The organism is Streptomyces sp. NPDC031049 (assembly GCF_055571015.1).
In genome coordinates this window covers 1-56,825 of the sequence record NZ_JBVIGC010000028.1, presented here as the reverse complement: position 1 = coordinate 56,825, position 56,825 = coordinate 1, and the positions used below count along the sequence as shown (strand labels likewise).

Genomic DNA, 56,825 nt, shown 5'->3' with positions numbered 1-56,825 from the left:
CGCGGACAGTCCGAAGGAGTGCGGGTCGGCGTTGGGCTTCATCAGGACGGTCACGTCGGCCTCGTCGCCGACGACCTGCCGGGTGACGTCGCCCAGGATGTTGGTGGTGACGACGACCCGGGGCCGCGCGTCCCCGGTGGCGCAGGCGGTGGCGGTCGCGGCCGTGACCAGGGCGAGCAGCGCCAGCAGCAGGCTGCGCAGCCGTGCCGCGGCCACTCGCGCGCGCTTCTTGGTGCCGGTGGTGGCCCTCATCGTCCGGTCTCCGCCATCAGGTGCGGCTCGATGTCCACGTCGAGGGTGCGGGCGAGGCGCAGGTCGTCGTTGTAGTCGATCTCGTGCACGCGCCGGCCCTCGGGGTCGTTGACGTAGGCGCGGCTGCGGTCGACCTCGACCACGGGTCCGCCGCCGTCGGCGGCCGTGTCCTGCTCGCCGGTCAGGAGGCGCTCGGTGCGGGAGAGGTGCCTGCCGGTGGCGATGTCGTAGCCGTGCAGCGCTCCGTCGGTCTCCAGGACGAGCAGCGGGGAGCCCTCCCCGGCGGTGTTGGCGGCGACGACGGGCCCGGTGTCCACGTGGGTCCAGGCCCGCTCGGTGACGTCCAGCACCCATACGGCGTCGTTCCCGGCCCGTGCGGTGAGGGTGTCGCTGCCGGGGCGCTGCCGGAAGTCGGTGGCGCGCCGCTGTGCGGGGACGTTCTCGCCGTAGGGGATCTCCTCGGCGGTGAAGGCGCCGTCCTCCTCCTGCACGAGGAGGGCTCCGCCGGAGCATCCGAGGACCACTCCGCGGCGGGTGACGGCGTCACCGCGGGGCTCGTCGCACTCCGCGTCCGGCGAGGCGACGGGCTTGCCCTCGCGGTCGAGCACCACGAGCCGGGCGGCGCCGTCACCGCCCGCGCCCGTGAGGGCGATCAGGTGCTCGCCGTACGGGACGACCGCGCCGGTGTAGGTTCCCGGGAGCGCCCGGCCGGAGCCGACCCCGCCCTTCTCCAGCCGGGCCCGGTCGTGGAGCCGGGCCCGGCCCGCCCCGTCGGTCACCGCGGTCACGGCGGCGTCGCTGCGCACCTCGGCGTCACGGCCCGCGGGGACGTCGCCGACGTCGCGTATCGCCGCCCGGTAGTAGTGGACGTGGTCCCCGTGGTCCACGGTCCAGGCACCGCTGTCGACGACGTGCGTGCCGCGGGCGGTGTGGAGGTATCCGAACCGGCCGTCCGTGCCGAGCCGGACGCCGCCCGGGGTGCGGGCGGTGGTGTGCGCCTTGCCGGTGACCAGGTCGAGTACGCGGCTGTCGCCGCTGCCGGGGTCGTTGAGGATCAGACGGGACTGCTGCTCGGCGGCTTCCTCGGCTCCCTCGACGTAGCCGTGCGGGGTGGCGGACGCGGAACCCGCCGCCGGCCCGGCCTCGTCGGCGTCCTTCTGCCCCGCGCAGCCGGTGGCGAGCAGGGCGGTGAGGGCCAGGACGGCCGCGGCCCACGGTGTGACGTTCCTTCGGACGGTCAAGACGATCGCCTCAGATTTCCTTCGGTCGGCTTGCGGGGGCGGGGACAGCGACGGGGGCGGCGGGGGCCGTGCGCGCACGGCGGTGTCGCAGGCCGGACGCCACGTGGGAGAGGAAGAACAGGCTCACCGCGAGGGCCGACACGGTCGCCCCGGCGGCGGTGCCCAGATGCCAGGACAGCAGCAGCCCGCCGAACGTGGCGAGTGAGCCGAGGAGCGCCGCGAGCGCCATGGCCGCCCGGACACCGCGCACCCAGGGCAGGGCCGCCGCGGGTGGCGCGATGAGCAGCCCGAGGACCAGCAGCGTGCCCACGATGTGGAACGAGGCGACGATGGCCAGGCCGAGCAGCCCCAGCAGCACGGCGTGGGCGAGACGGGGACGCAGGCCGATGGTGTGCGCCTTGCGGGGATCGAACGCCAGGGCCAGGAAGGCCCGGTGGCCGAGGGCCGCGACCACCAGCGCCGCCAGCAGCGCCACGGCCAGCAGGTACAGGTCCTGTTGCCGGACGGCCAGGACGTCACCGAACAGGAAGCCGGTGAGGTCCACCGCGAAGGACTGCGAACGCGACACGATGATCACGCCGAGCGAGAGCATGCCGACGAAGAGCAGACCGATCCCGGTGTCCTGGGACACCCTCGGCGCCCGCCCGAGCGCGGTGACGCCCGCCGTCATCACGGCCGCGCTCAGCACGGCTCCCACCAGCAGGTTGCTGCCGAACAGCGCGGCCAGCGCGACCCCCGGCAGCAGCCCGTGGGACATGGCGTCCCCGAGGAACGCCATCCCCCTGAGCACCACCCAGGTCCCGGCGAGCGCGCAGATCGCCGACACCAGCAACCCGCCCCACAGGGCCCGTTGCACGAACGTCACCTCGAACGGGGCCGTCAACCACTCCATGGAAGGACAGTACAATGAAAATCATGTTCATCAAACCGGCCCCCTCCCCCGTCCCCCCGCAGGGACGGACGGCTCGCGTCCGCTTCACCGGCCTCTGCGCCGGGTATCCGGGCAGACCGGTGCTCCACCAACTCACCGGCGCGATACCCGAGTCGGCCGTGACGGCGCTGGTCGGCCCGAACGGCAGCGGCAAGTCGACGCTGCTCGGCGTCCTGGCCGGTGTGATCCGGCCCACGTCGGGAGCGCTCCACCGTGACGGCAGGCGGCCCGCGTTCGTGCCGCAGCGCGGAGCGGTCGGCGACACCCTGCCGCTGACCGTGCGGCAGGCGGTGGAGATGGGGCGCTGGGCGGAGCGGGGCCCCTGGCGCCGTCTGACCCGACGGGACCACGCCACCGTGGACGGCGTCCTGGACCGGCTCGGCATCGGCGATCTCGCCTCCCGTCAACTGGGCGAGCTCTCGGGCGGGCAACGGCAACGCGCCCTGATCGCCCAGGGCCTGGCCCAGCAGTCCGACCTCCTCCTCCTGGACGAGCCGACCACCGGACTCGACCCGCGGGCCAGGGACGGGATCGGGGCGCTGCTGTCGGAGCTGGTCGCCGAGGGCGTGACGGTCGTCCAGGCCACGCACGACCTCCGGGCCGCGCGGTCGGCCGACGCCTTCCTCCTGCTCCACGACGGTCGCCTCACCGCCCAGGGCCCGCCCGGGACGGCACTCACCGCACCGGCCCTCGACCACGTGTGGCAGCCGTCCTGACCCCGGGACCGCGCCGGACGGAAATCGCCGCCGCGGTGACCGCCCCGCCCGCGACCGCCGACCGCCGTGACCGCCCCGCCCGCGACCGCGCTGCCCGCCGAGCCGCGCCCGCCACGAGTCGCGGAACACCGTCCCGGCCCGCTCCGACATCCCTGACACCCCACCACGCCCCACCCCGCCGCGGATCTCCCCCGACGGCACGAAAGGACGACACCACCATGACCGCTCACGACGCGACGGTGACGACCACGCAACGCCTCCCCGTCACCGTGCTGTCGGGCTTCCTCGGCGCCGGCAAGACGACCCTCCTCAACCACGTCCTCACCAACCGCGAGGGTCTGCGCGTCGCGGTGATCGTGAACGACATGAGCGAGGTCAACATCGACGCCGCCCTGGTGCGCGGCGGCGAGGCGGCGCTCTCCCGCACCGAGGAGCGGCTGGTGGAGATGACCAACGGCTGCATCTGCTGCACGCTCCGGGACGACCTGCTCGAAGAGGTCGACCGGCTCGCCCGGGACGGCCGCTTCGACTACCTGCTCATCGAGTCCAGCGGCATCTCCGAGCCGATGCCGGTGGCCGCCACCTTCGCCTTCGCCCGCGACGACGGCGCCACCCTGGACGAAGTGGCCCGGCTGGACACCATGGTCACCGTCGTCGACGCGGCCAACTTCCTGACCGAGCTGGGCACCGGCGACGACCTCGCCGAGCGGGGCCTGGCTCCGTACGAGGACGACGAGCGCACGGTCAGCGATCTGCTGATCGACCAGGTGGAGTTCGCCGACGTGATCGTGCTCAACAAGCTGGACCTGGTGGACGAGGCCGAGGCCGGCCGGCTGCGCGGCGTGCTGGCCCGGCTCAATCCGCAGGCCCGTCTGGTCACCGCGGTGCACGGCCGGGTCGGCGCCCGCGACGTCCTGGAGACCGGACGCTTCGACCTGGAGCGCGCTCAGCAGGCGCCGGGCTGGGTGCGGGAGCTCAACGGCGACCATGTTCCGGAGACCGAGGAGTACGGCATCTCCTCCCTCGTCTTCCGGTCGGCCGCGTCCTTCCATCCCGGACGGCTGTGGGACCTCGTCACCGAGGGCCTGGACAGCGGTGTGTACGGGCGTGTCCTGCGCTCGAAGGGCTTCTTCACCCTGGCCGGCCGCGACGGCGTGACCGGACTGTGGTCCCAGGCCGGCTCCGTCGCCCGCTTCGAGCCCTCGGGGACGCGGGACGCCGCCCTGCCGCACGCCCAGGAGCTGGTCTTCATCGGCGTCGGTCTGCGGGCGGAGGAACTGCGGGCGGCCCTGACGAGCTGTCTGACGGCCGACGGCGAGCCGGTCCCGGCCCGGGACCCCTTCCCCGGCTGGGACACCGGGGAGGCCTGCGCGCACGAGCACACGGAGGCCGCTCCTCCCCGGCAGCAGGACGCCGGGGAGGACCGCTGAGGGGTCACGCCCGCTCCGCTCCGGGCACGGGCCGTTCCCCTTCCCGGCGCCGCGGGCCGCCTCGGCGCTCCCGGTGGGGCTCGGTGCGGGCCGCAAGAAGGGCTGCCGCGTGAAGCTCCTGTTTCGTGGTACGTGTCGTTCTCCCCGGCCGCCCCACACCGACGAAGGGTTTCCATGCCCGCAGTGCTGACCGACCTGTGGCCCCTCGGCTGGAGCATCGGCACCTTCCTCCTGGCCACGGCGGTCACCGTGGTGTGCAGTATCCGGCTCGCAGGGCTGGGTGACACCCTCGCCGACCGCACCGGATGGGGCGAAGCCCTCTTCGGCGCCGTTCTCTTCGGGCTGGTCACCTCCCTCTCGGGCATCGTGATGACCGGGGTCAGCGCGTCCGCGGACCAGCCCGGCCTCGCGTACGGCAACGCGGTGGGCGGCATCGCGGCGCAGACGGTCGCCCTCGTGGTCGCCGATGCCTTCCTGCGGCGGGTCAACCTGGAGCATGCCGCGGCGTCGGTGTCCAACATGCTCTTCGGCTGCCTGCTCATCGGCTTGCTGGGGACGGCGCTGATGGCCGCGTTCGGCCCGCCCGTCACCTTCTTCGGGCTGCACCCGGCGTCCGCCGTGATGGTGGCCCTCTACATCGGCGGTCTGCGGCTCATCAACCGTCACGGTGCGCCCATGTGGCGAGCGGTGCGCACCGAGGACACGCTTCCCGACCTCCCGGAGGGAGACACCCGGGGACCGGCCCGGCACAGGACCTCACGGTTGTGGACCGAGTTCGCGGCGGCCGCCGGCCTCGTCATGATCGGTGGCTGGGCGGTGGCCCGGGCGGCGGAAGGCATCGTGGAGCACACAGGTCTGAACGCCGGCCTGGTGGGGGCCGTGTTCATGGGCCTCGTCAACGCCCTGCCCGAGACCGTCACGTCCATCGCCGCGGTCCGGCGCGGAGCCGTCACCCTGGCCATCGCCGCCGTCATCGGCGGCAACTGCCTGGACGCGCTCAATCTGGTCGTCGGCGACGCCGCCTACCGCGGCGGGTCCCTGTTCCACGCCGCGAACCCGGACGAACTGTTCCTCACCAGCGGCGCGATCGTCATGACGGCAGTCCTGCTCGGCGGCCTCCTCGTCCGCCAGAGGCACGGCTGGCTCAAGATCGGCTTCGACGGCGTCCTCCTCATCGCCCTCTACGCCGGCATCGTCGCCGTCCTCGCCGTCTGACGGGCGGCAGGGCGACCGAGCGACATCGGGCAGGAGCGCACTCAGGCGGCTCTTTTCGGCCTTTCCCGGCGTCTGCGCCCTGGCTGTGCCCCCCACGGTCCGCGGCGGCCCTATGCTCTACTCGTTTGTAGAAGGTCCGCGGAAGGGCCGGGCCTCACGCACCCGGGAGAGGACACACATGGCTTCGATCGACCTGGACGACGTGCTGGACAAGGCCTGGGCGGACAAGAGCCTTCCCGAAATCCTGGCCGCCCCGGTGGGGGCGCTCAAGGGCGTCTCCGACCGTGACGGCGAGCTGCTCCAAGAGGCGTTCGGGGTCAAGACCGTGGCCGACCTCGCCGAATTGAAGTACGTCCGCTGGGCACAGGCGCTGGCCGCACTGCACGAGGCCAAGTAGCCGTCCCCGCGCACAACCGTGGTGCCGTGCGCGCCCGTTCCGGCCCGCGGCACCACCTGAACGAGAATCACGCACGCGTAAGGAGTGGACGCCACCATGGTGTTCAGACGACTGCTCGGATCACTCGGCGTGGGCGGGCCCACCGTCGACACGGTCCTCGACCCCGGAGCCGCCCGTCCCGGCGGAACGCTGACCGGCCAGGTCCGGCTCGAGGGCGGAGAAGCCGACTTCGACATCGAGCACATCACCCTGGAGCTGGTGGCCCGGGTCGAGGCCGAGCACGGCGAGGCCGAGAGCGAGGGCGTGGTCCCCTTCGAGCGGTTCACCGTCGCAGGGAGCTTCCGGCTCCGCGCGGGACAGTCGCACAGCGTTCCGTTCAGCGTGACGCTGCCGTGGGAGACACCGATCACCGAACTCCACGGCCAGGGCCTCGGCATCGTCCTCGGCGTGCGCACCGAACTGGCGGTGGCGGGCGCCAGGGACAAGGGCGACCTGGACCAGCTGACCATCGCCCCCCTGCCGAGCCAGGAGGCGGTCCTGGAAGCCCTGGGCCGGCTCGGCTTCGGCTTCAGGTCCGCCGACCTCGAGTACGGGCACATCGGCGGCACCGGCCAGCGGCTGCCCTTCTACCAGGAGATCGAGCTCACCCCGGCGCCGCAGTACGCGCACCAGGTCGACGAGATCGAGGTGACCTTCCTGGCGGGCCCGGGCGGCATGGAGGTCGTCCTGGAGGCCGGCAAGCGCGGCGGCATCTTCTCCGGCGGTCATGACGCGCTGACCCGTTTCACCGTCGGCCACGACGACGTGCGCGACTGGACCGCCGAGGTCGACGGCTGGATCCGGCGGCTGGTCGAGCACCGCGCGCCGCACGGCTCCCCCGGTGCTCATGGCCACGGCGACCCGTACGCCGGCCACGGGCACGGCCATGACGACCGTCATCGTTCCGGCCGCGGGGTGGGCACGGCCGTCGCCGCGGGAGCGGCCGGACTCGCGGTCGGTGTCGTCGGCGGCATGGTGGCGGCCGAAGTCGTGGACGAGGTCGGGGACTTCTTCGAGGGCGAGGAGGAAGACGAAGGCTGACGCCACGCCCCCGGCGGCGGTGGCAGTGAACAGGCCGGGGGTGGGCGGACGTTCCCCTCCGTCCCCGGCCGGCACCGCCTCCCGGTCCCCTTCACACTCCAGCGCCTTCCGCATTCTGAGGGCGGCCGGCCCTCGCCGGTCCACCCGCCTCCCCCATCACGGACAGCACCAGCGCCCCCAGTTCGCGCCGAGCCCGGACGGGTTACGATCCTGCTGTTCCCCGGCCGGCCGGCGTCGGGACGCGCCCCGTCCCGGCGGCGACGCGGACGGCGGCCCGGTGCGTCGGGTACGCCGGGCGCACACACACGTTCCTCGTCGATGTGCGGCGGGCGGCTGTCGTGTCGTACGGCGAAGCGAGTGATGTGAGCGACCAGAACTCCCTGGCGGGCCGGGCACGGCTCGCCGACGTCGTACGTCTCGTGGTGCGGGCGGTGGCGTACGCCGTCGTCGGCGGCGTCGCCCTCGTCACGGTCGTCACCGTCGCCAGTGTGCTCGGGCCGTTGCTCGCGCTCGACCTCTACACCCCGCCCGTCGCCGCCTGGTGGACCGTCTTCACGGCCGTCGTCGTCCAGGGCGTTCCCTTTCTGCTGCTGGGCGCGCTCGTCTCCGCCGCCATCGGGGCCTTCGTGCCCGGGCACGTCTTCGGGCGGCTGCTGCCGCGCCGGCCGGCCCTCGCCGTCCCCGTGGCCGGAGCCGCGGGCGCGGTGCTGCCCGGCTGCGAGTGCGCGTCGGTGCCGGTGGCCGGCAGCCTGATGCGGCGCGGCGTCGCCCCGGCCGCCGCCCTCGCCTTCCTGCTCTCCTCCCCGGCGATCAACCCCGTCGTCCTCGTCGCCACGTCCCTGGCGTTCCCCGGCCGGCCGGAGATGGTGGTGGCCCGGTTCGTCGCCTCGCTGGCCGCCGCCGTGGTGATGGGCTGGCTGTGGGCGCGCTTCGGACGGCCCGAGTGGCTGCGGCTGCCGGCGGCGCCCGCGGCCGGGGCCGGCTCGTCGCGGGCGCGCACCTTCGCCGCCGGGCTCCAGCACGACTTCCTGCACGCCGGCGGTTTCCTCGTGCTCGGCTCGGCGGCGGCGGCGACCTTCGACATCGTGGTGCCGCGGGCGCTGGTCGACGTCTTCACGGAGTCCGCCTGGCTGTCGGTGCTCCTGCTGGCCCTGCTCGCCGTGCTGCTGTGCGTGTGCAGCGAGGGTGACGCGTTCGTCGCGGCGTCGCTCGGCGGATTCCCGCCGACGGCCCTGCTGGCGTTCATGGTGGTCGGTCCGATGGTGGACCTCAAGCTGTTCGCGCTTCAGGCGGGCACGTTCGGGCGCGCCTTCGCGATCCGGTTCTCGTCGGCGACCTGGGTGGTCGCGGTGCTGAGCAGTGTGCTCGTGGGGTGGTGGCTGCTGTGAGACGGTACGGGCCGGCCGTGCTGTTGCTGCTGGTCGGGGCGGCGGTGCTGCGGATCACGCTGGTCAGCGACCTGTATCTGCGGTACGTGCAGGCCGGGTTGCGGCCGTACCTGATCGCGTCCGGGGTGCTGCTGGGGGTGCTCGGACTGGTCCGGGCGGTGCTGACCGCGCGCGCCGTGCGGGCGGACGCCGCTCACCCGGACGACGCGGCCGTGGAGGCGGACGCCCACGGTCACGGCCACTCCCCCGCGGACGGCCCGCGGCTCGCCTGGCTGCTGGCGCTTCCCGCCACCGCCCTGCTGCTGTTCCCGCCGCCCGCGCTCGGTTCGTACAGCGCGGCCCGTGACGACGGCCCGCGGGCCGCGCAAGGAGTGGGCACCTTCCCCGCACTGCCCGCCGGCGACGTGGTGAGCCTGGGCGTCGCCGAGTTCGGCTCCCGCGCCCTGTACGACAGCGGACGGTCGCTCGCGGGCCGCACGGTCCGGCTGACCGGCTTCGTCACCCGCGGGGACGGCGGCACCTGGTACGTCACCCGGCTCCTGGTCGGCTGCTGCGCGGCCGACGCCTCCGCGAACAAGGTGGAGGTCCGCGGTGCCCGGGCCCCGGAGGAGGACACCTGGGTGACCGTGACGGGCACCTGGCACCCCGAGGGCGAGTTGGGTTCGGCGTCGGCCTGGCCCCCGGTGCTGGATGCCGGGACGGTCCGGCGGATCCCCCAGCCGTCGGACCCGTACGAGAAGCGCTGAACCGTACGGCCATCCCGCCGGGCGCGCCGGACCGTCGGCCCCTCAGGAGGCGAGGCCGGCCAGGGTGCGGTTGAGGGCGCTGTCGGGGCGGCCGGTCAGCTCCTCCCACGTGCCCTCCTCCGCGATCCGGCCGGCTTCGAGGACGGCGATGCGGTCGGCGCGGCGGACGGTGGCGCGGCGGTGCGCGATGACGATCGTCGTCCGGCCCTCCTCGCGCAGCGCCGCGGCGAGCCGGGCGTCGCTCGCGTTGTCCAGGTGTGCGGTGGACTCGTCGAGGACGAGGACCCTGGGCCGGGCCAGCAGCGCGCGGGCGAGGGCGACCCGGGCGCGCTGGCCGCCGGAGAGGGTGGCGCCGCGCTCGCCGACCGGCAGGTCCAGCGGGCCGATCCGGTCGACGCCGCACGACCGGGCCGCGGCGGTCAGCGCGTCGTCGTCGGCGTCCGGTGCGCACAGCCGCAGGTTGTCGGCGAGCGTGCCGTGGAAGAGGGGCGCCTCCTGGCCCACGAGTGCCAGGGCGCGGCGGAGTTCGGTGTCGTCCACGTCGCGTACGTCGACACTCTCGCCGTCGGCGGTCATCAGCTGGACCGCTCCGCCGGACGGGTCCCAGAACCGGGCGAGCAGATGGGCGCAGGTCGACTTGCCGGCGCCGGAGGCTCCGACCAGGGCGAGCGTCTGCCCGGGGCGGACGGTCAGCTCGACGCCGTCGAGCACCGGTCCGCCGCCGTAGTCGAACCGCACCCCCCGCAAGCGGACGCCCAGCGGGCCGGGGGGCAGGGCGCGGGGTGCGGCGGGCGGCGGGGCGAGCGCGGGTGCGTGGACGGCCGCGCCGACCCGGGCGGCGGCGGCGCGCAGCGCCACGGCCTGGCTGAGGGCGCGGGCCGACTCCGCGACGGGCCCGAGGACGGACAGGGCCAGCGCCATGGCCGCCGGGGCCCAGGCGCCGTGCAGCCGTCCGGAGGTCACGGAGTGCGCCGCGGTGGCCACCACGCCGAGGACCGCGAGCACGATGAGCGCGTCGCGGACGGCGGCGGCCACGGCCTCCCACGAGGCCTCGGCCCGCTGGGCCTCGCCGACCCGCCGTCCGCGTTCGGCCAGCCGCCGGCGGCGTTCGGTCAGCGCGCCGAAGGCGAGCAGCTCGCGCAGTCCGTCGACGGTGTCCACGGCGTCGGCCGACAGCTGGGCCGCGGCCGTCCGGGTGCGGCCGCCGCGTGCCGTGCGCTGCCGCGCGTCGGCGAAGGGCGCCGCGGCGAGCAGGGCGGCGACCGGGAGCACGGCCGCCAGCAGCCACGGTTCCACCGCGGCGAGGACCGTGGCGCCGCCGGCCAGGACGGTTCCCGACGCCAGGAGCTGGGCGGTGGTGTGGGCGTAGAAGAACTCCAGTGCCTCCACGTCGGCCATGGCGGTGGCGGCGAGGTCGCCGCTGCGCCGGCCCGCGACACGGGCGGGTGCGCTGCGGGCGAGCCCGTCGAAGACGCGTACCCGCAGGGCGGCGAGCACCCGGTAGGCGAGGTCGTGCGAGAGGTCCATCTCGCGCCATGTCATCAGGGCGCGGAAGAGGACGAGGGCGGCGATCGCGGCGACGGTGCCGGTCGAGGGGGCCCGTCCTTCGGTGACGGCCGTTCCCACGGTGTGCGCGGCCAGGGTCACCAGGGCGACGAGGGAGCCCTGTTCGAGGACGGCGGCGACGCAGGTGCGGGCCGTCATGGCGCGGTGCTCGGCGAGGGCGGGGAGCAGGCCCCGCAGGGCGCCCCGCGCGGGTGCGCCCGCACCGGTGCCGGGAGTGTCGGCGGGGCGGGCGGCGCCGGCGGTGTCGACGGGGACGGTGGTGTCGGTGGTGTCGGTGGCCGCGGTGGTATCGGTGACTGCCGTGGTTTCGGGGGTCGCCGGGGTTTCCATGGCTGCCGAGGTTTCGATGGGCGCCGTGGTTTCGATGGGCGCAGCGGCTTCTACGGCCGCCGTGGTGTCGTCGTTCATGCGGCGAGTTCTCCTCGGTGGGCTCGGCCGGCCTCGACGAGCCGCGCGTACACGCCGCCGGCCTCGACCAGGCCGGCGTGGTCTCCGACGGCGTCCACCCGGCCGGCGTCGAGGACGACGATGCGGTCGGCGTGCCGGACGGTCGCCAGCCGGTGGGCGACCACCAGGACGGTCCGGCCGCTCGCGGCGTGCAGCAGTTCGCGGACGATGTCCGCCTCGCGCCGCTCGTCGACGGAGCTGGTGGCCTCGTCCAGGACGAGTACCGGGGTGTCGGCGAGCAGGGCGCGGGCGAGCGCGAGCCGCTGCCGCTGCCCGCCGGAGAGGGTGGCACCGCGTTCGCCGAGGACGGTGGCGTAGCCGTCGGGCAGGGCGGTGATCTCGTCGTGGACGCCGACGACGCGCGCCGCGCGGGTCAGGTCGCCGTCGGTGGCGTCGGGCCGGGCCAGGCGCAGGTTGTCGGCGATGGTGGCGTGGAAGAGGTACGTCTCCTGGGAGACGACGGCGATGCCCTGCCGCAGTGAGTCCAGCGCGTACGCGGTGGCCGGGCGGCCGTCGAGGGTGATCCGGCCGCCCTGCGGGTCGTGGTGCCGCAGGAGCAGGGCGAGGAGCGTGGACTTGCCCGCGCCCGACGGCCCGACGATCGCGGTGGTCCGTCCGGCCTCCGCGGTGAAGGAGACGTCCCGTACGGCGGGGGCGTGCGTGCCGGGGTAGGTGAACGTGACGTTCTCGAAGCGTACTTCCGGCGGGGCCGCCCAGTGCGCGGGCGCCGTTCCGGCGTCCCGGACGGCGGGCTCGGCGGTGCGCAGCGCCGCGATCCCGTCCGCGGCCGACGCCCCGAGGTACCCGGCGTGCCACTCGCGTGCCAGGTCGCGGACCGGCCGGAAGCACTCGGAGGCCAGCAGCAGCACGAGGTAGGTGCCGGTCGTGCCGGCGGATCCGGTGACGGCGGCCCAGCAGGCCAGCAGCGCGGCGGCCGCGGTGCCGCCCTGGACGGCGAGGTCGGTGATGCCCGTGTCGGCGAGGGACACCCGCAGTTTGGCGACGGTCGCCCGGTGCAGTGCCGCCGAGCGCCGCTCCAGGCGCTCTCGGGTGCGGCCGACCGCGCCGGCCGCGCGCAGGGCGGGCATGCCCTGCAAGGCCTCCAGGTAGTCGGCGCCCAGCCCTTCGTAGGTGTCCCAGTGTTCCCTGCCGCGGGCGGCGAGGAGCCGGTCCCAGGCGCGCGGGCCGGCGAGGGCCAGCAGCAGGGCGGGGACGAGACCGAGGAGGGCGCGCGGTTCCACGACGGCCACGGCGGCCAGCACCAGCGGCGGCACGGTGAGGGTGATCAGCAACTGGGGCAGGTAGCGGGAGACGTAGGCGTCGACGCCTTCCACCCCGTCCACGAGGGTGGTGCGGACGGCACCGGCGCGGGCGCCGGTCAGATGGGCGGGGCCCAGCCGGCCGAGGTGGGCGAGGAGGTCGTCGCGCAGGGCGACCCTGACGCGGGCTCCGGCCCGGGTGGCGGTGCGTCGCTGCGCCGTCGCGAGGGATGCGCGCGCGGTGACGACGGCGAGCACCGCGGCGAGCAGCCACGGGAGGCGGCCGGCGGCGCCGCGGGCCAGGTCGGCGAGTGCGACGGCCAGCAGGGCGGCCTGCGTCAGGTGGGTGAGGGTGACGGCGCCCTGGAGGGCGGTGGCCGTCAGCAGGGAGCGCCGTGCGCGCCCGGCGGCGCGGCGCAGTTCGGGGTGGACGATCACGTGGTGTTCTCCTCGTCGGCGTGGCGGGTGCCGAGGGCCAGGCCGTGGACGACCCAGTCGCGGCCCGGCGGGGCACCGAGCGCCGCGCCGAGGTCCGCCTGCTGCCAGGAGCCGACGGGGCGGGCGGCCAGGCCGTGGCGCAGGGCGGTGACGTGGGCCAGGTGCACGGCGTAGCCGGCCCGCAGGTGGGTGCCGCGGATGCGGGCCGCGTCGGCGTCGCTGGGGCAGCCGTGGGCGAGCAGGACGGCGCCGGCGCCGGCGATCCACCCCTGGCCGGCGGCCCAGGCGGCGAGTGTCGGCCGGGCCTCCCCGTCGGCGCGCCGGCGCAGTGCCGTGCCGTCGGCGGCCGGTTCGACGAGCCCGGGGCGTGGTGCGCCTATGGCGGCGCAGTACCGCGGCTCGTCGCCGCAGGCGCGTGCGGCGGCGGTGAGGACGGACAGCAGCGCGTCCGGCGGCGGGGCGCCCGTCAGCGGCGGCGGGGCACTGCGGCGGGCCAGCAGTTCGGCGGGGGTCGGTGGGTCCGGCGGCCGTGTCCGGTGCGTGGCGCCGGGTGGGGCGATGTGTACGGCGGCCAGGGGGCTGCCGGTGTGCCCGTCCAGCTGTGCCTCGGGTTCGGCGGCGCCCAGTGCGCGGGCGGCGAGGACCAGCGCGGCGGCGGCGTGTCCGGTGTCCAGCAGCAGCAGCGGCGCGGCGCGGTGGCCGTAGTGGGCGCGGGTGCGCCGTGCGGTGACGGAGAGTTCGGCGGTCACGCCGGGCGGGGTGCCGCCGGGCTGCCGGCCGAGGCGGTGGACGCGGTGGCGCAGCGGGTCGTAGCCGTAGCGGCCGGGCGGCAGGGAGCAGCCGGTCCCGACGATCAGTTCGGTGTCGACCGGGTGCAGGGCTCCGGCGGAGGGCGCGGGCCGCAGCCGGCCGGTGCCGTCCGAGGCCGCGAGGGACAGGCGCAGCAGGGCGTCCAGGTCGAGGGCGTGCGGGTCCGCGCGCGGGATCGGGTGCGCCGGGCCCGGCCATGCCCGGACGGCGGGCCCGGCGGGGGTGTCGGGTCCGGGGCGCTCCGGGGAGCGGGCGCGGGCGAGTGCGGTGACGAGATCCGGCCGGCCCTCAGGGGTGTGGTCCACGGCGCCGCCCTCACATGTGCGGCGGGGGCGCCAGCGTGAAGTCCCGCGGTCCGCTCGGCTCGCTCGTGCGCCAGCCCCGTTCGACGGCCGCGCGGGCGAGCCGGGGGCAGCCGAAGTAGCCGAAGGCCGCGGGGGCGTTGGGCAGGAGACCGGAGACGAGGACGCGGGCGACCCGCAGCGGTGTCTCGGCCACGTCCTCGGTGGTGAGGTCGAAGGTCATCACGCGGTGTCCGCCGGCGTGCAGCGCGCGTTCCAGCCGTTCCGGGGTGCCGGGCTCGACGGCGTCGACCGGCACGGTGCCGTGGACGGGGTCGGTGAACCGGCGGGCCTCGGACGCCATCCGTTCGTCCAGCCACACCTGGACGTGCGCGCCCAGGTCCCGCACGTGCTCGAACTGTTCGCCGCAGGCGTCGAGGTAGCGCCCGTCGGCCCGGTGTTCCAGGTAGAGCCCGCGGGCGAGCAGCCCGGCCTCGACGGCCTGGAAGACCCAGCCGTCGGGCTCGGTCAGCCCCTGGGTGAAGACCCAGGTGTGGACGGCTTCGAGGACGGCCTTGCGGGCGGCCTCGGCCGGGTCGTACTTGCAGGCGAAGCCGGCCGCGTACAGGCCGAGCCGCCGGTCGTGGACGAGCGCGGCCATGCAGGGCGCGAACTCGGAGGGCATCTCCACGAGGTGGACCTCGAGCGCGGACCCGGCGAGGTCGTCGGTGAGGCCGGGGACGCTGGCCGGGTCGATGCCGCGGGCCGGTCCGTCCAGGTGCCACCACAGTTCCAGGGCGTCGCGTTCGACGGTCTCCAGCAGTCCGCGTTCGACGGCGTCGTCGAGGCCCTGCCCGGTGGCGATGCCCGCGTAGTTCAGGTGGTGGGTGCGGGGCAGTTCCCGCAGGTCGCCCTGGCGCCAGTTGAGGTGGGTGAGGGCGACGGGCGCCCAGACCTCGGTGGTGCGTCCGCCGGGCAGCCGCTCGGTGCCGCGCGTCCACAGCGCCGGGGTGCCGGCGGTGAGCGGGCGGTAGGGGAACGTGGCCCGGACGTACTGCCAGGGCGCGTAGGAGGGGAGGTCGTCGGGGCCGTAGAGCCGCAGCCCCTTGTCGGCCAGCTCGGCGGCGGTGGCCCGCAGGGGGGCGTCGGGGTGGCCGGGCGGCGGCACGCGGTTGCCGCAGTACCGCTCGACGCCCTCGGCGATCGCGGCGGTCCGGGCCTGTTCGGGGTCGCCGAAGGTGGTGCCGAGGGAGACCCGGTCGGCGGGCCACAGGCCGAGTCTGCGGGCGTCGGATATCTCGGCGGTGAGCGCGGTGTAGCGGGGCGGGGCGCCCGCGGGGTGCTCGACGGGCTTGACCTTGCGGACGATGCCGCAGACCGGGTCGACGAGGGCTTCGAGCGGCAGCGGCGTCATCGCAGGATCTCCTTGGCGGGATCGGTCGGGGCGGGGCGGGCGGGGAGTACGGGCAGGGTCAGTTCCACGGTCCGGGCGTCGACTTCGCGCCGGGAGGGGAGCAACCGCCGGGCCGTCACCGGGTCATGACCGGTGTGGGGGTTGCGGGCGTGCGCGGGGAAGTGGTGTCCGGCGACCTCCAGGCGCAGCCGGGTACCGGCCCGCAAGCGGCGGGCGATGCGGCCGAGTTCGACGGTGAACTCGGCCGCCGTGCCCGCGGGGCCCGTGCGCCGGACGGCGCCGGTGGCGAGCCGCTCGGCTCCGCCTCCCTCGGTGACGGCGACCAGCCGGGCGAACCAGTCGGCGGACGGGGTGTCGGCGACCGCGCGCAGCCGGACCCGCGCCGGTCCGGCCACGTCGAGGGGGCGCGGCAGCGGCGGGGTGGCCAGCAGGCAGCGGTCGGGGGTGCCGTCGGTGGGGACGGTGAGGTCGTCGGAGCGGACGGGCCGGCCGGGGTCGGCGGTGAATCCGGCGCCGTGCAGCAGGCGCGGCCGGACCGGGCGGGGCTCGCCGTGGGTGCCGGCGGGCAGCCACAGGCCGGCGCCGCCCAGGGCGACGGCTCCGTGGTGGCCCGGGGCGAGGGCGCCGGCGAGGGCGTGGCGGGCCCAGCGCACGTACAGGTCGCCGAGGTCGATCCGGTGGGCCGGGCCGGCGTCGGGGCCGGGCGCGGTGCGCAGGCCGTGGCCCCACGGGCCGACCAGCAGTCGCGCGGAGGGGCCGCCCCAGGCGCGCCACAGCCCGACCGTGTCCTCGTGGAAGGGGTCGTGGTGGCCGCCGACCGCGAGCAGCGGCGTCCCGGCGTGCGCGGCCCGGGACGTGAGGGCGCCGCGAGTGCGCCGGCGCCACAGGTCCGCCCAGGACGGCAGGTCCCGGCCGAGGCGTGCGGGGAGGTCGGTGAGCGGCAGGTGGGTCAGGAGTGCGGGGTCGGCGGCCAGCGCCTTGTCCAGCGCGCTCTCGTCGGAGTCCGGGCGGTCGCCGTGGGCGGCCCACCATCCGGCGCGGGCCAGCAGCCGTTCCACGCCGGAGGGTTCACGTGCCGTCTCGGCGGCGCCGAGGGCGGGCACGGCGGCGATGACGGCGTCGGGCCGCGCCGCGTCGGGCGCTTCGAGGGCGAGGACGAGGGCGCAGTGGGCGGCGTAGGAGGCACCGGCGGCGATCAGCCGGCCGTCGCTCCAGGGCTGCCGGCGGATCCAGCGGGCCGTCGCGGCTCCGTCGGCGGTCTCGTGCGTGTACGGGTGCCACTCCCCCGGTGACGCGAACCGGCCCCGTACGTCCTGGACGACGGCGGCGAACCCGCGGCGGGCCCAGCCACGCGCCTCGGCCCGGTGCCGCGCGCGGTCGTAGGGGGTGCGGACGAGGACGGCCGGGAAGGGCCCGGCGCCCTCGGGCAGGCAGACGTCCGTGGCGAGGCCTTCGACGGCCGCGCTGAAGGGCGTCATCCCTGCTTCTCCGGTATGCCGTGCGCCTCCGGGGGGCTGAGCGCCTCCGGGGGGCTGAGCGTCTCCGGGGGACTGAGCGTCTCCGGCGCTGCCTCCTTTCCCGGAGCCCCGTGTTTCGCCGGCGCGCCGTGCGTCTCCGGCGTGCTGAGCATCTCCGGCACTCCCTGCTTTCCCGGAGCCCTGTGCTTCGCCGGCGCGCCGTGCGTCTCCGGCGCTCCCTGCTCCCCGCGCGTCCTGAACCTCGCCGGCGTGCCGCGTCCGCCCGGCATGCCCTGTTTCCCCGGCACGCCCTGCTCCCCCGGCATCGGGGCCACGGCGGGCACCGGCAGGACGGGGTGTTCGGTGACGGTCAGGGTGCGCAGGTCGACGCGGCGAAGGCGGCGCCGCGCCGGGAGCCCGGCCGACCGGGGGACGCCCGTGGCCCACTGCTCGAGGTCGTCGGCCAGCAGGGCCGCGAGGAGGGCTGCGGCGGGAAGGCCGGGCCCGGCCGGTGCGCCGCCGGTGCGCGGCCCGCTCCAGTAGGCGGCGAGTTCGCGGTGGGCGGGGGTGGCCGCGAGCCGGCGGGCCCGGACGTGCGCCGAGGTGACGTCCCCGGGCGCGACGGCGGGTGGTTCGACGTACGCCTGCCGGCCCTCGCGGTGACAGCGCAGCCAGGCGACGCCGTGCTCGGGCAGCCGGTCGGCGGCGTCCCACAGCCCGTCGGGCACGGGCCCGTCCAGGCACCACACGACGGCGGCCGGGTCCGTGTCGAGCAGCTCCTCGATCCCGGCCGGGGAGGCACCGCGGGAGTCCCCGGCCGGCTGCACGCGCGGTTCGGCTCCCAGGGCGGTCAGCTGGGCGGCGAGCGGTTCGGTCAGCACGGGGTCGCCCAGCAGCCGGACGGCGCGGCGGGCGGCGGGCCAGACGGGGCGCGGCGGGGCGTCGCTCAGGTAGCCGGCGGACTCGAAGGCCCGCAGGAGCCGGTCCACTTCGGCGTCGGCACCGGGCGGGGGCCCGCCGCCCGCCAGCCGGGCGAGCAAGGCGTTCTCGTCGGCGTCCCCGGTCCTGACGCCGAGGAACTCTCCGTCGGCGGTGCGGACGGCGAGGCCCCGGCCGGGCACGGCGACGACCTCGACACCGGGTGCGAGCTGGGACACGGCTTTCCTCCTGACAAGGGGTGCGGGAACGGGCGTGGGCCCGCCCGGAAGGCAACGGGCGGGCCCACGGTCGAGGGTGCGGGGCCCTCGCTTACTCCTCCGTGTCCTCGAAGGGGTTCTCCACGAGCGCGTTGGAGTGGGAGGCCGAGTCGTGGGCCAGCTGGCCCGGGTCCGCGATCGGCGCGAAGACCTGCTCGTTGTCCATGAACTCTCCTTCTTCGTAAGGGAGATGCGACGTCCGGTCGGACACCGCACCCCGGACACTAATGAATCTGATTTTCATATTCAAGCTCGGGCAGAGGGTGATCTGGGTAACACACCGGCCAGCCCCCCTCCGGGTCGGTGCCGACCCGGCCCGCCACCCGCAGCACGTCCGCCAGCAGCCCCGGGGTGACGACCTCGTGCGGCGTCCCGTCGGCCACCACACGCCCGTCCCGAAGCGCCACGATGCGTTCGGCGAAGCGGGCCGCGTGGGCCAGGTCGTGCAGCACCATCACCACGGTCAGACCGCGTTCCTCGCGCAGCCGGACCACCGTGCGCAGCACGTCGAGCTGGTGGTGCAGGTCCAGATAGGTGGTCGGCTCGTCGAGCAGCAGGACCCGGGTGTCCTGGGCGAGCGCCATCGCGAGCCGCACCCGCTGCCGTTCACCGCCGGAGAGCGCGTCGACGTCACGGTCGGCCCAGTGCTCCACGCCGACGTCGCACAGCGCCCGCTGCACGACGGGGTCGTCGGCCTCCCGCAGCATGCCCAGCGGACCCCGGGCCGCGTAGCGGCCCTGCCGGACCAGGTGACGTACCGTCATGCCTGGTACGGCGGGCGCCGACTGGTGCAGGAGGGCCACCCGCCGGGCGGTGGCGCGCCGGGAGAGCCGGGCGAGGTCGTCGCCGCCGACCAGCACCCGTCCCCGGTCCGGCGTGAGGAGCCCGGCCGCCAGACGCAGCAGGGTGGACTTGCCGCAGCCGTTGAGGCCGATCAGCGCGGTCAGTTCGCCCGGCCGGACGGTCAGGTCGACGCCGCGCAGCACGGGCCGTGCCGGATAGCCGAAGTGGACGCCCTCGACGTGGATCCCCACGGACTCGGTCATGATCTGTCCTTACGTCGACTTCAGAACGTTCGGCTCGGCGTGCGGCGTACGACGACGAGCAGCAGCGCGGCGCCGAGGCAGGCGGTGAGCGCGCCGACGGGCAGCGTGAGCCGCCCGGAGTCCAGGGCGGCCGCAAGCAGCCGCGAGGACAGCTGCGCCGCCGCGTCCGCGCCGCACACCACGACCGCGCCCGTGAGGGCGGCACCGGGCAGGCTCGCCCGCAGGTCGGCGCCGAAGACGGCCACCGCCAGGTGCGGGACGAGCAGCCCGACGAAGCCCAGCGCGCCCACGGCCGCCACGGCCCCCGCGGTCAGCGCCACCGCGCACAGCAGGGCGAGGGTGCGGGCCGGCCGGACGGACAGCCCGGCGGCGAGGGCGATGTCGTCCCCGCAGCGCAGCAGGGTCAGCGGCCCGGCGAGCAGCCACGCCACGGCGCCCCAGGCCAGCGCCCAGGGCCACAGCAGGTGCCAGTGCTGCCAGACCCGGCCCTCGGTGGTGCCGACCAGCCACTGCACGACGCTGCCGAGTTCGCCCGGCTCGACGAGCAGCACCATGGCGGTGAGTCCGCCGAGCACCGCCGACACCAGCACCCCGTGCACGGCGGTCTGCGCCGGATCGCCACGGCCGCGCCCGGCGAGCAGCCACAGCAGACCCGCCCCGGCGCAGCCGCCGGCGCACGCGGCGACGACCACGGCGAGCGGGGACTCCCAGCCGGCGAAGCCCAGGGCGGTCGCGGTGACGGCGCCGAGCACCGCCCCCGGTGTCACCCCCGTCACCTCGGGCCCGGCCAGGGGGTTGCGCAGCGCGGACTGAAGGACGAGGCCCGCCACCGCCAGACACGCTCCGGCGCCGAGCGCCACCAGCAGCCTGGGCAGACGCAGTTGCAGCAGGATGTGCCGTTCCGTCGCGTCACCGCCGCCGCCGAGCACGTCCCAGACCACGCCCGGGGACATGCCGCGCCCGGCCACCAGTTCCGCCCCGGCGCAGACGACGGCCAGGGCCGCCAGCGCCCCGAAACGCCGGCTCACCGCGGGAGCCCCGTTCCGGTGGTCCCGCCGGTTCCGGGCGGCACCGGACCGCCGCCGCCGGCCGCCCGCTCAGGGGACGTCCGCGCCGGCACGGCGGAAGGGGGCTCGGCCGAGGAGCGGGAGCCGTCCCGCGCCGCCGCGGCCGAGGAGCGAGCGCCGTCCCCCGCCGCCCCGCCCGAGGAGGGGCAGTCGACCCCCGCCTCCCCGCCCGAGGAGGGAGAGCCGACCCCCGCCGCCTCGGCCAAGGAGGGAGAGCCGGCCCGCGTCGCCGCGCCGTCGGTGACAGGTGCGGGCGGCGCCGCGCCCGGTGCGGCGCTGACCGCCGTCCCGCGGCGGGCCCGGCCGCGGCGCCCCGACCGCATCAGCGCGACCCCGGCCGGCACACCCAGCAGGGCCGTCCAGGCACCGACGGGCGTCTCCACGGGCGCCAGCGCCAGCCGGGCCGGCACGTCGGCGACGGAGACGACGGCGGCCCCCCACGCCGCCGACCAGGGCAGCCACCGCACCGCACCGGCCGCCGGGGCGAACCACCGGGCCAGGTGCGGGGCGAGGAACCCGACCCACGCCACGGGCCCGCACACGGCCGTGACGGGGGCGATCAGCAGCACCGCGATGGCCAGCGCGGTCAGCCGGGCCCGGTGGGCACGCACCCCGAGCGCCTCGGCGTCCTCGTCGCCCAGCCGCATCACCGACAGCACCGGTGCGCACAGCACGAGGGCGGGCACCGCGACGAGCAGCCACGGCCACAGCCCCGCCACGTCGTCCCAGGTGCGGGCGGAGAGCGAGCCGAGCAGGTAGCGGTAGATCAGCTGGAGGTCGAGCTGGTCGGCCATGACCATCAGCACCAGCAGCGCGGCCTGCAACGCGGCCGCGACGGCGGCGCCGGTCAGCAGCACGGCGGAGGGGCTGCGGCCCAGCCCCGCGGCGAGCAGGGTGAGCCCGCCGCCGAGCGCCGCGCCGCCGAGCGCCAGCAGGGGCTGGACGGCGGCGGGCAGGGACAGCGAGAGGACCAGGGGCGCGGCCACCCCCAGCGCCGCCCCGGACGACACGCCGAGCATCTCCGGCACCGCCAGGGGGTTGCGCAGGGCCTCCTGGAGTACGAGCCCGGCCGCGCCCAGACAGGCCCCGGCCAGCAGCGCCAGTACCAGGCGGGGGATGCGGAGTTCGCCGACGACGATGCCCGCGAGCGTGGTGTCCCCGTCCAGGACCGCGCCGACGAGCCGGTGGGCGGGGACGTAGGGGGTGCCGAGGCTGAGCGCGCAGCCGGCGGAGGAGAGCAACAGCACGACGACCAGCAGCGGTTGCCAGGGGCGTGCGCGCGGCACGGTCCCCGGCGCACCGGCCGTCGCGCTCCGGGCGGGGGCGCTCACCGCAGCGCGGCCGTGGCCTCGTCGAGGACGATGCCGAGGGAACGGGTGCCGCGGCCCTTGGCCCACACCTCCGGGTCCACCTCGTGGACGTCACCGTTGCGCACGGCCGGGATCTTGCTCCACAGAGGGTTCTTCGCCAGCTTCTGCGACAGCTTGCCGTCCGTGTCGCCGAAGCTCATGGTCTCCACGAACAGCACGTCCACGTCCTTGGCGAGGATCTCCTCCAGGCTGTAACTGCCCTCGACGCCGCGCGACTTCCAGGGGTAGTCGGCGAGCTCGGGGAACATGCTGGCGGTGACGTCGCCCTCCGGGGTGGCGACGCCGAAGTTCTCGTCGCTGCCGTAGATGATGAGGGCCGTCTTGTCGCTCGGGGCGCTCTCGGCGGCGGCCAGCTTGGTCCGGAAGGCCTTCTCGGCCTTCTCCCCCTCGGCGGTGCGGCCGGTGAGGGCGGCGACGTCGCGGAGGTAGCCGACGCTGTCCTCCCAGGTCTCGGGCTGCATGGCCCAGAACGTGGTGGCGTCCTTCAGCGCCGGGGCCAGCTTGCCGTGGGTGTCGCCCAGGCCGATCACGAGGTCGGGCTTGTGGGAGAGGATCGCCTCCACCTCCGGGGCGATGAATCCGCCGGGGACGACGTCGACCTCCTCGGCCTTCTCCTTGCCCAGGAAGCGGGGGTGGGCGAGCAGCGCGCTGTTGGTCGCCGTGGGGCGGATGCCCAGTTCGGTCAGGATGTCGTCGCAGAGCGCGAACAGGCAGACGATCCGCTCCGGCTTCTTCTCCAGGGAGATCTCGGTGCCGTTCGTGTCGGTCAGCTCCGTCGTCGCCTCGATGGGTTCGACGGTGACGTCGGTCTTCGCCGTGGGCTTCGCCCCGCCGCCCGCGGAGTCCTCGGTGTCCTGGGCCGACGCACCACATCCGACCAGCAGGGACCCGACCAGGGCGGCGGTGATCCAGACACGGGCGGAACTCGACGGTGAACGCAGCATGAATGCCCTCGCTTCTTCTCAGGGACGCGCAACGCACCGAAGATACATGATAATCGTTTTCATAATCACCTGTCTGGAGGACCCATGACCGCACCCCCCGCCGTCCTGCTCGTCTCCGACCACGTGGCCGGTGCGCTGCATGTGCTGACCGTGCCGGACGGCGTCGTCACGGCCCGGCTGACCGGCCGCCACCTCTCGGAGCACGCGGGGTTCCTGGCGCTGCCGGAGGGCCGGGTGGCCTGCGTGGACGACCGCCGGGGCGAACTGCTCGTGCTCGACCCCTTCGGGGACGAACTGGTGGAGCGGGCGGTCCCGGTCGCCGTGCCGGCCGAGCACCTCGCCTGCGACCCGTCCGGCCGCCGGGTGGCCGTCACGACCGGCCTGGGCCGGAACACCGAGCCGTGGTCGGACCTGTTGACGGTCGTCGACCTTGACACGGGCGACACCGCCCGGGTGCGCACCCGCGTCGGCGAGCCGGGGGTGACGGTGCTGGGCGGCGACGACCCGCTGGTGGTGCTGCGGCACCGGGAACCCGGCGCGCTGGCCGTGCACCGGTTCGCGGACCTGCTCGCCGCACCGCCCGGCTGCCCCGCCCTCGCCCCGCACGCCCTGCTGCCGCTGCCCGGCGACGGCCACGGGGACGCCCATGTACCCGGCACCGGGCAGGTGTTCGCGGCCACGGGCCAAGGGGTGCACCGGGCGCGCAGGAAGGACGACGCACTGGTCGCCGAGTCCGTGATTCCGTGGGAGTCCCCGGCCCGGGGCTGGTACCTGCGCCTGGACACCCGCCGGCCCGCGCTGTGGAGCACGCTGCGCGGCGGGCACCCGGACCCGCTGCGGTGGCCGGAGTGGACCAACCAGGCATGGCGCCACGACCTGGCGACCGGCCGTACGCGCCGCACGGACCTCGGTCCCGGGCTGGTCTTCCGGCTGGCCCTCGCCCGGCACCACACCGCCTTCACCCGCATCCACCCCGACGGCGACGAGCTGCTCCTGCTGGGCACCGACGACGTCCTGCGGCGTCTGTCCCTGCCCGCCATGACGGGCGCCCCGCGCCGCGGCGGCACCCCCTGGGAGGGCGTCCAGCGCCGGGCGGTGGCCGCCTCCCCCGCCTGCGACTGGGTCGCCGTCACCCGTGGCGGCCACGGAGAGGTGCACATCGTGGACGCCGGGACGGGCCGGGAGGCGACCCGGGTGAGGCCGGGCACGGCCCTCCAGCACGGCGGGCACCTGATGCTGCGCGCCCGCGACGACGGTGCCGAGGGCGACCCCGTGGGCCGGTGACCATGCGGCGAGGCCCTCCCGGGCCCGTGACCCGGCGGCCCCGACGCCCCGCCCGGCTCAGGCGTTGGACCCGCAATTGGTCCGGCGCTGCCCGGAACGGCCGCCGTGCCAGTCCAGCACCAGGGTCGTGGCGTCGTCGGGCAGCGATCCCCCGCAGGCGTCGTGCACCGCCGTGGTCAGGAACCGGACCACTTCCCGGGGGTGCTCGTCGCGGGTGTCCCGGACGAGGGCCGCCAGGTCGACGGCCGCCGCGGCGCGTTCCTGCATGCCGTCGGTGAGCAGCACCAGACGGTCGCCGGGCTCCAGCCGGAAGTGCTGCGTGGTGTACGAGACCGGGGCCGGGACCCCGAACGGGAGGTTGACCGCGAGGGCCAGCTCCGCCACACGGGAGCCGCGCAGCCGCAGCGGCCAGGGGTGGCCGGCGTTGACCAGCTCCACCGCGCCGGTGTCCAGCTCGACGCGCAGCAGCTGACCGGTGGTCATGCCGCCGGTGCCGCCGGCGACGGCCTCGTGGGCGGCGTAGGCCTGCTCGAGGATGCCGCGTCCGGCGCGGCGGGCCCCGCGCAGGGCGTTGACGGTGAGGGTGGCCAGCAGCGCCGATGCCGTGTCGTGGCCCATGGCGTCGGTGACGGACAGGTGGAGGGTGTCCTGGTCGAGGGCGTAGTCGTAGGTGTCGCCGCCGATGTCGTCGGCCGGGACCAGGCCGCAGGCCAGGGTGAACTGGGCCGCTTCGCAGCAGGACGCCGACGGCAGCAGCTGGTGCTGGATCTCGGCGGCCAGGCTCACCGCCGTGGTGCGCCGGTTCACGTGGTAGAGGTCGGTGAAGCGCCGGTCGGTGACGACGATGTACGCCAGCGCGTGGGCGGCGTCGGCCACCGCCCGGCGGACGGTGTCGTCCGCGTGCGGGACGACCAGGTCCAGGACGCCGACGCAGTCGCCGCGGTTGGTCACGGGCGTCACCATCCGGCAGCCGCCCTCCTCGTCGTCCTCCTGGTGCAGGCGCTGGGAGCGCAGTACGTGGTCGTAGACGCTGCCCGCCAGCTCGACCCGCTCGCCCTCGCCGGGCGCCTGCCCGGCCAGGCCGGCCCTGGGCAGCCGTACGGCCTCCCGGCCGATCATGTCGACGAGCAGGAACGACACCTCCCTCGCCGAGAACCGCTTCTCCAGGTTCTGGGCGACGATGTCCACCGATTCCACCGGGGCGGCGTCCTCCGCCGCTCTCAGCACCTCGTCCAGACCCAGACCCTCACCGCTTGCCACGGCCACCTCCTCCGTCAGTCCCTTTCAGATGCCCGGCAACCCGGCCGCCACGCGCCGGACCGGTGCCGTGGCCGCGCGCACGAGCACCGGAGCGGCAGCGACCGCGCAGGCCAGGCCTTGATCACCGACGGGTGCGCACCTTGACCGCCGACGGGCACGCCCGGGTGTGCCGGTCCGCGGCGCCGCGGACGGGTGTGCCGGTCCGCGGGTCCGCGGCGCCGCGGGACTGGCCCGTGCGGCCCCGGGTACCCAGCCGGTGCCCGCCGCGCGCCGGCGCCGGTCCCGACGGCCGTGCGCGGCCGCCCGGGCGAGCGAGGGAGCGACCATGACCGAAGACCCCCGCCCCACGGAGCGGCGGGCCGCGCGGGTGCGGAGTGCCGCCGCCGAGGTGTTCGGCTGGGACAGCCTCTCGCCCGAGCAGCTCCAGGCCATGCTCGCCGTGCTCGACGGCCGGGACACCCTCGTGGTGATGCCGACCGGTTCCGGCAAGTCCGCCGTCTACCAGGTCCCCGGCGTCCTGCTGTCCGGCCCGGTCGTGGTCGTCTCGCCGCTGATCGCCCTCCAGCGTGACCAGATCGCCGGGCTGCCCGCCGGCGACCGCGCCCCCGGCGCCGTGGCCGTCGACTCCGGGCTGTCGGCCTCCGACGCCGAGGCGGCCTGGGATGCGGTGCGGCGGGGCGAGGCCCGGTTCGTGTACCTGGCGCCGGAGCAGCTGGCCAAGGACGAGGTCGTGGCACGGCTCGCGGAGGCGGGGCCCGCCCTGTTCGTCGTGGACGAGGCCCAGTGCGTCTCCTCCTGGGGCCACGACTTCCGGCCCGACTACCTCCGCCTGGATCAGGCCGCGCGCCGCGTGGGCCGGCCCCCGCTGCTCGCCCTGACCGCGACCGCGGCCCCGCCCGTGCGCACGGAGATCGCGGAGCGGCTCGGCATGCGCGACCCGCAGCTGACGGTGGCCGGTTTCGACCGGCCGAACATCAGGCTGGAGGCCCGCCGGTTCCTCACCGAGGACGAGCGGCGCCCGGCCGTCGTGGAACGGGCCGCCGCCGAGCCGAAACCGGGCATCGTCTACGCCGCGACCCGCAGGGACACCGAGGAGTACGCCGCCGAACTGGCCGGCCTCGGCCTGGCCGCCGAGGCCTACCACGCCGGGCTGAAGCCGGCCGAACGCGCCCGCGTCCACGACGCGTTCCTCGCCGGGCGGGTCGACGTCGTCGTGGCGACCACGGCCTTCGGGATGGGCATCGACAAGGAGGACGTACGGTTCGTGCTGCACGCCTCCCTGCCGGGTTCCCTCGACGCCTACTACCAGGAGATCGGCCGCTGCGGCCGGGACGGACGGCCGGCCCTCGCGGTGCTGCACCACCGGGCCGAGGACACCGGCATGCGGAACTGGTTCGCGGGCCGCACCCCCGGCCGCGACACCCTGGCCGACGTGGCGGAGGCCGTCCACGACCACCGGGACGACCCGGCGGGCCCGGAACGGCTGCGCCGGGAGACGGGGCTGTCCCGCAAGCGGGTCACGGCGGCGCTGAACCTCCTGGAGGAGGCGGGAGCCGTCGGCACGGGGGACGGGGGCGAGGTGCGTCCCGATCCCGGCACCGGCCCGGACACCGCAGCCGAACGCGCCGAGGAGACCGCCGAGGCGCACCGGCGGACCGACCGCTCGCGGGTGGACATGGCCCGCGCCTACGCCGAGACCACCGGCTGCCGGCGGCGGTTCCTGCTCGGCTACTTCGGCGAGGAGTACGAGGCGCCCTGCGGCAACTGCGACGTGTGCGAGGCACCGCAGACGCAGGAGCGCGAGGCGCCCGTCCACCCGGACGCCGCCGCCTACCCGGCCGGGGCCCGGGTGCGGCACGCCGAGTGGGGCGACGGCACGGTCCTGAGCGAGGACGGCGACCGCATCACCGTCCTGTTCGACCGGGCCGGCTACCGCACCCTGTCGCTGCGTTCGCTGGCCGGGCGCGAGGACCTGCTGTCGGTGGTGGGCGGCGCGCCCGGCGCCGGGGGTGCCGGCGGCTGACGCCCGGGCACGGCGTCTCACCAGGCCGGTACGTCGAGGAGCAGGCCCGGGTCCGGTTCGGGGGTGCGGCCCAGTGTCTGTTCGGCCCAGATGACCTTGCCCGTCACCGCGTAGCGGGTGCCCCACCGCTCCGCGAAATGGGCGACGAGGAACAGGCCGCGGCCTCCCTCGTCGGTGGTGGCCGCGCGGCGCAGCCTGGGTGAGGTGTTGCTGCCGTCCGACACCTCCAGGACGAGGGTGCGTCCCAGCAGCATCCGGACGCGTACGGGCGGGGCGCCGTAGCGGATGGCGTTGGTGAGGAGTTCGCTGAGGATGAGTTCCGTGCTGAACGCCGACTCGCGCAGGTCCCAGTCGGCGAGCCGGCGGCTCACCTCCGTGCGGACCCGGGAGACGGCCGTGGCGTCGAACGGGACGTCCCAGGACGCGACGCAGGACGGGTCCAGCAGGCGGGTCCGGGCGACCAGCAGGGCGACGTCGTCGCGGGGGCGGCCGGGAAGCATCGCCTCCATGACGGCGCGGCAGGTCTCCTCCGGGCTCCGCTGCGGACCGGCGACGGCGGACCGGAGCGTGCGCAGGCCCTCGTCGATGTCGCGTCCGCGGTCGTCGATCAGCCCGTCGGTGAACAGCACGAGCCGGCTGCCCTCGGGCAGCTGGAGCTCGCCGGCCTCGAAGGGGTGCCCGCCGACCCCCAGGGGCGGTGACAGCGGGAGGTCGGGGAAGGTCACCGTGCCGTCGGGGTCCACCAGTGCCGGTGCGACGTGTCCGGCGCGGGAGAGGGTGCAGCGCCCGCCGACGGGGTCGTAGACGGCGTACAGGCAGGTGGCGCCGGTGACCGGGGCTCTGTCGCCGTCGTCGTGCGTCGTCTGGGTGTCCAGCAGCGTCACCATCTCGTCGAGGTGGCCGAGCAGTTCGTCCGGGGGCAGGTCCAGCGAGGAGAAGTTCAGCACGGCCGTCCGCAGCCGTCCCATGGTCACCGCGGCGTGCAGCCCGTGCCCCACGATGTCGCCGACCACCAGCGCCACCCGGAAGCCGGGCAGCGGGATGACGTCGAACCAGTCGCCGCCCACGCCGGCCCGGGCCGGCAGATAGCGCCAGGCGATCTCCAGCGCGTCCTGGTCGGGGACGTCCCGGGGCAGGAGGCTGCGTTGCAGCGTGACGGCCATGGTGTGCTCGCGGGCGTAGCGGCGGGCGTTGTCGATCGCCACGGCGGCCCGGGCCACCAGTTCCTCGGCGACCGCGACGTCCTCCTCCTCGTAGGCGGGCGAACCGGCGCCGCGCCAGAAGTTGACCATGCCGAGGACCACGCCGCGGGCCCGCAGCGGGACGGTGATGAGGGAGTGGATGCCGTACTCCAGTGCCTCACGGGCGCCCTCGGGGTCCTGGGCCCGCCAGTCCTGGGCGCTGTGCAGGTCCGTCACCCGCACGGCCTTGCCGCGGTGCAGTGCCGCGGCCATCGGCGTGTCGGCCACGAGGAACTGGATCAGGTCTCCCACCGGCTGCAACGGGGTGCCGTCCTCGGGTCCGCGCAGCGCGGTGCGCCGCATCCGCCGCACGGCGCCGGTGGGTTCCTCACCCCGCAGTACGGAGTCCAGGAGTTCGACGGTGACGAAGTCGGCCATGCGCGGGACGGCCACCTCGGCGAGTTCCTCGGCCGTGCGCCGGATGTCCAGGGTGGTGCCGATGCGTACGCCCGCCTCGTACAGCAGGGTCAGCCGGCCGCGTGCCGTCTCCGCCTGGCCCGACAGGGCCCGCAGCTCCGTGGTGTCGCGGAAGGTGGCGACCAGTCCGGGCGCCCCGCCGTAGGGCTCGGTGAGCCGGGTGTTGACCGCGAGCAGCCGCTCACCGGCCGGGAGGACCTCGTCGGAGACGGGCTCGGGCGACACCAGCAGCCGGGTCAGCGGTGGGCTGAGTCCCAGCTCCGTGACCGGCCTGCGGTCGGCGTCCGGGGGCAGGTCCAGCAGCCGGCGCGCCTCGTCGTTGGCGAGCATCAGGCGTCCGTCGCCGCCGACGATCAGGACGCCTTCGCGCACCGCCCGGAGCACCGCGTCGTGGTGTTCGAACATCCGGGTCATCTCGGCCGGTCCCAGGCCGTGCGTCTGCCGGCGCAGCCGCCGGCTGACCAGGGCGGTGCCGCCGGTGGCGAGGGCGAGGGTGCCCGCCGCCGCGGCCAGCATCGTGGGGATCTGCCGGTTGAGGAGCTGGCCGAGGGTGTCGTACTGGATCCCGGCGCTGACCATGCCGACCACGCGCCCCTCGCCGTCCCGCACGGGCACCACCGCGCGCACGGCGTCGGTGGGCTCGCCGTGGAACGTCTCGGTGAAGGCCTCTCCCCGCGCGGCGCGCTCCACACCCTCCGCCGTGGTCCCGATCAGCTCGGGCCGGGGGTCGGTCAGCCGCACCCCCTGCGTGTTCAGGACGGTGACGAAGTCGACCCCGGAGGCACGCCTGGCCGCCTCGGCCGCGGGCTGGAGCCGGGACGTCGGGTCCGCGGACCGGAGAGCGGCGGCCGTTCCGGGGCCGTGCGCGAACGCCTCCGCCACGGCCAGGGAGCGGTTCTCGGCGCCCCGCTCGGCGTCGTACCGCCCCTGGACCACCAGGGCCGCGACCGCCACCGCGACGAGCACCAGCATGATGAGGACCTGGAGCAGGAAGACCTGGGTGGCCAGCGTGCGGACGCTCAGGGACGGCGACAGCGGGAGTCTGCGCGCATGCCGCGCCCCCGAGGGACGGAACGGTCCCCAGGAGCGCCCTTCACCCGGCGGCTCCGCTCTCGTACGGGACCGGCGAAAGGGACCGGTCATGCCCCATTTCTAACCCACGCTCGCCTTCCGGGCGACTGCTGCGGGGCCCCGGGGGCGGGCCGACCGGGTCAGGGCCGCACCGCCGGGCCCCGGTGCGGGCGGACGCCCGTGGAGGTTGCCGGATTCCGGCAGGGCCTCGCCGTCGGGGCTGCCGCCCCGCGTGTACGCCGGACCGGCCGACGGCGTAGGGTCCGGGCCCATGCATGTGGTTGCCGTTCTCGCTCCGGACCACGTCTCGGCGTTCGATCTCGCCATCCCCTGCCAGGTGTTCGCGTTCGCACGGCGACCCGACGGCAGGCCGGCCTACGAGGTGAGGGTGTGCGCCGACCGGCCGGTCGCCGCCAGGGCGGGGGAGGCGGAGCCCTTCCGGATCTCCGCATCGCACCCCCTGGCCGACGCCCGGGGCGCGGACACCGTCATCGTCCCCGGCGTCCCCAGCGACCAGGTGCCGCCCCCGCAGCTGATACGGCTGCTGCGGCAGGCGTGGTCCGACGGGGCCCGCGTCGCCTCCATCTGCACCGGGGCCTTCGTGCTCGCCCGCGCCGGGCTGCTGGACGGGCGCAGGGCGACCACCCACTGGCGGTTCGCCGGGGCGCTCGCCGAGCGGTTCCCACGGGTCGCGGTGGACCCGTCGGTCCTGTTCGTGGACGACGGGCGGGTGCTGACCTCGGCCGGCATCGCGGCGGGGCTCGACCTCTGTCTCCACCTGGTCCGACGCGACCTCGGCGCGGCCGTGGCGGCCGAGGTCGCCCGCATGATCGTCATGGCGCCGCACCGGTCGGGCGGGCAGGCCCAGTTCATCGACGACGCCCTGCCCGTGGACGACGGCGCCGACGAGCTGGGCGCCACGCTGGAGTGGATGCGGGAGAACCTGCACCGGCCGCTGACCGTGGCCGACATCGCCGCCCGGGCGATGATGAGCCGACGCACCCTGGCACGCCGTTTCCGCGACCGGACGGGCACCACACCGCTGCGCTGGCTGCTCACCCACCGGTTGCAGCGCGCGCGGGAACTGCTGGAGACCACCGACGTGCCCGTCGCCCGGATCGGCGAGATGACCGGGTTCGGGTCCATAGAGGCCCTGCGTCACCACTTCACACGCCACGTCGGCACCACGCCCAAGGACTACCGGGCCGCCTTCCGCGGGTGAGGAGGCAGGCGGGCCGATTGGCCGTATCTTGCGCCGGCCAGGCACGCGTGCCGGTGTCGCGGCAGGGCCCGCCCCGGCCAGACTGACCGCGTCCGCGCGCCCCGGCCGGCCGCGGCCGCCACCGCCTCCGCACCAGGGAAGGGAACCCACATGAACCGCCGAGACCTTCTGCGCGGTACCACCGTGATCGGCACCGCGGGTCTGGCCACCGGCGCCCTGGGAGGCCTGTCGGCGACCGCCGCGCCTCGGCAAGCCGCGTCCGGCCGGGGCGACGGCCCGCTGCGCGTGCACGTCGTGATGTTCGACGGGGCGGAGGAGCTGGACTTCACCGCCCCCTACGAGGTCTTCTCAGCCGCCTCCCATTTCACCGACCGCCCGGTGGACGTCCGTTACGTCACGACCGGCGAGCCCGGTCCCGTCACGGCCGCCTACGGTTCCCGGATCGGCGTCGAGCACGCGTGGACGCCGCACGCCGCGGACATCGTGGTGGTGCCGGGCGGCGGCTACACCGACCGCGACGGCCCCGGGGTGTGGGCCGAGATCAAGAAGGGCACCCTCCTGCGGGCCCTGGCCGCCGCCCCGCGCCGGGGACTGACCGTGGCCGGCCTGTGCACGGGCGTGATGCTGCTCGCCCACGCGGGCCTCGTCCGGCAGCGGCCCTGCACGACCCATCACCGGGTGCGGGCCGACCTCGAACGGCAGGGCGGTGTGCTGAAGAACGCCCGCGTGGTGGACGACGGCGACCTGGTCACCGCCGGCGGCGTCACCTCCGGGCTGGAACTCGGCCTGTGGCTCGTACGCCGGGAACTCGGCCCGGACGCGGCGAACGCCCTGGAAGGCATGCTGGAGTACGAGGCCCGGGGCACCGTGTGGAGCCGGGACCGCTGAGCCCTCGTCCGCCGCCGGGCGCCGGCGCACGGACTCCTGTGCGTGCCTGCCGGATCCCGGCAGGATCTCGCTGCCAGGGCTGCCGGAGCGCTGCGGAGCACGCGACAGCCCGTTCGATCATGATGGGGCGGGCGATGCCCGCCGGGGCTCCGTACTCACGATGCGGGGCCTCGTCCGCGGCGCCGCTCGGAGCCGGCCGCCGGACCGTGAGCCGGAGAGGGCCGGAGAGCGAGAGTGAGGGGCGAGCAAGTGATCGATGTCGTCATCGACCTGGTGCCACTGCTGATGGGGCCGCTGATCGCGTGGGCGGGGTGGGACACGCTGCGCAGGCCGGAGGAGATTCCCGCCGTCGCGGCGGGTGGTCCCCGGTGGGCGTCGCGCTGCTGGTCGGTCGGCTTCGTGCTGCTCGGCATCACGGTGACGGCCCTGGGCGGCTTCGGCCTCGCCGGGCGCGAGGAGGTCTGGCCGGTGGGCGTGACACGCCTGATCGCGGTGGGGCTCGTGGCGGTCTCGGTCGTCGCGGCGGCCGTGTCCCGGGCGCGGAGACGACGTGGCGCGCCGGAAGGGCCGAGGGCCGGGGCGAGGTGACGGCGGCTCCGGTGCGCCCGGAGGAGGCGGAGGGGGCCCGCGCCGCTCAGCCGGCGCGCTCGGCCGGCCTCGCCCCTGTCTCGGTCAGGAAGCCGGTCAGCACGTCGGCCAGTCGTTCGGGCTGGTCCTCCGGGACGAGGGTGGACGAGCCGGCGATCTCCACCAGCCTGCCCCGCGGGTACAGCGCGGCGAGCCGGGGACCGTGCTCGCGGGGCATCAGCCTGTCCTGCGTGGCCCAGACGACCAGAACCGGGCGGTCGAACTCCCGCAGGCGCTCGCTCCAGGACAGCAGGGTCCGGCGGTCGGGCGCCGAGGTGGCGAACGCGGCGAAGTCCTTGCGGACGGCCCTGCTCCGGCTCGCGGGCGCGAACCACTCCCGCAGGATCTCGTCCGGCACGCCGCGCAGGCTCATCCCGCCGTACCCCGCGCGGGCGTGACGGAAGGCGGGGATCCGCATGAGCCGGGTCAGCAGCCACACCCCGCCGGGCACCCGGCACACCGCGGCCGCCGCCTTGGCCGGCCCCGGGGGGAAGTTGTCGAACGCCTCGCAGGCCACGAGGACCATCCGGGCGATCCGTCGGCCCTCCTCCTCCAGCACCAGGAACTGGCCACCGCCCCAGTCGTTCAGGACGAGGGTGACGTCGTCCAGGCCGAGCCGTGCGAGGAACTCCCCCAGCAGCCGCGCGACTCCGCGGTGGGACAGGTCGGCCCCGGGCTCCATCGGCCGGCGGTGACCGCCCAGCGGCAGCGTGGGCAGGATGCACCGGTAGCCGTCGAGCAGGGGCACCACCTTGCGCCACTGCTTGTCGTTCATCGGCAGACCGTGGCAGAAGACCAGGACCGGTCCGTCGCCGCCGGTGTCCTGGTAGTCGATCGTTCCGGAGGACACGTGGATGTTCGGCACGGCTGACCTCTCCTGACGGCTGACCTTACTTGATAGATCGTTCTACTGCTAGCGTAGAGGCGCTCATCGGTTCACGCCAGACATCCGCCACACAGGAGCGAAGGATCATGGGACGGTCGGACACGCGGGCCAGGATCCAGGACGCGGCGACAGCGCTGTTCCGCCGCAACGGCTACTCGGGCACGGGTCTGAAGCTGATCGCCAGCGAGGCGCAGGCGCCCTTCGGCTCGATCTACCACTTCTTCCCCGGCGGCAAGCAGGAGCTGGCCGAGCGGACGATCCGCGCGTCCGGGGCCGAGTACGGCCGGATGGTGCTGGCGCTGCTGGACGGCGTGCCGGACCCCGTGGAGTCGGTCGCCCACGCCTTCGACGCCGCCGCCGACGACCTCGCCGCGTCCGACTACGCCGACGCGTGCCCGATCGCCACGGTGGCACTGGAGGTCGCGAGCACCAACGAGCCGCTCCGGCTCGCCACGGCGGACGTCTTCGACGCGTGGGTGCGGTCCGCCACCGAGTGGTTCGGCCGCTGGGTGGCGGACCCGGAGGCGGCGCGGTCGCTCGCCCAGTCGTTGATCATGCTGCTGGAAGGCGCGTTCGTGCTCTGCCGGGCCACCCGTGACCCCGAACCCCTTCGGGTGGCCGGCCGGTCGATGGCCGGCCTGCTGCGTGCGGCGATCGCACAGCAGCAGGCGCCGACCGCGTGACCGGACGCCGAAGGCCTACGGCAGGTTCACGTACGGCGCCAGGAAGGCCCGCGCACCCGGAGTGTCCAGCCGGTAGGTGACGTTCGTGGCGTAGCACGGGCTGTCGCCGGTGATGGTCGTCGACGCCAGGACGCGCTCACCGCCGAGGACGACGAAGTTGGGGCCGCCCGAATCGCCGTAGCAGGCGCCGCCGTTGCCTTGCGGCGCCGTCATGGAGAGCCGCACCCAGGCGTCGTTGAGGGCGTTGAAGCTCACCGGCGCCTTCATGCGGACGCCGCCGCCCGGGTGGGTGTGGCCGCCCGGTCCGGTGGCGGCCTCCTGGGTGCCGTAGCCGGCGACGACCCAGTCCGCGGAGTCCAGCGCGCGTGATCCGAGTTCGGCGAGCCGGCCGGCGCCGGGCAGCGTGGCGGGGGTGAACGACCAGCGCTTCCTCATCTGCGCGGCGGGGACTTCGACGACCGCGATGTCGCGCGTGTCGGCGGCCGGGCCCGGGTAGCCGGGGTGGCTGTGCGCGGTGCCGGGGACGGCGACGGCCTCCGCCTGGGCGGCGGGGTCACCGGGGTGCCTCTGGGCGGCGGCGTCCAGTCCGCTCTGGACGTCCTGGTCGAGGGAGACGTGGAACCGGACGTTCTCCGGCCAGCCGGTGGTGCAGTGGGCGGCCGTCAGAAAGGTGTCGGCGTCGATCATCGTGCCGGAGCAGACCCAGTCGACGCGGTCCGGGGTGCCCGGGTCGCCGTCGTGGTCCCAGGTGGCCACGAGGGCGCCGACCTCGGTGCGCTCCGGGGCGGGGGTCGCGTTGTAGGAGCTGATGGCGGACGAGGACGACGCCGTGGCGAGCACGGTGGCGCAGGCGGCGGCGAGGACGGCGGTGACGCGTGTGGCGGTCAAGAAGAACCCCTTCGCTGGGTGTGGTTCGGGTGTTCCTCCTGTGGGGGGTGGGTGCATTGAAGCGCCTGTGATCGTGGGCGGCAAGACCGCCGGCCCGGGCACCTGCCCGCGGGGACGAGGACCCGGCCCCACTCGGTGGTCGCCGGGGGAAAAGCCGTGGCCGCCGCCGCGGTCGCGCTGACAGGATGCGCGGATGATCGATGATCCCGCGCAGCGTCTGCTCGCCGAGCGGTCGTGCGAACGCCTGGTCCTGGAGTTCGTCCGTGAGCTGGATCTGGGTGAACCGGGCGCCGTGGCCGAGCTGTTCACCGCCGACGGCATCTGGGAGTGGCCCGAGGGCGACCGCAGGATTCAGGGGCGCGAGGCGCTGCGCGCGTATTTCGGGTCCCGTCCCGCCGATCGCCTCTCCCGCCGCTTCTGCGGCAACATCCTGGTGACGGTCACGTCCGCCTCGACCGCGGAGGCGACGACGTACTTCACCACCTACCGCGTGGACGGGCACACCGGCGGGCCGGTGCCGCCACGGCCCCCGGTGCAGGTCGGGCACTACGAGGACGCGTTCCGCAGGGCGGACGGCCGGTGGCTGCTCGCGCGGCGCACCCTGTTCCTGGCCTTCGCCGGGCCTACGGAGCATGTCAGCCCGGCCGACCGGAGCGGGTGACCTGACCGGGAGTGCCCGCCGGCCGTCACCCGGCCCGGCGTGCCCCGCCGGCGGTCGCCGGTCCCGGTGTCCTCCACCGGCGGTCACCCGTCCGGCCGACGGCGGTCCTGCCCCGACCTGGGGCGACGCCGTCGTCCTCGGCCCGAGGCCGGCCGCTGCGGCACACTTGATGCATGGGCAGTCCCGTTCCGCCCGGGGCGCTGCGGCGCCGTTTCCCCCGGAGCCTTCAGAGCGTGGCGTCGGCCCGGCACCTGGTGGCCCAGGCCGCGGCGGGTGCCGGACCGGAGACGATCGACGCGGCCCGGCTGCTGACCAGTGAGCTGGTGACCAACGCCCTGCTGCACGCGTCCACCGAGATCGAGGTGTCGGCCTGGGCCGTCGAGGGCGGGGTCCACGTGGACGTCAGCGACCATCGCCCCAGTCGCACGCTGGTGCCGCAGGACCTGCCGGCGGACGCGGGCACGGGTCAGGGCCTGGCCCTGGTGCGGCAGCTGGCCTCGCGGCACGGCGTCGACAGCGACGCCTGCCGCAAGACGGTGTGGTTCGAGCTGTGGCCGGAGGGCCCGCCCGTGTCACCGTCGGACTGGCGGACCACGGCCCCCTCCGACGCGCTGCCCCGCCGGGCCGTGACCCTGCTGGACGTGCCCTCGGCGCTGTACTCGTCGTGCATGCAGCACCGGCACGTGCTCCTGCGGGAGTTCGCCCTGGCGGCCGCCGGCGGAACCGACCTCGGGGTGCCCCCGGAGGACGTGATCACCGCGGTCGACATCAACAACGTCATCAGCGCCTGCGTGACGGCGGAGATGGCGGCACAGCGGTCCCGCGGGGACCTCCGCTCCCTGCCCCTGTCGCTGCCCGCGGACGCCGCGCCGGCGGTGCGCACGCTGTGGCGGGTGCTCCAGGCGGCCGAGGAGGCGGCCCGGGACGAGAGCCTGCTCACCCTGCCGGCGCTGCCGCGCGGGCAGTTCTTCCACGAGTGGCTGTTCGACCAGATCGTCGGCCAGCTCGAGGGCGGGCACCCCACCGCGTGGACGCTGGTGCCGCGCGCCCCGGGAGCGGGCCCCTCCGTGCTGACGCCCTGGGACGCGGCCACCGCGCAGGCCAGCAGGGCCCCCACCGTCGCCGCCGACGAGAGCAACCGGATCATCGCCGTCAACGGCCCGGCCGCCGACCTGCTGGGCTGGCACGCCGACGACCTGGTCGGCCGCAGGCTCACCACGCTCATCCCGGAGCACCTGCGCGAACGGCACCTCGCGGCGTTCAGCTCCCTGCTGCTGACCGGCTCCTCCCGCATCGTGGACCGCTCGGTGCCGCTGCCCGCCCTGCACCGCGACGGCCATCTGGTGCCCGTCCGGCTGTTCGTGCAGACGCAGGAGATGGCCGACGGACGCACGGTGTTCGTCGCCCAGCTCACCCCGCGGGCCACGGCGTCGGACGAGTCCCCGCCGGCGGCGGTGCCCGGGGAGCAGGTGGCACCGCAGGAGGCACCGCCGGCGCCGGGCCCGCACGTCCCGGGGGACGAGCAGCACCCCACGGCCGAGGCACCGGCGGCCACGGTCGGGGCGTCGGCGGCCACGGCAGGGATGTCGGCACTGGACCGGCTCGGGCTGCTGGCGGACACGGCGGGTGCGCTGAGCAACACCATGGACCTGGACGAAGGGCTCCGGATCGTCGGCGGCATCCTCACCCGACGGCTGGCCGACTGGTGCGTGGTGGACCTGCTCACCGGGGACTCCCAGGTGAACCGGGCCTGCGTCGTGCACCGCGACCCCGGAAGCCTGCCCCCGGACGCGTGCTGGAGCGGGCTGCTGCCGCTGAGCGAGGAAGCGCGGGGCCCCCTGGCGCGGGTCCTGAGCGGGGCGGGACCGCTCCTGCTGCCCCAGGCCGCACCGCCGGACCGGCCGGACAGCCCGCTGGACACCGGGTACCGCGATCTGCTCCGGCGGCTCGGCACCAGCAGCGCCGTCGTGGCCCCGATGCGCGCCCGCCGGGAGGTCGTCGGCGCGCTGACGGTGGCCCGGACGGGCGGGCCGCCGTTCACCGAGGAGGACCTCTCCCTCGTCGACGACCTGGTGCGCACCCTCGCCCTCGGCGTCGAGAACGCCCGTCTCTACCAGGACACCCGGCACATCTCCGAACGCCTCCAGCGGTCCATGCTGCCCGTGCTGCCGGAGCCCGGGTACGCGGAGCTGGCCGCCCGGTACGCCGCGTCGTCCACGACCACGCAGGTCGGCGGCGACTGGTACGACGCCTTCCTGCTGCCCGGCGGGGGCATGGCCCTGGTCATCGGCGACGTGACCGGGCACAACCTCGACGCGACGATCGCCATGAGCCAGCTGCGCAGCATGCTGCGGGGCATCGCCGTCGACCGGCAGGAACCCCCGGACACGGTCCTGCGCCGCCTGGACCTGGCGAACCACAGCCTGTACCGGGACGCCACCGCCACCTGCGTCTACGGCCTGCTCCGCGGGGGCACCACGGGTCCCTGGGAGCTGGACTACTCGTCGGCCGGGCACCTGCCGCCGCTGCTGACCACCGCAGACGGCGGCACCCGGTTCCTGACGGACGGCGGCGGACTGCTCCTCGGCATGGACCCCGAGACGGCGCGTCCCCGCGCCGCCTGCGGGCTCCCCGCCCACTCGACGCTGCTGCTCTACACGGACGGGCTCATCGAGCGGCGCGGCGAGCACCTCGACGAGGCGATGGACCGGCTGCGCCGGCGCACAGCCGCTCTGGCGCGCGAGCCCCTGGGCGTGTTCTGCGACGAGCTGCTGATCGGCTTCGGCGCGGACAACGACGACGACATCGCGATCCTCGCCGTACGGCCCACGCCGCCGGCGGACTGAACGCTGCGCGTCGTGGCCGACGCGCCAAGTGTGGCCTGTTGACCGAACCGACCCGTGAGTCTTCGCAGCTCAGGTGGGGTAGCTGCCAGCTCCCCGACGCGCTTGATGAGCAACGTTCTGCTGCGCTGGTTCCGGTTCTTGTGGGTGCTCGGGATCGAGTGGGACCGTGCCACCCGGGAGGAAGCCCGGGACTTCATGTTGTGGATGAAGGTGGCGGACAAGCCGGTACGCGTCCATTGGCGCCACCGAGGCAAGGCTCTCTCCGGAGTCCCACCGCCTCGCAGTGACAGGCCGGTGCCGGGGACACCGAATCCCGTGACCGGCAAGCCCACCGTCGGGACGAAGTACTCGCCGAGAACCCGTGCTCACTGTGAGACGGTGCTGCGGCGGTTCCACGACTTCCATCTGGATGGCAACGCTCGGGCGTTCCCGGTGAACCCATTCCATTGGTTCGTGAACGCCGCTCGGCTCGGCCCGGGTCGCACAGCGATGGTGAGAAGAAGCACCGGAACCGGCGCACGGGCCTCTACCGGCCGACCGTTCCTCAGCAGATCCCGCGGCGGATTCCCGACGAGAAGTACACCGAAGTCTTCGTTGAGCTCCGCTCGCACCGCGACCGGGCACTGCCGGCCTTCTGGGTCGCCACCGGCGCCCGCGCCGAGGAACTGCTCACTGCCGAGCAGGGCGGTGCGGTCGTCGGCGAGCAGACCATCGGCGTGATCCGCAAGGGCAGCCGCGAGTACCAGGAGCCGATCCGCGACACCTCCTCGCACGCACCCTGGAAGCCGAACGCGAGGGCCGGCTCGGCGAAATCGAAGGACTGCAAAGCAGCCTGACCCACGCCGAGCAGAAACTCGCCCGACCCGACGCGCAGATCTCCCGGCAGCAGAAATCCGTCGACCTGGGCATTCCCAGCTTCCGGGAGATCGTTACTCGCACCACCTCAGTCGCCGCACCGCCGGAGCCTTCGTGAAGTTCTACCAGGGGCTTTCACGCCTGCCCGACCTCGTGGCCTACCCGGAGCCCATTTCGCTGGGGAAACCTCAGCGGGTAAGAGCCGCGCTGGGCTTAGCCCCAGGCCCGGCCGGCCGGTTCCTTGATGGTGCGGTTGATCCGGTTGAAGAAGTTGGTCAGCGCGATCTCCAGGTTGATCGCGCCGATCTGCTCCTCGGTGAAGTGGGCGTTGACCTCTTCCCAGATCTCGTCAGTGACACCCGGAGCACCGTCCTGCAGACGGGTTGCGGCCTCGGCCAACGCCAGTGCCGCGCGCTCCGCATCGGTGTAGAACGGCGCCTCGCGCCACGCTGCGACGTTGTGCAGCCGCTCGTCGGTGTCACCGGCCTTCTTCCCTCCGGCAACACTGGCGTAGACGCACGCCGAGCAGCTGTTGATCTGGCTGGCGCGCAGGTGGACCAGCGCAAGCAGCTTCGGGTCGACGCCGGCGGCGGCGATCGCCTTCTGGAGGTGCTGGATCGCGGTCCAGACATCGGTGTTGTTCGTGTTCTTGTTCTTGAGCCGGTTTTCCATGTGGGAGTGCTCTCCTTCATCGCGTTACGTTGCGGCGCCTGTGCGCGTCATCCCTATGACGGAGCAGCTTCCACGGAGGTAACAACATGGCCGGCACTCATCCTGCGGACCCGATCGTCGATGCCTTCGAGTCCCACCGTGACCGGCTCCGCGCCGTCGCCTACCGGATGCTCGGATCACATGCCGACGCGGAAGACGTGGTCCAAGAGGCATGGCTGCGTCTCTCCCGCCAGGACACCGACACCATCGACAACCTCGGCGGCTGGCTGACCACCGTGGTCGGCCGCATCAGCCTCGATGTCCTGCGGTCGGGCCGGACGCGCCCAGAAGTGTCCTTCGACGACCAGCTACCCGAGTTCACCGTGACGCTCGACGACGCTCCCGGTCCGGAAGACCTTGTGGCACTCGGCGACTCCGTCGGCCTCGCGCTGCTCACGGTCCTGGACTCGCTGCGCCCTGACGAACGGCTGGCGTTCGTGCTGCACGACGTGTTCGCGGTGACCTTCGCGGAGATCGGCACCATTCTCGGAAAATCCGCCGACGCGACCAAAATGCTCGCCAGCCGCGCCCGCAGGAGAATACGAGCCGCCCAGCAGCCGGCAAGCGCCCGGCGACAACAACGCGAGGTGGTGCAAGCCTTCCTGGCCGCCGCCCGCGACGGTCAGTTCGAGCAGTTGCTGCGGGTTCTCCACCCTGAAGTGAAGTTCACCGTCCACACTCCGAACGGCACGTTCGTCACGCTCGGGGCCTCCGAAGTCGCCACCCGCGCGCGAGTCGCCGGCAGCGCGGCACGAGGACACGCGGCGACCGTCAACGGCCGCCCCGGCGTCCTCTCCTGGAGCGAGGACGGCGCCCCGCTGTCCCTCCTCGCCTTCACCGTCACCGACGGCCACATCACCGAGATCACCGCTGTGGTCGACCCGGCCAGACTCGCGCTCATGGACCTGCCGGACCCGGTGTGACTTCCTACCGGCGAAGGCCGCGCGTGCCCGAAGGGGTCCACGCCTGGTCGGCAGAGACCTTGTATGTCAGCCTCTGAGAAAGCCTCAGTGGTTCGGAGAAGCCGCCACGCGCCGCAGGTGGCCTCGACACGGCGAGACCCGGACAAGTCCGCACCGGGCCACGACCTCACCGATGTCTCACATCCCGAGATGGATCTACTGAAGAATGAGATGAGTGAGATCGTTGCACTGCCCATACGGTTCACGCGGGCGCTTCCCCGAAGCTGCGTGCGTGGCGGTACGGGCCGTCGGCGCGGAGCGCCGGCGACCGTTCTCCGTGCTCGTGCGAAAGACCCACACATGCCCACACCAGACACCGGTCCGGCGCCGGCCACCGTCAACCCGCGCTCCCGCGTCCTCGTCGCCAGCCTCGTCGGCACGACGGTGGAGTTCTACGACTTCTACATCTACGCGACCGCCGCCGTTCTGGTCTTCCCCCAGCTCTTCTTCCCGAGCAGCGACCCGACCACGGCCCTGCTGTCGTCCTTCGCGGTGTTCGGCGCCGCGATGGTCGCCCGCCCGGTCGGCGCCGTCTTCTTCGGGCACCTCGGCGATCGCCTCGGCCGCAAGAGCACGCTGGTGATCTCGCTGCTCACCATGGACATCGCCACGTTCCTCATCGGCGTCCTGCCCACCTACGCACAGGCGGGCTGGATCGCCACCGCGTTGCTGGTGCTGATGCGGCTGGCGCAGGGGTTCGCGCTCGGCGGCGAGTGGAGCGGCGCCGCGCTGGTGGCGACCGAGAACGCCCCGAGCGGCAAGCGGGCCCTGTACGGCACCTTCCCGCAGCTGGGCGCCCCGCTCGGCTTCATCATCGGCAACGGCCTGTTCCTGATCATCGGCGCCCTGCTGCCGTCGGCGAGCGCGGACCCCTCGCAGCCCTCGGAGGCCTTCCTCAGCTGGGGCTGGCGCGTGCCGTTCCTGTTCTCGGCCGTGATGGTGGCCGTCGGGATGTGGGTGCGGATGCGCCTCGTCGAGTCGACGGTCTTCGCCAGGACCCGCGAGGCCGGCAAGGTGCAGAGGCTGCCGCTGGCCACCGTCTTCCGCTGCCACTGGAGGCAGCTGATCCTGGGCACCTTCGCCATGCTGGCGACGTACGTGCTCTTCTACCTGATGACCACGTTCTCGCTGAGCTACGGGCGCACCGCGAAGGACGCCGCCGTGCCCGGACTGGGCTACGGCTACACCACGTTCGTGCTGATGATGATCTTCGGGGTGCTGTTCTTCGCCGTGTTCACGATGGTCTCCGGACCGCTCGCCGACAAGTACGGGCGGCGCGCGACCCTGATCTGGGTCACCGCCGCGATCGTGGTCTTCGGCCTCGTCTGGGTGCCGCTGATCGGCCTGGGCACGCTCGGGGTGGTGCTGTGGCTGGTGCTCGGGTTCACGCTGATGGGCATGACGTTCGGGCCGATGGGCGCGCTCCTGCCCGAGCTGTTCCCGACGAGCGTGCGCTACACCGGCTCCGGGGTCTCCTACAACGTCAGCTCGATCCTCGGCGCCGCCGTCGCCCCGTTCATCGCCGTGGCCCTGTGGGAGGCCGGTGACGGCTCGCCCTGGCTGGTGGGCGTCTACCTCTCGGCGATGGGACTGCTGACCCTGGTGGCGCTCGTGGCCGGCAAGGAGACCAAGCACGTGTCCCTGGACGACGGCGAGGCCGCCCCGGCCCCCGCCGGCGGAACGACCCCGGCGGGCGTCACCTCCTCGGTCTCCTGAGCCGTTCGGCGACCGCCGAGGGCGCGCGGCGGTGTTCCGGCCGGCCGCCCGGACCGCGTCCCGGGGCCGCCGGGGACGCGGACAACCGTTTCTCCCCGGCGTCGGTATGCGGAGCGCACGCCGTGCGCGGGCTCAGTGGGGCGGGTGCGGCAGCCGTGCCGCGTCGAGCAGGGACTCCGCCCCGCGGGGGCGCGGGGCGGGCCGGAGCGTTCCGGTGCGCGGCACGAGGGCCGTCAGCGCCTCCCGGTGCGAGGGGGAGCCGGTCTCGATGTCGGTGAGCAACTGCCGCAGCGCCGTCCTGCCGTGGGAGACGAACGGGTCGCGGTCGGCGCCGGCCAGGGCACGGTGCGCGCGGTGCCAGGCCCGTCCGCTGTGGCCGAGCCGGTGCTCGGTGTACGCCTTGGCGTAGCGGGCGACCTGGCACATCCAGGCGTCGTGGCGCAGGCCGGCCTGGGCGAGGGCGCGGCGGGCGGTGCGGTGGGCGCGGGCGGGGGCGAAGTCGGCCTGGGCCAGAGCCAGGGCCGCCCGGCTCAGCGTCGGCGAGGGTCCGTCCCCGGCGTGGGCCGGGACGGTGTCGGCGGCGAGTTGGAAGTGTGCCGCGGCGGTGCGGGGGTCGCCCGCCTGGAGGGCGAGGACGCCCTGGACGTGGGCGATCCGGCCGACGGTGGCGGCGTCACCGCCGAGTATCGAGGCCCGCCAGGCGTCGTCGAGCAGGGCACGCGCGGTCTTGGGCGCGCCGCGGGCGCTGAGCCAGGCGGCGAGCCACTGGCCCCGCGCGAGCAGCGGGCCGGGCTCGCAGTGCGGCAGCAGGCCGAGCAGCAGCTCGGCCCCTTCCTCGGCCCGGTCGCAGGCCACCCACCAGAACCACAGGCGCGCCCCCGCCCGGAGGGCGGCCGGCGCGAGGGCCGGCTCGGTGTGCGCGTACCGCATCATGGCGGCGAACTCGGCGTGTTCCTCGGACACCAGCTCCACGGCCCGGGTCTGTGCGCCCCTGTCCCACAGGCTCTCGGCTTCGGCGGCCGTCTGGCCCCAGCGCCGCGAGCGACGCTGCGCGGCGGCCGGGAGTTCCCCTTCGGCGGCGAGCCGTTCCAGCGCGAACTCCCGGGCCAGGGGCGTCATCCGGTACCGGGGCGGGCGTACGGCGCCGAACTCGCCGTGCACCTCCAGCAGGCCCTCGGCGGCGAGCCGGACCAGGCACGCGGGGACCTGCGCCGGCTGCACGCCACCGCCCTCGCACAGGGCCACCGCCGACGCCTCGGTGAAGGAACCGGCGAAGAGGCCCGCCCGCGCCCACACCGTACGCACGGCCTTGTCGCACAGCATCCACGCGGAGCCGACGGCCTCGCGCAGCGACCGGTGCCTGCGCGGGGCCGGACGCGGACCGCCCAGCCATGCCCGGCCCTCCCGAAGCAGGCGCACCAGTTCCCCGAGCGGACGCCGGGCGGTCTCCTCGGCCGCCAGTTCCAGGGCCAACGGCAGCCCCTCCAGCAGCCGGCACACCTCGGCCACCGTCTGCGGATCGGCTCCGTCGCGCACCTCCTGGGGCGCCCGGCTCAGGAACAACTCCACCGCGGGTGCCCGGCGTTCCCCGTCGCCGGCCGCCGGCGAGACCGGGAGTCCGGTGAGACGGACGGTCCGTTCCGCGTCCAGTCCCAGGGGGCGGCGGCACGTGACCACCACCCGTGCCTCGGGCGCCAGGGTCAGCACGCGCTGCACCAGGCGCACGCATTCGTCGTGCACGGGGTCGACGTCGTCCAGCAGCAGGAGCACCGGCGCCTCGGGCAGGCACTCCACGGCCCGCTCCGGGCCCGCCGGCCCGGCCGGCGACCGGCCGGTCACGCCCCTGATCAGCTCGGCGGACAGTTCCCCGGGCAGCCCGGTGCCCGGTCCCCGCCGGCGGACCGGGACCAGGCACGCCCCTCCGCCGGCCGCCGCCACGGCCGCGGCGGCCACCGTGCTCTTGCCCACTCCCACCGGCCCGGTCACCGTCACCAGCCGGTGCCCGGTCAGGGCCTCGCCCACGGCGGCGATCTCCTGCTCCCGGCCGACCACGGCAGTGCGATCGCCCCCGTACGCGGACCGGTCCCCCTCGTCACGACTGCTCGTCCACACCGTCCCCGTACTCCCTGTCCCCGCTTGTCACTGCGCTTGTCACATCGCTTGTCACGTCCGAACCGGCACGCCTGCCGCCCGCTGTCCGCCCTTCGGCAGAACCGTCACTGCACACCGCGCCACGGCTAACCCAACGCCCCGCGCGCGGGGCGGTCGCGGCCGACGGCCCCACACCACACACCCCACGGAAACTCAGAACGGGAGTCCGAATACGGATCCCCTGCCGACCGGCCGGGCGACGATCACCCACCGAGCCTCAGCGCAGGAGGGGGCCGAGGGTGAGGGGGATCGCGGCGCCGCCCGCGACACCGAGGGCGAGGGATGCGGTGCCGGCGGTGCAGGCGGCCGTGGCGGACCAGCGGCCCAGGGGGGCCTGGATCCGGGCGGGCGCCCCTTCGGGAGCGGGGCGGAAGAGGGGGCCGATCCAGCGCAGGTAGTAGAACAGGGAGGCGACGGTGTTGGCGACGGCCAGGGCGGCGAGCCAGGCGTAGCCGCCGTCGACCGCGGCGCTGAAGACCTCGAGCTTGCCGAGGAAGACGCCGGTCGGCGGGGTGCCGACGAAGCCGAGGAGGCAGACGACCAGCACGGCGGCGAGGCCCGGGTGGCGGCGGGCGAGCCCCCGGTAGTCGTCCGGTGTGCGGGCGTGGGGCAGCGCGGTGACGACGGCGAAGGCGCCGAGGTTGGTGAGCGCGTAGGCGGCCAGGTACAGGAACAGGCCCTGCTGGGCGAGGTCGCTGCGGGTGGCGACGGTGACGGCCATCAGCAGATAGCCGACCTGGCTGATGGCCGAGTACGCCAGGAGCCGCTTGACGGAGTCCTGGAAGAAGGCGGCGAGGTTGCCGAGTGTCATGGCGGCGGCGGACAGGACGGCCAGCAGCAGCGGCCAGTCGACCGTCCGGTCGGGCAGTGCCTGGTGGACGAGCCGGAACGCGGCGACGAGCGCGCCGATCTTGGGCAGCGTGGTGACGTAGGCGGCGACCGGGGCGGCGGTCCCGTCGGTGACGTCGGGCAGCCAGAAGTGCGCCGGTACCGCGCCCGCCTTGAACAGCAGACCGCCCAGGACGCCGACGAGGCCGACGGCCACCACCGCGTGCGGGGCGGTGTCCAGGGACACGTGCAGCCGGCCGTAGACGGTCCCGCCGCCGACGCCGTACAGCAGCGTGGTCCCGGCGAGCATGGTGGTGCCGAGGACGGCCCCCATGAGGTAGTACTTCAGCGACGCCTCGGTGCCCGGGGCGTCCTTGGCGAATCCGGCGAGCGCGTAGGCGGGGACGCTGGCGAGCAGGTAGCCGGCGAACAGCATCAGCAGGTCGTTGGCGCCGGTCATGGCGAGGGCGCCCGCGGCGGACAGCAGGAGCAGGACGTAGTACTCGCTCTCCCGCTTGTGGCCGCGCACGGTCTCCACGGAGGCCGCCAGCACCAGCAGCAGCGCGCCGAGCACGATCAGGCGCCCGGCGCCGGTGGCGGCGTCGACGGCGAACGCGTCGGAGAAGACGGTCTGGTGACGGTCGGTGGCCATCGTGACGGCGGTGGCGGTCAGACCGGTCAGGCACGCGACGGCGGCCAGGGCGCCGACGGCCCACTGACGGCGCCGGGGGAGCCAGGACCCGGCGAGGAGGCCGACGACGGCCGCGGTGAGCAGCGCGAGTTCGGGCAGGAGCGCGGCGAGGTTCTCGTTCCTCATCGGGCGACCAGTCCCACCAGGGCGCGGCTCGCCGGTTCGATCACGTCCAGGAGGAAGCGCGGCAGGACGCCGATGACCAGGCCGAGGGCCAGCAGCGGCACGATGGAGACGGCCTCGGCGGGGGCCAGATCGGCGAAGCCGCCGGTGCGCACGGACGGCGGCAGCCGTACGGTGCCCAGGAACATCCGCCGCAGGGCCCGCAGGAACAGGGCGGCGGTGAGCAGGATGCCGGTCAGGGCCACGGCGGTGGCCGCCGCCTGGGAGGCGAGGCTGCCGGCGAAGATCTGGAACTCGGCGATGAAGCCGGAGAATCCCGGGATGCCGAGGCTGGCGAACGCGGCGACGGCGGTGGCGCCGGCGAACCGTGGCGAGGGGGTGGCCAGGCCCGAGTAGGCGTCCATGGTGTAGGTGCCGCCGCGGTCCAGGAGCACTCCGGAGAGCAGGAAGAGGGCGCCGGTGAGCAGGCCGTGGCTGACCATCTGGGTGACGGCGCCGGTGACGGCCAGGGCCCGGGCGTCGGCGTCCGTGCCGGCCAGCACGCCGGCCGCGCCGACCGCCAGGACGATGTAGCCCATGTGGTTGACGGACGTGTAGGCGATCATGCGTTTGAAGTCGGTCTGGGCGAGGGCGACCAGGGCTCCGTGGACGACCGAGACGACGCCGACGACGATGAAGACCAGCGCGTAGCGGCGCCAGCTGTCCGGCAGCATCGGCATCGCGATGCGGACGAAGCCGTAGGTGCCCATCTTCAGCAGGACCCCGGCCAGGATGGCGGATCCGGCGGCGGGGGCGTCGGTGTGGGCGGGCGGCAGCCAGGTGTGGAAGGGCACCGTGGGCGTCTTGACGGCCAGTCCCAGGCCGACTGCCAGCAGGACCAGCGCCGCGTAGGTGCCCCGGCCGGCCAGCGGGTCGGCTTCGGCCAGCTCCACCATGTCGAAGGTGTGGGGTTCGGCGGCCAGGAACAGGCCGATGAAGCCGAGCAGCAGGGCGAGGGAGCCGAGGAAGGTGTAGAGGAAGAACTTCAGCGCCGCCGCGCGTCCCCGCTCGCCGTGTCCCCAGCCGGCGATGACGAAGAACATGCCGACGATCGACAGGTCGAAGAAGACGAAGAACAGGATCAGGTCCAGGGCGACGAACAGGCCCAGGGACACGGTCTGGAGGAACAGGAACAGGCACGTGTAGGTGCGGACCCGGCGGGTCTCGCGCAGCGAGTAGACGGCGACGGCCAGGAACAGCACGCAGGTCAGGGCGACCAGCGGCAGGGACAGGCCGTCCACGCCGACGTGGTAGCCGACCCCGGCGCCGGGGATCCACGACACCCGCTGCTCGTACTGGATGCCGCCGCCGGTGTCGAACCCGGCCCACAGGGCGACGACCAGGGCGAGTTCGAGCGCGGCGGTCGCGATCCACACCCCGGTGCAGGCCCGGTCGGGCAGGGGACGCGGCCACAGCCACAGCACGGCACCCGCCAGCAGCGGCAGGAAGGTGACGAGGGTCAGCATGGATCACCTCACCAACAGCAGGATCAGGAGCAGTACCGCGAAGCCGACCGCGGCCTGGGCGTAGTACTGGTGCAGCAGCCCGGTCTGGGGGCGGCGGGCGAGACGCCCGAGCCGGCGGGCGCCCGCGGCGACGGCCCGGACCTGGGCGTCGATCCCGCCGTCGTCCGCGCGGCCGGCGTACCGGGCGGCGGCCAGTCCGCCGCGCGCCGCCTGCCGTACCGCCCCGTCGACGACCCGGTCGTCGAACGCGGCGGCCGCCCGGGCGAGCCCCATGACGGGGCGCACGAGCACGGCGTGCGCGGCCCGCTCCAGGCCCAGCCAGGCGCCCGCCCACCGGCGTGCCGAGGGCGGGCCGGGGGCCGGGCGGGGTCCGCGCCACCAGGTGATTCCCGCCGCGGCGAGCGCGACCGAGGCCGACAGTACGAGCTCCCAGGCGTGCGGGCGGGGCTCGCCGGGTGCGCCGACCGCCGAGCGCAGGGCCGCGGCGACGTCCGGCAGCGCCAGCACGCCCAGCGTCGCGGCGGCGAACGCGAGCACCACGAGCGGCGGGTACGCCGTCGGCGCGACCCGGCGGGTGCCGGCTTCCTCGGTGTCGTAGCCCGCGGAGGCGTCTTCCGGGACCGGCCGCAGCACGTACCACAGGGCCTTGACGCTGTAGACGGCGGAGACGGCCGCGGCGGCCAGCCCGACCGCGTACAGGGCGGTGCCGTCCTGGCGGGCGGCGGCCAGGACCTCGTCCTTGGTCGCCCACAGCGACAGCGGTGCCAGGCCGGCCAGGGTGAGGGCGCCGGCGGCGAAGGCGGCTCCCACGAGCGGGTAGGAGCGGGCGGCGCCGCGCAGTGCGGGCAGCCGTTTGGTGCCGAGGGCGCTCAGCCAGGCACCGGCGGCCAGGAACAGCAGGGCCTTGGTGGCGGCGTGGGCCACCAGGTGCGCGGTGCCGCCCGCCACGCCGGCCGCACCGGCGGCGAGCACCATGAACCCGACCTGTGCGCAGGTCGAGGCCGCCAGCAGCTGCTTGAGGTCGGACTGGGCGACGGCGACGAAGCCCAGCAGCAGCGCGGTGACGGCTCCGGTCCAGGCGACGAGCGGCTCCGCCCACCCGGTGGCGGCGAGCAGCGGATGAAGCCGCAGCAGCAGGTAGGCGCCGGCGGCCACCATCGTCGCCGAGTGCAGCAGGGCCGAGACCGGGCTGGGGCCCTCCATCGCCCGGGACAGCCAGAAGGAGAACGGCAGTTGCGCGCTCTTGCCCAGGGCCGCCAGCACGACACCGGCGGTCACCACGTGCAGCCAGGGCGCACCGGCCGCCGGCAGCGCGTCCAGGTGCAGGGTGCCCGCGCCGCCCGCGAGGGCCGCGCCCGCCGCCAGATACAGACCCAGGTCGGCGGCCCGGGTGGTGAGGAACGCGGTGTCCGCCGCCCGTACCCGGTGCGCTTCGTGCCACCGGAACCCGATCAGCGCCCAGCTGGTGGCGCCCATCACCTCCCACGCCATGAGCAGCAGCGGCAGCGTGGTCGCGGTGACGGTGACCAGCATGGCTCCCGCGAACAGCAGCATCAGCCCGAAGAACCGGCCGCCCTGCCGCCCGCGGCCCACCTGCCCCACGGAGAAACCGAGCACGGCCGTGGTGACCGCCGCCACGGTGAGCACCATGACGGCGGACAGGCCGTCCACCCGCAGCCCGGCCTCGATGCCGGCGAAGAGCGGCGCGCTCGCGCGGGGACGCTCGACCGCCGCCACGACGGCCAGGGCGAGCGTCATCAGCGCGGCGCCCACACCGATGACGGGGGCGGCCCCGCGGGCGGCCCGTCCGGCGACGGCCAGCCCGCCGCCGGCGACCAGCGGGACGGCGACCAGCAGCCACGGCAGCGCGCTCATCCCTTGAGGTCCTCGGCCATGTCGGTCATGTCGACCCGGCGGGCGCGGTAGATGGCCGTGGTCACGGCGAAGCCCATGGCCATCTCCACCGCCATCGCGACGACCGCGGCCACGATCACCACCTGCCCGCTCGCCGCGGCCGGGGCCAGGAAGTGCCAGAACGCGGCGGCACCGACGATGATGCCGCCGATCATCAGCTCGATGCCCATCATGATCATGACGATGGACTGCTGGGACAGCGCCCCGTACAGGCCGATCGAGAACAGCCCGGCGGCCAGGAGCAGGAAGAGTTCCAGGATCACCGGCCGACACCTCCGCCGGCCGGGTCGCGCGGCCGGGGACGGTCCAGGTCGTCGCCGAACCGGTCGTAGCGGCCGCGGTCCGTGGCGAGCACCGTCGCCGCCACCATCGTGGCCAGCAGGACGAAGCCGAGCGTCACCATCGTCAGCATCTGGGGGCCCATCAGGACCTCACCGGCCTGGAAGGTGGTGTCGGACGGCGCCCTGCCCGACCGGTCCGGCCACGGCACCAGCAGGATCCCCGCGGCCAGGGCCAGGAACGTCCCGATGCCGATCAGCAGCGAGCCGCGCTTGTTGTGCACCATCGCCATCGGCATCAGCCCGGCCGGATTCATCATGTAGGCGATCATGAACACGGCCATGACGACCATCTCCATGACCATCATCAGGACCACGACGACCCCCAGGTACGGCAGCCCGAGCAGGATCACCAGGCCGCCGACGCAGCACAGCGAGAGCAGCAGCGCGAACGTCACTCTCGCCATGGAGTCGAGGCGGAACACCAGCACGGCACCGACCAGCGCCAGGACGGCCAGCACCGTGAACAGGACGGTCGACACGGTTCCCCCTCCTACCGGTTGAGCACGACGAGCGCCGGGACCAGCGCCTGCGCGATGGTGAGCGGAACGAGCACGACCCAGGCGAACTCCACGTACCGGTCGGCGCGTACGGTCGGCAGCCGCCGCCGCGCCCACACCAGCAGCCCGAGTACGGCGAGGGTCTTGACCAGCGACCAGGCCCACGCCGGCAGCCCCGGCCCGGCCCCGCCGCCCAGGAACAGCGGTACCGCCATCGCGGCTCCGGCGGCCAGCAGCAGCCACCGGCCCGCCTGGAGCAGCAGCCGGTCGACGCCGCCCGCCTCCGAGAGGACACCGCCCGCGATGTCCCGGCCGGCGGGGTGGCCGAACGGGCCGAGGAAGCTGAACGCCAGCACGCTCACCAGGTAGACGACGAAGGCGACCGGCATCCACACCGCGAACCACAATCCGCCCTGGGCGGCGACGATGTCACCGAGCCTCAGCGACTGAGCCCCGGTGGCGGCGGAGATCAGGGCGAACATCAGCGGCAGTTCGTAGGCCAGCCCCTGGGCCACGAAGCGGTAGCCGCCGATCAGCGCGAAAGCGGCGTTCGGGCCCCAGCCGGCCAGCCACAGTCCGCCCCAGGTCAGCACCTCCATGGCGTTGAACCACACCACGCCGACCTCCAGGTCGGCGATCACGCGGTGCCCGAACGGAACCACCAGCACGGACAGCATCGCCGCCACCGGGACGGCGAGGACGCCCAGCCGCCACAGCAGCAGGTCGGGAACCCGCGTCCGGCGCGGCTGGGCGATCAGCAGCCGGGGCACCTCCAGCAGCGGGCGCACCGCCGCGGACGCCGTGACGCGGCGCCCGGCCTCACCGGCGGTCAGCAGGGCGTCGCCGGCGACCGCGAGCACCGCGAGGACCAGGAGCAGCGCGGGGGCGAGCAGCAGCGCCCACCAGGGTGCGGCCTCAACCACGGGTCACCTCCCCGGGGTGGGCCGCCAGTTCCTCGGTGTCCGGGTCGAGACTCGCCACGATCAGCCGCGCGGCGGCCAGCTCCGCGCCCTCCAGCAGTCGCGGCAGCACCTCGACGAGGGCGGCCGAGGGCGGGCGCGGTCCGTCCGGCCGGCCGCGCGGGCCCTCTTCCCGGCCGGGGTCCAGCGGCGTGTCGTCCTCCATCCTGGCCAGATCGTCCAGCACGCCGGCGAGCCAGAGGCGGTAGCGGGCGGGCACGTCGCCGTCCGCGCGTGCGGCGGGTCCGCTCACCCCCGCGGACGCCGCGTCGGCGGCCGAGAGCCGCCCCATGCCCCGGGTCAGCCAGTACAGGGTGCGGGACCGGCCGACCCGCCGGGCCAGCCGGTGCGCCCGTGCGGAGACGGCGTCCGCCGCCGCACCGGCGAGGAGGTCGTCGCGCAGCCGCCGCGCGGCCGTGGCCTGCGCGGGCCATCCGGCGACGGCCAGGAAGCGGCCCAGGCTGTCCAGCCGGGCGGCGGCCCGCCGCCGGGCCGCCGCACCGGCGGTCACCCGTTCACCGGCCGCCGCCCGGTGCCACGGCTCCGACCAGAACGGCGTCGCCACGGCCGGCGTGCCGCGCGGCACGACCGGGTCGACGCGGGCCTCCTGGACGACGTCGCCCTGCACGGCGAGGCGGAGTGTCAGGCCGGAGGGCCAGTCGGCGAGGAACGGGCCGAGCGGGATGTGCAGCTGATCGAGGGTCAGGCCGTCCCGGTCCGGCGCCTGCTCGGCCATCGGCAGGCCGCCCGGCATGTCCATGCCCCCGCCGTCGTGCCCGCCGCCCTCGCCTTCCTGGACCTCGCCGTCACCACCGTGGCCGTGACCGCCATCGTGGCCGTGACCGCCGGGGCCACCGCCGTCACCACCGTGGCCGTGGTCGCCGTGACCGCCGGGACCACCGTCGTCGCCGTGTCCCCCCTGAGCGTGGCCGGCCTCTCCCTCGCCGCCGGTGCCGCCGGCGGTATCGGACGAGGCGTCGGCGCGCTGCCGGGTGACGTCGGCCAATCGGGCGCACGCGTCCGTGACGGCCCCGGCCACCTCCTCCGCCCGTTCCGCCCGTACCCGTGCCCGCGGGGCCGGCATGTCCTCCCAGAGCCGCCCGACCGCGTCCTCGAGGCCGGGGCAGGGCGTGCCCACGACGAGCAGGACGTCGGCGTCGGCGGGTGTCGGTGCCGTCGGCAGGTCCCGCGCCCGCAACTCCCGCTCGACGGCCAGCCGTACGGCCACGCCGGCGGGCATCACCGCGGTGAGGACACGCGGGCGGGTGGCCGCTCTCCGCAGCAGTACGGCCGTCAGGTCCACCGGAACGCGCCCTCCCGCCAGGCGTAGACGACCCCGGCCACCAGCACCGCCAGGAACGCGAACATCTCGATCACGGCGCTCGGACCCATGGCGGAGACGATCCGGGTCCACGGGTACATGAAGACCATCTCCATGTCGAAGGCGAGGAAGAGCATCGTCACCGGGTACCAGCGCACGTGAAAGCGGCTCAGGGCGTGCTCGGCAGGCTCCAGTCCACAGGTGAACGGCCGGGCGGCCAGCGGCACGGACGTCACCCGCAGGAACCGGGCCACGCCGTGGACGGCGGCCATGGCGGCCAGCACGATCCCGAGCAGGGCGAGAGCGGCGGTGAACCCGTTCACGCCGCCGTCCCCGCGCAGCGGCCGCGCCCCGGCACGGTGTGCGCCGGTGGCGCCCCGGTCGAGGCGCCCGACGGACGGCACGTCCCTTCGGGGATGACCGGACAACCGCGCTCGACAGCCATGACGTTCCCTTCCTGTGTGCCGCTCCGCGGGCCGCTCCGGGGTACCCACGCCCGGGGTCCCCGAATCCCACGACCGAGGGCACGTTGACCTGTTTCACCTCCGCTCCGGGCCGAAACAACTCGGGCCGCCATCCGGTGTCGCCCCGCCCCCCCCGAGTCACGCTCCGACGCCTCCCGTGGGGGCGTACACGATCGGCCCCGCTCTGTTTGTCATGGCTTCCCTGGGCACCCAGAGTGGGACGAGGCCGGCCCTGAAGAGGAGTGACCATGGCAGGCAGGACAGCGTTGCGCGGCCGGGGCGTCCTCGCGGCTGCCGCCCTCGCCCTGGCGATCAGCGCGAGCGGGTGCGGCGGCGACGACGAGTTCTCGCTGCCCGACTGGGAGGCGCCGGGCCAGAACGCCCGCGTCGGCGACATCATGATCCGGTACGCGCACGTGGCCGAGCCTCGCGACGAACCGTGGCAGCCGGGGGACGACGTCCCCGCGTATCTGTGGCTGTACAACAAGGGCGACGAGGGCGACCGGCTCGTGGGCGCCGAGACACCGAACGCGGCCGGAGTGGACATCGTGGACTCCGACGGCAAGCGGCTCCCGGACGGGGTGGACCTGCCGGCGAACGACCTCGTCGAACTGGAGCGGGGCAAGTCGCACTTGGTGCTGCGGGACGTACGCGAGACGATCAGGGGCGGCGACTCCATGGAGTTCACCCTGCGGTTCGAGAACGCGGGAGCGGTCACCTTCAACATCCAGGCGCAGGTCCCCGTCTACGACGAAAGCCCTTCCCCCACCGGGTGATGCCGCCGCACGCCCGGCGGCATCACCCGGTGGGAAAGGCGGGGGAAGGCATGACTGTCCCGACCACGGACGACCGCCACGGCTCCGCCCGGGTCCCGCTGCGTGAGGAGAGTGAGCATGGCCGACGAGCGGCCCGTGGACGCCCCGCCCGACCTGCGGCGGGTCGGGATCCACCCGGACTTCTGGTACCCGGTGGCCCTGTCCCGGAAGGTCCGGAAGAAGACCGCGTGCGCCGCCGTGTTCGCGGGCGAGCGGATCGCGCTGTACCGGACGGAGAGCGGCAGGGTCCACGCTCTGGAGGACCGGTGCGCGCATCGGCAGGTGCCGCTGAGCATGGGCGTCGTGGAGGGGGAGACGCTTCGCTGCTGCTACCACGGCTGGTCCTATCGCGGGAGCGGGCGCATCTCGCAGATCCCCTACCTGCCGAAGGGGGCCGCACGCCCGCCGCGCGGTGTGCGCTCCTACCCGGTCCGCGAGGCGTACGGGCTGGTGTTCGTCTTCCCCGGCGACCCCTCCGAGGCGGACGCGACGCCGCTGCCCGACCTGCCGGAGTTCCGTTCGCCCGGCCACATGACCATGACGTTCTCGCGCACCGTTCACTGCCACTACTCGTTCCTGCACGAGAACCTGCTCGACATGAACCACCAGTTCCTGCACCGCGGCGTCATCGGGAGGATCACACCGGAGCTGCTCGGCTACGAGACCGGTCCGCGCTCCGTGGAAGCCCGGTACCTGTTCGTACCGTCCGGCGGCAGGAAGGACCGGGGCGCCGGCCTGCTGTCCAAGGAGGGGTTCGGCGGCAGCACCACACCGGACGTCATCACCATCCGCACCGAGTACCCGTACCAGACCCTCAAAGGGGTTCCCGTGAACGCCGACCTCCCGGCGTTCTCCCTGTGGGCGGCCTACGTACCGGAGGACGCCGAGCAGCGCCGGTGCCATGCCTACGGACTGCTCATGATCGCGAAGCCGCCGGTCCCCGGGGCGCTGCGCCTGGCCTGGCCGCTGATCCGGCGGTTCACCGAGCGGGTGTTCGCCGAGGACCGGATGGCCGTGGAGGCCGAGCAGCGGGCCTGGGACGAGCAGGGTGAGGACCGCAACCAGGAGGTGTTCCCCCTGATCCTGGACGTCCGGAACGTGCTGCGCGGCAACGGGGTCCCCCTGCACACCGACTCGGCCGCAGCCGCGGCCGGCGGGGTGTGCGCGCCGCTCCACCGCGTGGAGTGAGGCGGGCCCGGCCGGGACTCACCGTGCCGGGTCCCTCCCCTCCCCCTGCCCGGGCCTCTCCCCCTGTCCGAGTCCCTTCCCGTCGGGCCGGCCTCCGTGCAGGCCGGCGATCAGCGGTGAGGAGTCCAGACTCACGATCCCGGCCACCACCAGCGCCAGCCCCGTCACGGTGACCGCCGTCCCGGGCCAGCCCACGTCGACCATCTCCCCGAAGACGGCCGTGCCGACGGCGACGGCCACCACCGGTTCCGTGGCGTCGATCACCGGCATGCTCGCGGCCAGCGGCCCCTGCTGGAAGGCGCTCTGGATGAGGAGGAGTCCCCCCACGCTGGCCGCGACGAGCGCGTACGTCTGCCAGGCCGCCGCCGCGGCGAGGGGCCCGTGCCGCAGCCGCTCCACGGTCGCGGCCAGCAGCACGGACTGGGTGCCCATCACCGCCCCGGCCGCCAGCGCCGTCGCCGACGCCCGCCACGGTCCGGACAGCCGCCGCCCCGCCGCCAGCGCGACCGTCACGACCGCGGCGGTCGCACCCAGGATCAGCAGCCAGGACGACGCGGCCGCCTCGGGGCGGCCTCCGCGCGGCCGGGCGGAGGCGAGGGCCAGGGCCAGCCCCGCGGCCACCGCCAGGGTGCCGAACCACTCCCGGCGCCCCAGCCGCAGGCGGTACAGACGGGCCGACAGCGGCACGGCGAACACCAGCTCGGCGACGATCAGCGGCTGCACGAGGCTGAGCGGCCCGAAGGCCAGCGCCAGGGACTGGAAGCCGTACGCGAGGACGGCCAGCCCGATGCCGCACAGCCACACCCGGTCCCGCACGAGGTGGGCCAGCAGGCGTACCGAGAGGGTCTCGGCGTCCGGTCGCGACCCCGCCGCCCACTGCTGGAGGACTCCGGCCACGGCGAAGCACAGGCCGGCCGCGAGCGAGGCCAGGACGGCGATCGTCATCGGGCGTCCGACCGCGCGTCAGTCGGCCGGGCGACGTGCGGGTGCGCCCTGCGTGCCGTCGCGGGTGTGGACGTACAGGCGGCGGCGGTCGCCGATGTCGACGGGCTGGGGCAGGGGGAGTTCGTAGCGGACGGGCCGGGCGTGGTCGGCG

At 74.8% G+C, this 56,825-nt stretch carries 47 protein-coding genes and 3 pseudogenes (1 of these 50 running past the window's edge); 20 read left to right on the top strand and 30 right to left on the bottom strand.

The genetic code is table 11. The features are described from left to right. The 3 genes in view from aztC to aztB are tightly spaced (at most 10 nt apart) and all read right to left on the bottom strand, a layout consistent with a single transcriptional unit that may run on beyond the window. A protein-coding gene (gene aztC, locus ACZ45Q_RS32335) for a zinc ABC transporter substrate-binding protein AztC (protein WP_468268133.1) crosses the window boundary here: on the bottom strand, positions 1 to 252 show its 5' portion. It extends 729 nt beyond the left edge of the window; only the first 252 of its 981 coding nucleotides appear in the window; it begins with the start codon at positions 250 to 252; its stop codon lies off the left edge, out of view. Continuing rightward, positions 249 to 1,493 carry a hypothetical protein gene (locus ACZ45Q_RS32330; RefSeq protein WP_468268130.1) on the bottom strand — a complete coding sequence of 415 codons (1,245 nt, stop codon included), beginning with the start codon at positions 1,491 to 1,493 and terminating at the stop codon, positions 249 to 251. Before ACZ45Q_RS32330 ends, aztC begins: the two co-directional genes overlap by 4 nt. Positions 1,494 to 1,503: 10 nt before the next feature. Beyond that, the gene (aztB, locus tag ACZ45Q_RS32325) at positions 1,504 to 2,385 is read right to left on the bottom strand and encodes a zinc ABC transporter permease AztB (protein WP_468268127.1); all 882 of its coding nucleotides are present in this window, start codon (positions 2,383 to 2,385) and stop codon (positions 1,504 to 1,506) included. A 14-nt stretch (positions 2,386 to 2,399) separates the two neighbouring features. Between aztB and aztA the strand changes: the two genes are divergently transcribed. From aztA to ACZ45Q_RS32290, 7 genes are all read left to right on the top strand, one after another. After that, positions 2,400 to 3,140, top strand: a complete 741-nt coding sequence (gene aztA / locus ACZ45Q_RS32320) for a zinc ABC transporter ATP-binding protein AztA (protein WP_468268124.1) — start codon at positions 2,400 to 2,402, stop codon at positions 3,138 to 3,140. A gap of 218 nt (positions 3,141 to 3,358) precedes the next feature. Beyond that, on the top strand, positions 3,359 to 4,570 hold the full coding sequence (locus tag ACZ45Q_RS32315; protein WP_468268121.1) for a GTP-binding protein: 1,212 nt from the start codon (positions 3,359 to 3,361) through the stop codon (positions 4,568 to 4,570). Positions 4,571 to 4,753: 183 nt separating this feature from the next. Next, positions 4,754 to 5,785 carry a sodium:calcium antiporter gene (locus ACZ45Q_RS32310; protein WP_468268160.1) on the top strand — a complete coding sequence of 344 codons (1,032 nt, stop codon included), beginning with the start codon at positions 4,754 to 4,756 and terminating at the stop codon, positions 5,783 to 5,785. Positions 5,786 to 5,963: 178 nt separating this feature from the next. Next, positions 5,964 to 6,182: a hypothetical protein gene (locus ACZ45Q_RS32305; RefSeq protein WP_468268118.1), complete on the top strand. Its 219-nt coding sequence runs from the start codon at positions 5,964 to 5,966 to the stop codon at positions 6,180 to 6,182. Positions 6,183 to 6,278: 96 nt separating this feature from the next. After that, positions 6,279 to 7,262, top strand: coding sequence for a sporulation protein (locus ACZ45Q_RS32300; protein WP_468268115.1), 984 nt, complete (start codon positions 6,279 to 6,281; stop codon positions 7,260 to 7,262). A gap of 362 nt (positions 7,263 to 7,624) precedes the next feature. Further along, the gene (locus ACZ45Q_RS32295; RefSeq protein WP_468268112.1) at positions 7,625 to 8,650 is read left to right on the top strand and encodes a permease; all 1,026 of its coding nucleotides are present in this window, start codon (positions 7,625 to 7,627) and stop codon (positions 8,648 to 8,650) included. Continuing rightward, entirely contained in the window at positions 8,647 to 9,396 is a 750-nt protein-coding gene (locus ACZ45Q_RS32290; RefSeq protein WP_468268109.1) for a TIGR03943 family putative permease subunit, read from the top strand. The genes ACZ45Q_RS32295 and ACZ45Q_RS32290 overlap by 4 nt, the downstream gene beginning before the upstream one ends. A gap of 42 nt (positions 9,397 to 9,438) precedes the next feature. Here the strand turns inward: ACZ45Q_RS32290 and ACZ45Q_RS32285 are convergent, their stop codons facing one another. The 11 genes and pseudogenes from ACZ45Q_RS32285 to ACZ45Q_RS32235 form a co-directional block, all read right to left on the bottom strand. Next, positions 9,439 to 11,370 (bottom strand): ABC transporter ATP-binding protein, encoded by a 1,932-nt coding sequence (locus tag ACZ45Q_RS32285; RefSeq protein ID WP_468268105.1) that lies wholly within the window; start codon positions 11,368 to 11,370, stop codon positions 9,439 to 9,441. After that, the gene (locus ACZ45Q_RS32280) at positions 11,367 to 13,106 is read right to left on the bottom strand and encodes an ABC transporter ATP-binding protein/permease (protein WP_468268102.1); all 1,740 of its coding nucleotides are present in this window, start codon (positions 13,104 to 13,106) and stop codon (positions 11,367 to 11,369) included. Before ACZ45Q_RS32280 ends, ACZ45Q_RS32285 begins: the two co-directional genes overlap by 4 nt. Further along, the gene (locus ACZ45Q_RS32275; RefSeq protein WP_468268099.1) at positions 13,103 to 14,221 is read right to left on the bottom strand and encodes a SagB/ThcOx family dehydrogenase; all 1,119 of its coding nucleotides are present in this window, start codon (positions 14,219 to 14,221) and stop codon (positions 13,103 to 13,105) included. The genes ACZ45Q_RS32280 and ACZ45Q_RS32275 overlap by 4 nt, the downstream gene beginning before the upstream one ends. 10 nt (positions 14,222 to 14,231) lie before the next feature. After that, positions 14,232 to 15,611: a YcaO-like family protein gene (locus ACZ45Q_RS32270; protein WP_468268096.1), complete on the bottom strand. Its 1,380-nt coding sequence runs from the start codon at positions 15,609 to 15,611 to the stop codon at positions 14,232 to 14,234. Next, positions 15,608 to 17,089 (bottom strand): CocE/NonD family hydrolase, encoded by a 1,482-nt coding sequence (locus ACZ45Q_RS32265; protein WP_468268092.1) that lies wholly within the window; start codon positions 17,087 to 17,089, stop codon positions 15,608 to 15,610. The genes ACZ45Q_RS32270 and ACZ45Q_RS32265 overlap by 4 nt, the downstream gene beginning before the upstream one ends. Positions 17,090 to 17,376: 287 nt before the next feature. Beyond that, a pseudogene (locus ACZ45Q_RS32260) lies at positions 17,377 to 18,225 on the bottom strand (hypothetical protein); the annotation flags it as partial. A 91-nt stretch (positions 18,226 to 18,316) separates the two neighbouring features. After that, positions 18,317 to 18,430, bottom strand: coding sequence for a streptamidine family RiPP (gene amiA, locus ACZ45Q_RS32255; RefSeq protein WP_241270818.1), 114 nt, complete (start codon positions 18,428 to 18,430; stop codon positions 18,317 to 18,319). A gap of 58 nt (positions 18,431 to 18,488) precedes the next feature. Beyond that, on the bottom strand, positions 18,489 to 19,310 hold the full coding sequence (locus tag ACZ45Q_RS32250) for an ABC transporter ATP-binding protein (RefSeq protein WP_468268089.1): 822 nt from the start codon (positions 19,308 to 19,310) through the stop codon (positions 18,489 to 18,491). 20 nt (positions 19,311 to 19,330) lie between these two features. Further along, on the bottom strand, positions 19,331 to 20,338 hold the full coding sequence (locus ACZ45Q_RS32245; RefSeq protein WP_468268086.1) for a FecCD family ABC transporter permease: 1,008 nt from the start codon (positions 20,336 to 20,338) through the stop codon (positions 19,331 to 19,333). 284 nt (positions 20,339 to 20,622) lie between these two features. Further along, positions 20,623 to 21,636, bottom strand: a pseudogene (locus ACZ45Q_RS32240) (FecCD family ABC transporter permease); the annotation flags it as partial. Between the two features lie 68 nt (positions 21,637 to 21,704). Next, complete coding sequence (locus tag ACZ45Q_RS32235) at positions 21,705 to 22,691, bottom strand: ABC transporter substrate-binding protein (protein WP_468268083.1); 987 nt, start codon at positions 22,689 to 22,691, stop codon at positions 21,705 to 21,707. An 84-nt stretch (positions 22,692 to 22,775) separates the two neighbouring features. On the opposite strand from ACZ45Q_RS32235, the gene ACZ45Q_RS32230 reads away from it, so the two are divergent. Continuing rightward, positions 22,776 to 23,975: a hypothetical protein gene (locus ACZ45Q_RS32230; RefSeq protein WP_468268080.1), complete on the top strand. Its 1,200-nt coding sequence runs from the start codon at positions 22,776 to 22,778 to the stop codon at positions 23,973 to 23,975. Positions 23,976 to 24,032: 57 nt separating this feature from the next. Here the strand turns inward: ACZ45Q_RS32230 and ACZ45Q_RS32225 are convergent, their stop codons facing one another. Then, positions 24,033 to 25,235, bottom strand: a complete 1,203-nt coding sequence (locus tag ACZ45Q_RS32225; protein WP_468268077.1) for a PP2C family protein-serine/threonine phosphatase — start codon at positions 25,233 to 25,235, stop codon at positions 24,033 to 24,035. Between the two features lie 325 nt (positions 25,236 to 25,560). Between ACZ45Q_RS32225 and ACZ45Q_RS32220 the strand changes: the two genes are divergently transcribed. Further along, the gene (locus tag ACZ45Q_RS32220) at positions 25,561 to 27,258 is read left to right on the top strand and encodes a RecQ family ATP-dependent DNA helicase (RefSeq protein ID WP_468268074.1); all 1,698 of its coding nucleotides are present in this window, start codon (positions 25,561 to 25,563) and stop codon (positions 27,256 to 27,258) included. Positions 27,259 to 27,275: 17 nt separating this feature from the next. Here the strand turns inward: ACZ45Q_RS32220 and ACZ45Q_RS32215 are convergent, their stop codons facing one another. Then, positions 27,276 to 30,059, bottom strand: a complete 2,784-nt coding sequence (locus ACZ45Q_RS32215) for a SpoIIE family protein phosphatase (protein WP_468268071.1) — start codon at positions 30,057 to 30,059, stop codon at positions 27,276 to 27,278. Between the two features lie 199 nt (positions 30,060 to 30,258). Here ACZ45Q_RS32215 and ACZ45Q_RS32210 point away from each other — a divergent pair, with 199 nt between their 5' ends. The 3 genes from ACZ45Q_RS32210 to ACZ45Q_RS32200 all read left to right on the top strand — a co-directional run bounded on the left by ACZ45Q_RS32210 (position 30,259) and on the right by ACZ45Q_RS32200 (position 32,685). Then, positions 30,259 to 31,209, top strand: a complete 951-nt coding sequence (locus ACZ45Q_RS32210) for a GlxA family transcriptional regulator (protein WP_468268068.1) — start codon at positions 30,259 to 30,261, stop codon at positions 31,207 to 31,209. A gap of 150 nt (positions 31,210 to 31,359) precedes the next feature. Further along, the gene (locus ACZ45Q_RS32205) at positions 31,360 to 32,097 is read left to right on the top strand and encodes a DJ-1/PfpI family protein (RefSeq protein ID WP_468268065.1); all 738 of its coding nucleotides are present in this window, start codon (positions 31,360 to 31,362) and stop codon (positions 32,095 to 32,097) included. 249 nt (positions 32,098 to 32,346) lie between these two features. After that, positions 32,347 to 32,685: a hypothetical protein gene (locus tag ACZ45Q_RS32200; RefSeq protein WP_468268062.1), complete on the top strand. Its 339-nt coding sequence runs from the start codon at positions 32,347 to 32,349 to the stop codon at positions 32,683 to 32,685. 46 nt (positions 32,686 to 32,731) lie between these two features. On the opposite strand, the gene ACZ45Q_RS32195 is transcribed toward ACZ45Q_RS32200, so the two are convergent. Then, a complete protein-coding gene (locus ACZ45Q_RS32195; protein ID WP_468268060.1) occupies positions 32,732 to 33,589 on the bottom strand; it encodes an alpha/beta fold hydrolase in 858 nt (285 codons plus the stop codon). Between the two features lie 107 nt (positions 33,590 to 33,696). On the opposite strand from ACZ45Q_RS32195, the gene ACZ45Q_RS32190 reads away from it, so the two are divergent. After that, positions 33,697 to 34,293 (top strand): TetR/AcrR family transcriptional regulator, encoded by a 597-nt coding sequence (locus ACZ45Q_RS32190; protein ID WP_468268057.1) that lies wholly within the window; start codon positions 33,697 to 33,699, stop codon positions 34,291 to 34,293. A 15-nt stretch (positions 34,294 to 34,308) separates the two neighbouring features. Here ACZ45Q_RS32190 and ACZ45Q_RS32185 read toward each other — a convergent pair whose 3' ends face one another. Next, a complete protein-coding gene (locus tag ACZ45Q_RS32185) occupies positions 34,309 to 35,181 on the bottom strand; it encodes a trypsin-like serine protease (RefSeq protein WP_468268054.1) in 873 nt (290 codons plus the stop codon). 193 nt (positions 35,182 to 35,374) lie between these two features. Between ACZ45Q_RS32185 and ACZ45Q_RS32180 the strand changes: the two genes are divergently transcribed. The 3 genes from ACZ45Q_RS32180 (at position 35,375) to ACZ45Q_RS32170 (ending at position 39,524) form a co-directional block, all read left to right on the top strand. Next, positions 35,375 to 35,842 (top strand): nuclear transport factor 2 family protein, encoded by a 468-nt coding sequence (locus ACZ45Q_RS32180; protein WP_468268051.1) that lies wholly within the window; start codon positions 35,375 to 35,377, stop codon positions 35,840 to 35,842. A 173-nt stretch (positions 35,843 to 36,015) separates the two neighbouring features. Further along, positions 36,016 to 38,688: a SpoIIE family protein phosphatase gene (locus ACZ45Q_RS32175; protein ID WP_468268048.1), complete on the top strand. Its 2,673-nt coding sequence runs from the start codon at positions 36,016 to 36,018 to the stop codon at positions 38,686 to 38,688. 446 nt (positions 38,689 to 39,134) lie between these two features. Further along, positions 39,135 to 39,524, top strand: coding sequence for a hypothetical protein (locus ACZ45Q_RS32170; RefSeq protein ID WP_468268045.1), 390 nt, complete (start codon positions 39,135 to 39,137; stop codon positions 39,522 to 39,524). Positions 39,525 to 39,756: 232 nt separating this feature from the next. Here ACZ45Q_RS32170 and ACZ45Q_RS32165 read toward each other — a convergent pair whose 3' ends face one another. Then, a complete protein-coding gene (locus tag ACZ45Q_RS32165; protein WP_468268042.1) occupies positions 39,757 to 40,215 on the bottom strand; it encodes a carboxymuconolactone decarboxylase family protein in 459 nt (152 codons plus the stop codon). 86 nt (positions 40,216 to 40,301) lie between these two features. Here ACZ45Q_RS32165 and ACZ45Q_RS32160 point away from each other — a divergent pair, with 86 nt between their 5' ends. Together ACZ45Q_RS32160 and ACZ45Q_RS32155 are read left to right on the top strand one after the other, a co-directional pair. Continuing rightward, positions 40,302 to 41,177 carry a sigma-70 family RNA polymerase sigma factor gene (locus tag ACZ45Q_RS32160; RefSeq protein ID WP_468268039.1) on the top strand — a complete coding sequence of 292 codons (876 nt, stop codon included), beginning with the start codon at positions 40,302 to 40,304 and terminating at the stop codon, positions 41,175 to 41,177. A 339-nt stretch (positions 41,178 to 41,516) separates the two neighbouring features. Continuing rightward, positions 41,517 to 42,932 carry an MFS transporter gene (locus ACZ45Q_RS32155; protein WP_468268036.1) on the top strand — a complete coding sequence of 472 codons (1,416 nt, stop codon included), beginning with the start codon at positions 41,517 to 41,519 and terminating at the stop codon, positions 42,930 to 42,932. Between the two features lie 132 nt (positions 42,933 to 43,064). Here ACZ45Q_RS32155 and ACZ45Q_RS32150 read toward each other — a convergent pair whose 3' ends face one another. The 9 genes from ACZ45Q_RS32150 to ACZ45Q_RS32110 form a co-directional block, all read right to left on the bottom strand. Further along, a complete protein-coding gene (locus ACZ45Q_RS32150; RefSeq protein ID WP_468268033.1) occupies positions 43,065 to 45,044 on the bottom strand; it encodes an ATP-binding protein in 1,980 nt (659 codons plus the stop codon). A 256-nt stretch (positions 45,045 to 45,300) separates the two neighbouring features. Further along, positions 45,301 to 46,728, bottom strand: a complete 1,428-nt coding sequence (locus ACZ45Q_RS32145) for an NADH-quinone oxidoreductase subunit N (RefSeq protein WP_468268030.1) — start codon at positions 46,726 to 46,728, stop codon at positions 45,301 to 45,303. Beyond that, a complete protein-coding gene (locus ACZ45Q_RS32140; RefSeq protein ID WP_468268026.1) occupies positions 46,725 to 48,230 on the bottom strand; it encodes a complex I subunit 4 family protein in 1,506 nt (501 codons plus the stop codon). Before ACZ45Q_RS32140 ends, ACZ45Q_RS32145 begins: the two co-directional genes overlap by 4 nt. Before the next feature lie 3 nt (positions 48,231 to 48,233). Beyond that, complete coding sequence (locus ACZ45Q_RS32135) at positions 48,234 to 50,105, bottom strand: proton-conducting transporter transmembrane domain-containing protein (protein WP_468268023.1); 1,872 nt, start codon at positions 50,103 to 50,105, stop codon at positions 48,234 to 48,236. Further along, positions 50,102 to 50,407: an NADH-quinone oxidoreductase subunit NuoK gene (locus ACZ45Q_RS32130; protein ID WP_468268020.1), complete on the bottom strand. Its 306-nt coding sequence runs from the start codon at positions 50,405 to 50,407 to the stop codon at positions 50,102 to 50,104. Before ACZ45Q_RS32130 ends, ACZ45Q_RS32135 begins: the two co-directional genes overlap by 4 nt. Next, positions 50,404 to 50,964 carry an NADH-quinone oxidoreductase subunit J gene (locus ACZ45Q_RS32125; protein WP_468268017.1) on the bottom strand — a complete coding sequence of 187 codons (561 nt, stop codon included), beginning with the start codon at positions 50,962 to 50,964 and terminating at the stop codon, positions 50,404 to 50,406. Before ACZ45Q_RS32125 ends, ACZ45Q_RS32130 begins: the two co-directional genes overlap by 4 nt. Before the next feature lie 11 nt (positions 50,965 to 50,975). After that, on the bottom strand, positions 50,976 to 51,905 hold the full coding sequence (locus tag ACZ45Q_RS32120) for an NADH-quinone oxidoreductase subunit H (protein ID WP_468268014.1): 930 nt from the start codon (positions 51,903 to 51,905) through the stop codon (positions 50,976 to 50,978). Next, positions 51,898 to 53,244: a hypothetical protein gene (locus ACZ45Q_RS32115; RefSeq protein ID WP_468268011.1), complete on the bottom strand. Its 1,347-nt coding sequence runs from the start codon at positions 53,242 to 53,244 to the stop codon at positions 51,898 to 51,900. The genes ACZ45Q_RS32120 and ACZ45Q_RS32115 overlap by 8 nt, the downstream gene beginning before the upstream one ends. Continuing rightward, positions 53,235 to 53,585, bottom strand: coding sequence for an NADH-quinone oxidoreductase subunit A (locus tag ACZ45Q_RS32110; protein WP_468268008.1), 351 nt, complete (start codon positions 53,583 to 53,585; stop codon positions 53,235 to 53,237). Before ACZ45Q_RS32110 ends, ACZ45Q_RS32115 begins: the two co-directional genes overlap by 10 nt. 389 nt (positions 53,586 to 53,974) lie before the next feature. Between ACZ45Q_RS32110 and ACZ45Q_RS32105 the strand changes: the two genes are divergently transcribed. Together ACZ45Q_RS32105 and ACZ45Q_RS32100 are read left to right on the top strand one after the other, a co-directional pair. Continuing rightward, entirely contained in the window at positions 53,975 to 54,502 is a 528-nt protein-coding gene (locus ACZ45Q_RS32105) for a copper chaperone PCu(A)C (RefSeq protein ID WP_468268005.1), read from the top strand. 117 nt (positions 54,503 to 54,619) lie between these two features. Then, positions 54,620 to 55,729: a Rieske 2Fe-2S domain-containing protein gene (locus ACZ45Q_RS32100; RefSeq protein ID WP_468268003.1), complete on the top strand. Its 1,110-nt coding sequence runs from the start codon at positions 54,620 to 54,622 to the stop codon at positions 55,727 to 55,729. Between the two features lie 18 nt (positions 55,730 to 55,747). Here ACZ45Q_RS32100 and ACZ45Q_RS32095 read toward each other — a convergent pair whose 3' ends face one another. Together ACZ45Q_RS32095 and ACZ45Q_RS32090 are read right to left on the bottom strand one after the other, a co-directional pair. Further along, positions 55,748 to 56,674: a DMT family transporter gene (locus ACZ45Q_RS32095; protein WP_468268000.1), complete on the bottom strand. Its 927-nt coding sequence runs from the start codon at positions 56,672 to 56,674 to the stop codon at positions 55,748 to 55,750. A gap of 18 nt (positions 56,675 to 56,692) precedes the next feature. Then, a pseudogene (locus ACZ45Q_RS32090) lies at positions 56,693 to 56,825 on the bottom strand (cobalamin B12-binding/radical SAM family protein); the annotation flags it as partial.

Bases quoted from the DNA above. Each gene is read 5' to 3' on its own strand.
- aztB (WP_468268127.1), bottom strand. From the start codon at position 2,385: ATGGAGTGGTTGACGGCCCCGTTCGAGGTGACGTTCGTGCAACGGGCC.
- aztA (WP_468268124.1), top strand. From the start codon at position 2,400: ATGAAAATCATGTTCATCAAACCGGCCCCCTCCCCCGTCCCCCCGCAG.
- ACZ45Q_RS32315 (WP_468268121.1), top strand. From the start codon at position 3,359: ATGACCGCTCACGACGCGACGGTGACGACCACGCAACGCCTCCCCGTC.
- ACZ45Q_RS32305 (WP_468268118.1), top strand. From the start codon at position 5,964: ATGGCTTCGATCGACCTGGACGACGTGCTGGACAAGGCCTGGGCGGAC.
- ACZ45Q_RS32300 (WP_468268115.1), top strand. From the start codon at position 6,279: ATGGTGTTCAGACGACTGCTCGGATCACTCGGCGTGGGCGGGCCCACC.
- ACZ45Q_RS32285 (WP_468268105.1), bottom strand. From the start codon at position 11,370: ATGAACGACGACACCACGGCGGCCGTAGAAGCCGCTGCGCCCATCGAA.
- ACZ45Q_RS32270 (WP_468268096.1), bottom strand. From the start codon at position 15,611: ATGACGCCGCTGCCGCTCGAAGCCCTCGTCGACCCGGTCTGCGGCATC.
- ACZ45Q_RS32265 (WP_468268092.1), bottom strand. From the start codon at position 17,089: ATGACGCCCTTCAGCGCGGCCGTCGAAGGCCTCGCCACGGACGTCTGC.
- amiA (WP_241270818.1), bottom strand. From the start codon at position 18,430: ATGGACAACGAGCAGGTCTTCGCGCCGATCGCGGACCCGGGCCAGCTG.
- ACZ45Q_RS32250 (WP_468268089.1), bottom strand. From the start codon at position 19,310: ATGACCGAGTCCGTGGGGATCCACGTCGAGGGCGTCCACTTCGGCTAT.
- ACZ45Q_RS32235 (WP_468268083.1), bottom strand. From the start codon at position 22,691: ATGCTGCGTTCACCGTCGAGTTCCGCCCGTGTCTGGATCACCGCCGCC.
- ACZ45Q_RS32230 (WP_468268080.1), top strand. From the start codon at position 22,776: ATGACCGCACCCCCCGCCGTCCTGCTCGTCTCCGACCACGTGGCCGGT.
- ACZ45Q_RS32220 (WP_468268074.1), top strand. From the start codon at position 25,561: ATGACCGAAGACCCCCGCCCCACGGAGCGGCGGGCCGCGCGGGTGCGG.
- ACZ45Q_RS32215 (WP_468268071.1), bottom strand. From the start codon at position 30,059: ATGACCGGTCCCTTTCGCCGGTCCCGTACGAGAGCGGAGCCGCCGGGT.
- ACZ45Q_RS32210 (WP_468268068.1), top strand. From the start codon at position 30,259: ATGCATGTGGTTGCCGTTCTCGCTCCGGACCACGTCTCGGCGTTCGAT.
- ACZ45Q_RS32205 (WP_468268065.1), top strand. From the start codon at position 31,360: ATGAACCGCCGAGACCTTCTGCGCGGTACCACCGTGATCGGCACCGCG.
- ACZ45Q_RS32190 (WP_468268057.1), top strand. From the start codon at position 33,697: ATGGGACGGTCGGACACGCGGGCCAGGATCCAGGACGCGGCGACAGCG.
- ACZ45Q_RS32180 (WP_468268051.1), top strand. From the start codon at position 35,375: ATGATCGATGATCCCGCGCAGCGTCTGCTCGCCGAGCGGTCGTGCGAA.
- ACZ45Q_RS32175 (WP_468268048.1), top strand. From the start codon at position 36,016: ATGGGCAGTCCCGTTCCGCCCGGGGCGCTGCGGCGCCGTTTCCCCCGG.
- ACZ45Q_RS32165 (WP_468268042.1), bottom strand. From the start codon at position 40,215: ATGGAAAACCGGCTCAAGAACAAGAACACGAACAACACCGATGTCTGG.
- ACZ45Q_RS32160 (WP_468268039.1), top strand. From the start codon at position 40,302: ATGGCCGGCACTCATCCTGCGGACCCGATCGTCGATGCCTTCGAGTCC.
- ACZ45Q_RS32155 (WP_468268036.1), top strand. From the start codon at position 41,517: ATGCCCACACCAGACACCGGTCCGGCGCCGGCCACCGTCAACCCGCGC.
- ACZ45Q_RS32145 (WP_468268030.1), bottom strand. From the start codon at position 46,728: ATGAGGAACGAGAACCTCGCCGCGCTCCTGCCCGAACTCGCGCTGCTC.
- ACZ45Q_RS32140 (WP_468268026.1), bottom strand. From the start codon at position 48,230: ATGCTGACCCTCGTCACCTTCCTGCCGCTGCTGGCGGGTGCCGTGCTG.
- ACZ45Q_RS32135 (WP_468268023.1), bottom strand. From the start codon at position 50,105: ATGAGCGCGCTGCCGTGGCTGCTGGTCGCCGTCCCGCTGGTCGCCGGC.
- ACZ45Q_RS32105 (WP_468268005.1), top strand. From the start codon at position 53,975: ATGGCAGGCAGGACAGCGTTGCGCGGCCGGGGCGTCCTCGCGGCTGCC.
- ACZ45Q_RS32100 (WP_468268003.1), top strand. From the start codon at position 54,620: ATGGCCGACGAGCGGCCCGTGGACGCCCCGCCCGACCTGCGGCGGGTC.
- ACZ45Q_RS32095 (WP_468268000.1), bottom strand. From the start codon at position 56,674: ATGACGATCGCCGTCCTGGCCTCGCTCGCGGCCGGCCTGTGCTTCGCC.